The 57,671-nt window shown below is 61.8% G+C and carries 49 protein-coding genes and 2 pseudogenes (2 of these 51 cut by a window edge); 15 read left to right on the top strand and 36 right to left on the bottom strand.

The window, feature by feature from the left end; all coding sequences use genetic code 11:
* From GH665_RS26025 to GH665_RS26000, 6 genes and pseudogenes are all read right to left on the bottom strand, one after another.
* Window positions 1-395, bottom strand: partial view of an amino acid ABC transporter permease gene (locus GH665_RS26025; protein ID WP_153140143.1) — the 5' portion only. 274 nt of this gene lie to the left of the window's left edge; only the first 395 of its 669 coding nucleotides appear in the window; its start codon is at window positions 393-395; its stop codon lies off the left edge, out of view.
* A gap of 17 nt (window positions 396-412) precedes the next feature.
* Entirely contained in the window at window positions 413-1,168 is a 756-nt protein-coding gene (locus GH665_RS26020; RefSeq protein WP_153140142.1) for a transporter substrate-binding domain-containing protein, read from the bottom strand.
* 92 nt (window positions 1,169-1,260) lie between these two features.
* Window positions 1,261-2,010: an IclR family transcriptional regulator gene (locus GH665_RS26015; protein ID WP_153140141.1), complete on the bottom strand. Its 750-nt coding sequence runs from the start codon at window positions 2,008-2,010 to the stop codon at window positions 1,261-1,263.
* A 202-nt stretch (window positions 2,011-2,212) separates the two neighbouring features.
* The gene (locus GH665_RS26010; protein ID WP_153140140.1) at window positions 2,213-3,103 is read right to left on the bottom strand and encodes a transglutaminase family protein; all 891 of its coding nucleotides are present in this window, start codon (window positions 3,101-3,103) and stop codon (window positions 2,213-2,215) included.
* A complete protein-coding gene (locus GH665_RS26005; protein ID WP_153140139.1) occupies window positions 3,100-5,736 on the bottom strand; it encodes a circularly permuted type 2 ATP-grasp protein in 2,637 nt (878 codons plus the stop codon). The genes GH665_RS26010 and GH665_RS26005 overlap by 4 nt, the downstream gene beginning before the upstream one ends.
* Before the next feature lie 47 nt (window positions 5,737-5,783).
* A pseudogene (locus GH665_RS26000) lies at window positions 5,784-9,277 on the bottom strand (transglutaminase family protein).
* Window positions 9,278-9,600: 323 nt separating this feature from the next.
* Between GH665_RS26000 and GH665_RS25995 the strand changes: the two are divergent.
* Entirely contained in the window at window positions 9,601-10,704 is a 1,104-nt protein-coding gene (locus tag GH665_RS25995; protein WP_153140138.1) for a zinc-binding metallopeptidase family protein, read from the top strand.
* 91 nt (window positions 10,705-10,795) lie between these two features.
* Here the strand turns inward: GH665_RS25995 and GH665_RS25990 are convergent, their stop codons facing one another.
* The 3 genes from GH665_RS25990 to phaP all read right to left on the bottom strand — a co-directional run bounded on the left by GH665_RS25990 (window position 10,796) and on the right by phaP (window position 13,513).
* A complete protein-coding gene (locus tag GH665_RS25990; RefSeq protein ID WP_153140137.1) occupies window positions 10,796-12,070 on the bottom strand; it encodes a DUF3443 domain-containing protein in 1,275 nt (424 codons plus the stop codon).
* Window positions 12,071-12,081: 11 nt separating this feature from the next.
* Entirely contained in the window at window positions 12,082-12,531 is a 450-nt protein-coding gene (locus GH665_RS25985; RefSeq protein ID WP_153142302.1) for a DUF2844 domain-containing protein, read from the bottom strand.
* A 556-nt stretch (window positions 12,532-13,087) separates the two neighbouring features.
* Window positions 13,088-13,513 (bottom strand): phasin family protein, encoded by a 426-nt coding sequence (gene phaP, locus GH665_RS25980; RefSeq protein ID WP_028198383.1) that lies wholly within the window; start codon window positions 13,511-13,513, stop codon window positions 13,088-13,090.
* A 353-nt stretch (window positions 13,514-13,866) separates the two neighbouring features.
* On the opposite strand from phaP, the gene GH665_RS25975 reads away from it, so the two are divergent.
* Together GH665_RS25975 and GH665_RS25970 are read left to right on the top strand one after the other, a co-directional pair.
* Entirely contained in the window at window positions 13,867-14,331 is a 465-nt protein-coding gene (locus GH665_RS25975; RefSeq protein WP_153140136.1) for a hypothetical protein, read from the top strand.
* 564 nt (window positions 14,332-14,895) lie between these two features.
* A complete protein-coding gene (locus GH665_RS25970) occupies window positions 14,896-15,666 on the top strand; it encodes a DUF4410 domain-containing protein (RefSeq protein ID WP_153140135.1) in 771 nt (256 codons plus the stop codon).
* A 119-nt stretch (window positions 15,667-15,785) separates the two neighbouring features.
* Here GH665_RS25970 and GH665_RS25965 read toward each other — a convergent pair whose 3' ends face one another.
* Complete coding sequence (locus tag GH665_RS25965) at window positions 15,786-17,042, bottom strand: flavin-dependent oxidoreductase (RefSeq protein ID WP_153140134.1); 1,257 nt, start codon at window positions 17,040-17,042, stop codon at window positions 15,786-15,788.
* Window positions 17,043-17,342: 300 nt separating this feature from the next.
* Between GH665_RS25965 and gtdA the strand changes: the two genes are divergently transcribed.
* The 4 genes from gtdA to GH665_RS25945 all read left to right on the top strand — a co-directional run bounded on the left by gtdA (window position 17,343) and on the right by GH665_RS25945 (window position 20,486).
* Window positions 17,343-18,395, top strand: a complete 1,053-nt coding sequence (gtdA, locus tag GH665_RS25960; RefSeq protein WP_153140133.1) for a gentisate 1,2-dioxygenase — start codon at window positions 17,343-17,345, stop codon at window positions 18,393-18,395.
* Between the two features lie 78 nt (window positions 18,396-18,473).
* Window positions 18,474-19,172 carry a fumarylacetoacetate hydrolase family protein gene (locus GH665_RS25955; protein WP_153140132.1) on the top strand — a complete coding sequence of 233 codons (699 nt, stop codon included), beginning with the start codon at window positions 18,474-18,476 and terminating at the stop codon, window positions 19,170-19,172.
* A gap of 59 nt (window positions 19,173-19,231) precedes the next feature.
* Window positions 19,232-19,876 (top strand): maleylacetoacetate isomerase, encoded by a 645-nt coding sequence (maiA, locus tag GH665_RS25950; protein WP_153140131.1) that lies wholly within the window; start codon window positions 19,232-19,234, stop codon window positions 19,874-19,876.
* A 121-nt stretch (window positions 19,877-19,997) separates the two neighbouring features.
* Window positions 19,998-20,486: a MarR family winged helix-turn-helix transcriptional regulator gene (locus GH665_RS25945; RefSeq protein ID WP_153140130.1), complete on the top strand. Its 489-nt coding sequence runs from the start codon at window positions 19,998-20,000 to the stop codon at window positions 20,484-20,486.
* 93 nt (window positions 20,487-20,579) lie between these two features.
* Here the strand turns inward: GH665_RS25945 and GH665_RS25940 are convergent, their stop codons facing one another.
* Complete coding sequence (locus GH665_RS25940; RefSeq protein WP_153140129.1) at window positions 20,580-22,169, bottom strand: ABC transporter substrate-binding protein; 1,590 nt, start codon at window positions 22,167-22,169, stop codon at window positions 20,580-20,582.
* Window positions 22,170-22,567: 398 nt separating this feature from the next.
* Here GH665_RS25940 and GH665_RS25935 point away from each other — a divergent pair, with 398 nt between their 5' ends.
* Window positions 22,568-23,644 (top strand): porin, encoded by a 1,077-nt coding sequence (locus GH665_RS25935; RefSeq protein WP_167531007.1) that lies wholly within the window; start codon window positions 22,568-22,570, stop codon window positions 23,642-23,644.
* A gap of 223 nt (window positions 23,645-23,867) precedes the next feature.
* On the opposite strand, the gene GH665_RS25930 is transcribed toward GH665_RS25935, so the two are convergent.
* The 14 genes from GH665_RS25930 to GH665_RS25865 all read right to left on the bottom strand — a co-directional run bounded on the left by GH665_RS25930 (window position 23,868) and on the right by GH665_RS25865 (window position 37,948).
* Window positions 23,868-24,857 carry an ABC transporter ATP-binding protein gene (locus GH665_RS25930; RefSeq protein WP_153140127.1) on the bottom strand — a complete coding sequence of 330 codons (990 nt, stop codon included), beginning with the start codon at window positions 24,855-24,857 and terminating at the stop codon, window positions 23,868-23,870.
* Complete coding sequence (locus GH665_RS25925) at window positions 24,854-25,840, bottom strand: ABC transporter ATP-binding protein (protein ID WP_153140126.1); 987 nt, start codon at window positions 25,838-25,840, stop codon at window positions 24,854-24,856. The genes GH665_RS25930 and GH665_RS25925 overlap by 4 nt, the downstream gene beginning before the upstream one ends.
* Window positions 25,837-26,712, bottom strand: a complete 876-nt coding sequence (locus GH665_RS25920) for an ABC transporter permease (protein WP_217361944.1) — start codon at window positions 26,710-26,712, stop codon at window positions 25,837-25,839. Before GH665_RS25920 ends, GH665_RS25925 begins: the two co-directional genes overlap by 4 nt.
* Window positions 26,713-26,827: 115 nt before the next feature.
* The gene (locus GH665_RS25915; protein ID WP_153140124.1) at window positions 26,828-27,805 is read right to left on the bottom strand and encodes an ABC transporter permease; all 978 of its coding nucleotides are present in this window, start codon (window positions 27,803-27,805) and stop codon (window positions 26,828-26,830) included.
* Between the two features lie 141 nt (window positions 27,806-27,946).
* Complete coding sequence (hisC, locus tag GH665_RS25910) at window positions 27,947-29,074, bottom strand: histidinol-phosphate transaminase (RefSeq protein ID WP_153140123.1); 1,128 nt, start codon at window positions 29,072-29,074, stop codon at window positions 27,947-27,949.
* A gap of 62 nt (window positions 29,075-29,136) precedes the next feature.
* Complete coding sequence (locus GH665_RS25905) at window positions 29,137-29,901, bottom strand: HD domain-containing protein (RefSeq protein WP_153140122.1); 765 nt, start codon at window positions 29,899-29,901, stop codon at window positions 29,137-29,139.
* Between the two features lie 40 nt (window positions 29,902-29,941).
* A complete protein-coding gene (locus tag GH665_RS25900; protein ID WP_153140121.1) occupies window positions 29,942-30,610 on the bottom strand; it encodes a 4-carboxy-4-hydroxy-2-oxoadipate aldolase/oxaloacetate decarboxylase in 669 nt (222 codons plus the stop codon).
* Between the two features lie 54 nt (window positions 30,611-30,664).
* Window positions 30,665-31,366, bottom strand: a complete 702-nt coding sequence (locus GH665_RS25895) for an RraA family protein (protein WP_153140120.1) — start codon at window positions 31,364-31,366, stop codon at window positions 30,665-30,667.
* A gap of 2 nt (window positions 31,367-31,368) precedes the next feature.
* Window positions 31,369-32,052 carry an RraA family protein gene (locus tag GH665_RS25890; protein ID WP_153140119.1) on the bottom strand — a complete coding sequence of 228 codons (684 nt, stop codon included), beginning with the start codon at window positions 32,050-32,052 and terminating at the stop codon, window positions 31,369-31,371.
* Between the two features lie 56 nt (window positions 32,053-32,108).
* Entirely contained in the window at window positions 32,109-33,116 is a 1,008-nt protein-coding gene (locus GH665_RS25885; protein ID WP_167531006.1) for a DODA-type extradiol aromatic ring-opening family dioxygenase, read from the bottom strand.
* Between the two features lie 40 nt (window positions 33,117-33,156).
* Window positions 33,157-34,194 carry an amidohydrolase family protein gene (locus GH665_RS25880; protein WP_153140117.1) on the bottom strand — a complete coding sequence of 346 codons (1,038 nt, stop codon included), beginning with the start codon at window positions 34,192-34,194 and terminating at the stop codon, window positions 33,157-33,159.
* A 26-nt stretch (window positions 34,195-34,220) separates the two neighbouring features.
* The gene (locus GH665_RS25875) at window positions 34,221-35,003 is read right to left on the bottom strand and encodes a FadR/GntR family transcriptional regulator (RefSeq protein ID WP_153140116.1); all 783 of its coding nucleotides are present in this window, start codon (window positions 35,001-35,003) and stop codon (window positions 34,221-34,223) included.
* Window positions 35,004-35,159: 156 nt separating this feature from the next.
* On the bottom strand, window positions 35,160-36,608 hold the full coding sequence (locus tag GH665_RS25870) for an NAD-dependent succinate-semialdehyde dehydrogenase (RefSeq protein WP_153140115.1): 1,449 nt from the start codon (window positions 36,606-36,608) through the stop codon (window positions 35,160-35,162).
* Window positions 36,609-36,688: 80 nt separating this feature from the next.
* A complete protein-coding gene (locus GH665_RS25865; protein WP_153140114.1) occupies window positions 36,689-37,948 on the bottom strand; it encodes an aromatic ring-hydroxylating oxygenase subunit alpha in 1,260 nt (419 codons plus the stop codon).
* Window positions 37,949-38,205: 257 nt separating this feature from the next.
* Here GH665_RS25865 and GH665_RS25860 point away from each other — a divergent pair, with 257 nt between their 5' ends.
* Both GH665_RS25860 and GH665_RS25855 read left to right on the top strand, forming a co-directional pair.
* Entirely contained in the window at window positions 38,206-39,165 is a 960-nt protein-coding gene (locus tag GH665_RS25860; protein WP_246216370.1) for a PDR/VanB family oxidoreductase, read from the top strand.
* Between the two features lie 156 nt (window positions 39,166-39,321).
* A complete protein-coding gene (locus tag GH665_RS25855; protein ID WP_153140113.1) occupies window positions 39,322-40,071 on the top strand; it encodes a FadR/GntR family transcriptional regulator in 750 nt (249 codons plus the stop codon).
* Between the two features lie 163 nt (window positions 40,072-40,234).
* Here GH665_RS25855 and GH665_RS39575 read toward each other — a convergent pair whose 3' ends face one another.
* The 3 genes from GH665_RS39575 to GH665_RS25840 form a co-directional block, all read right to left on the bottom strand.
* Window positions 40,235-40,912, bottom strand: coding sequence for a hypothetical protein (locus GH665_RS39575; RefSeq protein WP_153140112.1), 678 nt, complete (start codon window positions 40,910-40,912; stop codon window positions 40,235-40,237).
* 82 nt (window positions 40,913-40,994) lie between these two features.
* Window positions 40,995-41,372: a cupin domain-containing protein gene (locus tag GH665_RS25845; RefSeq protein WP_153140111.1), complete on the bottom strand. Its 378-nt coding sequence runs from the start codon at window positions 41,370-41,372 to the stop codon at window positions 40,995-40,997.
* Between the two features lie 82 nt (window positions 41,373-41,454).
* Window positions 41,455-42,297 carry a helix-turn-helix domain-containing protein gene (locus GH665_RS25840; protein ID WP_153140110.1) on the bottom strand — a complete coding sequence of 281 codons (843 nt, stop codon included), beginning with the start codon at window positions 42,295-42,297 and terminating at the stop codon, window positions 41,455-41,457.
* A gap of 205 nt (window positions 42,298-42,502) precedes the next feature.
* Here GH665_RS25840 and GH665_RS25835 point away from each other — a divergent pair, with 205 nt between their 5' ends.
* Window positions 42,503-42,922, top strand: coding sequence for a DUF5990 family protein (locus GH665_RS25835; RefSeq protein ID WP_153140109.1), 420 nt, complete (start codon window positions 42,503-42,505; stop codon window positions 42,920-42,922).
* Between the two features lie 548 nt (window positions 42,923-43,470).
* On the opposite strand, the gene GH665_RS25830 is transcribed toward GH665_RS25835, so the two are convergent.
* On the bottom strand, window positions 43,471-43,704 hold the full coding sequence (locus tag GH665_RS25830; protein ID WP_408276656.1) for a hypothetical protein: 234 nt from the start codon (window positions 43,702-43,704) through the stop codon (window positions 43,471-43,473).
* A gap of 694 nt (window positions 43,705-44,398) precedes the next feature.
* Here GH665_RS25830 and GH665_RS25825 point away from each other — a divergent pair.
* A complete protein-coding gene (locus tag GH665_RS25825; RefSeq protein WP_153142300.1) occupies window positions 44,399-45,022 on the top strand; it encodes a LysE family translocator in 624 nt (207 codons plus the stop codon).
* Window positions 45,023-45,038: 16 nt separating this feature from the next.
* Here GH665_RS25825 and GH665_RS25820 read toward each other — a convergent pair whose 3' ends face one another.
* Window positions 45,039-46,454 (bottom strand): aminotransferase-like domain-containing protein, encoded by a 1,416-nt coding sequence (locus tag GH665_RS25820; RefSeq protein WP_153140107.1) that lies wholly within the window; start codon window positions 46,452-46,454, stop codon window positions 45,039-45,041.
* Between the two features lie 157 nt (window positions 46,455-46,611).
* On the opposite strand from GH665_RS25820, the gene aptA reads away from it, so the two are divergent.
* Window positions 46,612-47,940 (top strand): omega-aminotransferase AptA, encoded by a 1,329-nt coding sequence (aptA, locus tag GH665_RS25815; RefSeq protein WP_106357676.1) that lies wholly within the window; start codon window positions 46,612-46,614, stop codon window positions 47,938-47,940.
* A gap of 160 nt (window positions 47,941-48,100) precedes the next feature.
* Here the strand turns inward: aptA and GH665_RS25810 are convergent, their stop codons facing one another.
* Complete coding sequence (locus tag GH665_RS25810) at window positions 48,101-48,625, bottom strand: DUF6496 domain-containing protein (RefSeq protein ID WP_153140106.1); 525 nt, start codon at window positions 48,623-48,625, stop codon at window positions 48,101-48,103.
* A 295-nt stretch (window positions 48,626-48,920) separates the two neighbouring features.
* Here GH665_RS25810 and GH665_RS25805 point away from each other — a divergent pair.
* Both GH665_RS25805 and GH665_RS25800 read left to right on the top strand, forming a co-directional pair.
* Window positions 48,921-49,171: pseudogene (locus GH665_RS25805) on the top strand (hypothetical protein).
* A 565-nt stretch (window positions 49,172-49,736) separates the two neighbouring features.
* Window positions 49,737-50,327 (top strand): DinB family protein, encoded by a 591-nt coding sequence (locus tag GH665_RS25800; RefSeq protein ID WP_153140105.1) that lies wholly within the window; start codon window positions 49,737-49,739, stop codon window positions 50,325-50,327.
* Between the two features lie 356 nt (window positions 50,328-50,683).
* On the opposite strand, the gene GH665_RS25795 is transcribed toward GH665_RS25800, so the two are convergent.
* From GH665_RS25795 to GH665_RS25775, 5 genes are all read right to left on the bottom strand, one after another.
* The gene (locus tag GH665_RS25795; protein WP_153140104.1) at window positions 50,684-51,892 is read right to left on the bottom strand and encodes an ABC transporter substrate-binding protein; all 1,209 of its coding nucleotides are present in this window, start codon (window positions 51,890-51,892) and stop codon (window positions 50,684-50,686) included.
* A 153-nt stretch (window positions 51,893-52,045) separates the two neighbouring features.
* The gene (locus GH665_RS25790; RefSeq protein ID WP_153140103.1) at window positions 52,046-55,660 is read right to left on the bottom strand and encodes a molybdopterin cofactor-binding domain-containing protein; all 3,615 of its coding nucleotides are present in this window, start codon (window positions 55,658-55,660) and stop codon (window positions 52,046-52,048) included.
* Window positions 55,657-56,163 carry a (2Fe-2S)-binding protein gene (locus GH665_RS25785; protein WP_153140102.1) on the bottom strand — a complete coding sequence of 169 codons (507 nt, stop codon included), beginning with the start codon at window positions 56,161-56,163 and terminating at the stop codon, window positions 55,657-55,659. Before GH665_RS25785 ends, GH665_RS25790 begins: the two co-directional genes overlap by 4 nt.
* A gap of 31 nt (window positions 56,164-56,194) precedes the next feature.
* Window positions 56,195-57,394 (bottom strand): amidohydrolase family protein, encoded by a 1,200-nt coding sequence (locus GH665_RS25780; protein WP_153140101.1) that lies wholly within the window; start codon window positions 57,392-57,394, stop codon window positions 56,195-56,197.
* A gap of 73 nt (window positions 57,395-57,467) precedes the next feature.
* Window positions 57,468-57,671: the end of an ABC transporter ATP-binding protein gene (locus GH665_RS25775; RefSeq protein ID WP_028200507.1), read on the bottom strand. 510 nt of this gene lie beyond the right edge of the window; the window shows 204 of its 714 coding nt (coding positions 511-714); the start codon falls outside the window, past its right edge; the stop codon is at window positions 57,468-57,470.

Below are 57,671 nucleotides of genomic sequence, written 5' to 3'. Positions count from 1 at the left end.
TGCCCGGACGACATGCCGATCGAACGCGCCGCTTCCATCTGGCCGCGATCCACCGACTGAATCGCACCGCGCACGATCTCCGATACGTAGGCCGCCGAGTACAGGCCGAGTCCCAGCATCCCGCACACGAAAGCCGGCAACAGAATGCCGAATTGCGGCAAGCCGAAGAACAGCAGGAAGAGTTGCACGAGCAGCGGCGTGCCGCGGAAAAACGTGAGGTACGCGGTACACAAGCCGTACACGATGCGCCGCTGCGGCGTAAGCCGGCCGATACCGATCAACAGGCCCAGCACGCAGCTCAGGCCGAGCGCGGCGGCGGTCACTTCGACCGTCACCAGCGCGCCATGCATGATGTCCGGCCAGCCGGCGATCACCGGCGAAAAATCGAGTTCCATTATGTCTGCTCAGCCGGTTATTGCGCGGTGGCGCCGAACCACTTCTTGACGATCGCCGCGTAGGTGCCGTCGGCCTTGATCTTCGCCAGCGCCGTGTTGAATGCGGCCTTCAGTTGCGGCTCGTCCTTGCGCACGGCAATGCCGTAGGCTTCAGTGGTCAGCTGTTTGTCGAGCACGCGGAAACCGCTGCGCGTCTTCACGAATTGATAGGCGGCGGGCTTGCCGGTCACGGCAGCATCGGCGCGGCCAATGCCGACCAGGTCGAACATTTCCTGATTCTTCTCGACTTCGACGCGGTTGATCTGCGGGTAGTTGTCACGCAGGAAGCCGACCGACTTCGTGCCCACCTGGACCGACACTTTCTTGCCGTTCAGGTCGGCGATGGACTTGATGGGCGAATCGGCTTTCACCAGTGCGACGAGACCACCTGCGTAGTACGAATCGGTGAAGTCGATCACTTTCGCGCGCTCGTCGGTGATATAGATGCCGGAGATCGCCGCGTCGAAACGATGCGCGATCAAGCCCGGAACCAGGCCCTTGAAGTCGATATCGGTCCATTGCACGCGCTTGCCCATGGCTTTCGCGAGCGCATTCATCATGTCGACGTCAAAGCCGGTGCGGGCGCCGTTTTCGGTGTATTCCATCGGCGGGAAGGTCGCGTCGGTGGCGACGTTCAGCACATCCGCTGTTTGTGCGGACGCCGCGCCGGAAAAGCCGGCAAACGTCACCGCAAAGGTGACGCATGCGAGGGACAACAGTCGATTCAGTTTCATGGGAGGGCTCCTGGTGGTTCGTTCAGCTCGTTCGCTTCGTTCAGTTCGTTCGGTATCCAGATCGAATCCCGGCCGCGGGCGGCCTTGCCCGATCAATCGGTTTGCATATGCTCGGAAATAGCGCGGGCCGTACGTAGCGTCCCGTCGATGAATTGGCTTTCGCGGCCGATGGCACGCGTGGACGGCGCCATCAGCGTGATCGACGCGCTGCTGCCCGCGCCGCGTCCGCTGCGATGAAAGATTGGGGCGCTCACGCCCCACACGCCCGGATCGACCTCGCTGTCGCTAACGGCGTAGCCTTGAGCGCGAATCTGTTCGAGTTCGGCTTCGATCGCGGCGCGGCCGGCGGGATCGGTGTCGAACACGCTATCGAGCACTTCGGTGCGCGCCTTGTCGGCCATGAACGCCAGCAGCGATTTCGCGGAAGCGCCGGCTTTCAGCGGCACGGCGCGGCCTTTTTCGAACGAGCAGCGCAACGAGTGCTGGCTATCGACCATTTCCAGGCACATCACCTGATGCTTGACCGCCACCACGAGCCCGATACTTTCTTGCGAGGCGCGCGCCAGTTGCTGCATTTCGCTGCGGCTCGCTTCGACGAGCAACGAATTCACATCGAAACCGAGCGCAAGTTGCAAGCTGATCGGCCCAGGTGCGTAATGGCCCGCGTTTTCAGCGACAAAACCCCAGCGCTTGAGCAAGGCGATCTGCCGGTACAGCGTGCTTTGCGCGAGACCGGTGACCGCGAGCAGATCCTTGACCGACATGGCCTTGCCGTGACTGGCGAGTGCCGCCAGCACCAGCAGCACGCGTTCAGCTCCTGTCACACCCTGTTCCGCGTTCACGATGAAAACTACCCACAATGAATAACGGACTCAGAATGCCAGAACATTCTCGAATTTCAAAAAATTGATTCCCATTGAATGGGAATGACAGGCGAGGGTTTTCCCCGAAAGTGGGATAAAAGAGGCGTGCCGAGGCGCGCGCAGCGCACGTGAAGCGAATCTGTCTGACGGGAAAGGGGCTTGCTGAAGGGTTAAAAGGTGTTCAAAGCGCCAGCACCGTCACCCCTACTTCCACCCGATGCGCACCACCGCCCAGAATCATCCCGCGCAGCAAGGACACGTCGCTGTAATCGCGCCCGATCGCGAGCGTCACGTGGTCCATATCGGCGAGCACGTCATTGGTGGGATCGAGATCGACCCAGCCGCTTCCCGGGCAATACACCGACACCCACGCATGCGAGGCATCCGCGCCAATCAGGCGGGGTTGCCCAGGCGGCGGATCGTTGCGCAGATAACCGCTCACGTAGCGCGCCGGCAAACCCAGCGAGCGCAGGCAGCCGATCATCACCTGCGCGAAGTCCTGGCACACCCCGCTCTTCAATTCGAAGGCACGCTCGGCCGGCGTATCGAACATGGTCGCCGAAGGCTTGTACTCGAAGTCTTCGTGAATCCGGTGCATCAGATCGATCGCACCCGCGACGATCGGCATGCCGCGCGGAAAGCTCGGCAGCGCATAAGCGCGCAGCGACGGCCGCGGCACGATATTCGGCGACGCAAAGCAGAACTCCACCTCGGGGCGGAACTCGCCGCCGACACAAAAACGCAGCGCGTCCGCCACTTCTGCCCATTCCGGCGTCTCTTCGGGGTCGAGATCGGTCCAGCGCGGCATCAGCGCCACCGTGGTTTCGCTAACGAGCTGCAAGCGTTCGTGCGGGGCGTCCAGCGCGAAATACAGCACGTCGTTGCCGAATGCATCGATACGGCTGGTCTGATACGACGGTTCGGGGTCGATCTTTTCGCTGTGCGAGACCACACGCTGCCACGCACAGGCGATCGGCCGGATCGTCGCGAGATGCTGCGCGGTCTCCACATACGTGGAATAGTGATAGGTCGTGCGATGCGAAACGGACAACACGGTCGGCGCGTTCTTCATGACCACACCTGCGAAGCGACCGTGCTGGCATGACTGAAATAGCGCGCGCTGATCTCATGCGCGGCCGCGCCGACATAGCCGCCAATCAGATCGCACACCGCAATCAACTCGGCATATGAACCGTTTTCGTCGACTTCGCACAGCGATTCGAGCGTCGGCAACGAAGCGGCAGGCGGCATCAATTCCGCGAACGGACGATGCCGCATGCTGCCCGCAGCCACGGCGATCTCGTCGAGTTTTTTGCGCAGGCGCTCATACACACCGTAGATGCCGCGCGGATTGGTCGGCTCGATCACCAGCAGATCGAGCAGCGCCGGCACTTCGAAACGGCCCGGATACAGCGCGCGATAGGTCAGCGTGCTGTCGAACAGTTGCAGCAGCAGATCGAACCCGGCCGGCGTCGCGAGCTGGCCTTTGTCGGCAACCACGCGCAGGAACGATGTCATCGTCCACACGCGTTCGATGTGCCGCCCAACGAATAACAGACGCCACGCTTCGTCGCGTGTCATGCGGTCGCCTTGCGCGCCGCTGATCGCCGACAATTGCACCGACAGGCGTTCGAGCGCATTCATCAACGTCACGCGGTCATAGCGATCGTAACGCTCGCCACGCTCCGCACGGCCATTCCCATTTCCCTGACCGTTACCGTTCGAACCCGCGCCCGGCATCAAGGTCTGCAACGCGTCGCGGAAATCGTTGCGCGCCGCGAGGATCGTGCGCCAGTGATCGTTCGACAACCGCCCACGCACTTCGCCGTTCGAACGCGCCTGCCACGCGAGGTTCTGGCCGATGCTCGTCGGGCCGGTGCTCTCGCTCAGATTCGCGACTAAAGCACGCTCGAACACTTGCGGCGAGTTCGGCGCAAACATATCGCCCGACTGCACGAGACCGCAATGCATGGCGAGTTCCACCAGCGTGGGGAACATCGCGTCGGCGTCGTTGCCTTCCAGCGAGCCGAGAATCAGGCGCAACAACCGCACATTGTTTTCGGCGCGCTCGCCATAACGCCCGGCCCAGAACAGATTTTCGGCCGCGCGGCTCGACACGGTGCGATGCTTGCGCGCGAGATCGGCGGGTTGCATCGGCGAAGGCAGTAGCGTGAAGGTCGAAGTCGGCTGACTCGACAGCACCCATGTATCGACGCTGCTGCCGCCGTATTGCATCGACACCGTCGCGTGACGCTCGGCGGCCACGCGCGTGAAACCGCCGGGCATCACGTGCCAGCCGCCGTTCACGTCGGCAATCGCGTAGACGCGCAGCACCGACGGACGGCGCCCCACCGTGCCGTCTTCGTAACGCGGGGTGCAGGAAAAGCGCTGCGGCTGCTGGATCGTATAGGCGTCGGGCATTGCCTCGATGCGCTCACGCCACGTCGAAAGACGCTGCCGGCCCTGCTCGATCCCCGGCGGCGCATCGCGTGGCGCGACCGGCCAGGTGGGCACAATGAACGCCTCGTCCAGACGCGCGAATGCGTGCTCGCGCGCCGCCTTTTCACCGCACCACCAGGTGGCCACGCTCGGCAGCACCAGGTCCTCGTCGAGCAGGACTTCGGCGATGCCCGGCAAAAAACCATGCAAGGCCGCCGATTCGACAAAGCCCGACCCCGGCACGTTCGAGACGATGACATTGCCCGCGCGCATCACCTGCAACAGACCCGGCACGCCGATGCTCGAGTCCGCGCGCAATTCGACCGGATCGCAGAATGCATCGTCCAGACGGCGCAGCACCACGTGCACCCGTTCGAGACCGGCGAGCGTCTTCAGATACAGCATGTCGTCGCGCACCGTCAGGTCCTTGCCTTCGACCAGCGTAACGCCGAGATAGCGCGCGAGAAACACGTGCTCGAAGTAAGTCTCGCTAAACGGCCCGGGCGTGAGCAACGCGATATGCGGCGAAGCGTCGGCGCCTGAACTGTCGGGCTGCATGGTGGCTTGCGCGGCCTGCACGAGTGTTGCGATCAGTTGCGAATAGGTCGGCGCGAGCCGGCTCACATGCATCGCGCGGAACGGATCGGCGAACAGGGCCGACACGATCAGCCGGTTTTCAAGCGCATAGCCGAGGCCCGACGGCGCTTCGGTGCGATGCGCCATAACCGTCCACTGACCGCCGGGCGTACGCGCCAGATCGACGGCGACCACCTGCAGATACTGCCCGCCAGGCGGCGTAAAACCCTTCACGGAACGCAGATAGCCGGGATGCCCGAACACCAGCGCAGGCGGCAACTGCCCACGCTCGAGCAGGCGCTGCGGCCCATAAATATCGGCGACGATCGCATTGAGCAGATGCGCGCGCTGCGTCACGCCACGCTCGATATGCGCCCACTCGGCCTCACTGATCAGGAACGGCAGCAGGTCGAGCGCCCACGGCCGCGGCTCGCCGTTGTCCGCGTAGACGTTGTAGCTGATGTCGTTGTCGCGGATCTGCTGCGCGATCGACGCGCGGTGATCCTCCAGGCGAGCGATGCCGTCTTCGCCGAGCCGTTCGAAGAATTGCCGCCACGGTTCGCGCAACGCGCCTGAAGCGTCGCGTAACTCGTCCCAATGTCCCTCGTAGGCCGGCAACAGCCGCAATAAGGACGAAGCGTCCGCGCGCGCCGCGGACGCTTCGAAGGGAAAAGTCGATTGAAAGGCCAAGGTCGTGTCGTTCTTAAAAGTTTGCCGTCGCGTTTCAGTCTACCAGGTTACCAGTAGCGCAGGTCCAACGTAAACGGAAACTCGAGGCTGCGCTGCGGCATCCCGACCGTGAGCGGCCCCGGTGTGTGGCCGGATGCGAAGAAGCGCGCGCGCCGCCGGCTTTCCGCCTCGTAAGCATTCACCGGGAAGGTCTCGTAGTTGCGCCCGCCCGGATGAGCGACATGATACTGGCATCCGCCAACCGAACGGCCTGTCCATGTATCGACCAGATCGAAGGTGAGCGGCGCATCCACGCCGATGGTCGGATGCAGCGCCGACGGTTGCGACCACGCGCGAAAACGCACGCCGGCCACATATTCGCTGACGCGGCCCGTCGGCTGCAGGGGCACCGGCACGCCGTTCACGGTCAGCACATGACGGTTGTCGTTCAAACCGAGCGCACGCACCTCGAGCCGTTCCACGGACGAATCCACATAACGTACCGTTCCGCCTGGCGAGCCCTCTTCGCCCATCACGTGCCAGGGTTCGAGCGCGTTGCGGATGGTCAGCGAAACGCCGTTCACCGTGGTCTCGCCGACCAGCGGGAAACGGAATTCGAAGTGCGGCGCGAACCAGCTGCTTTCGAAGGCGAAACCCGCCTGGTTGAGTTCGCCGAGCACATCGTCGAAATCCATCCTGGCGAAGGTGCCGAGCAGGAAGCGGTCATGCAACTCCGTGCCCCAACGGGTGAGCCGCTGCGTATACGGCGTGTGCCAGAAGCGCGCCACCAGCGCGCGCAGCAGCAACTGCTGCACGAGACTCATGCGTGCATGCGGCGGCATTTCGAAACCACGCAACTCGAGCAGGCCGAGGCGGCCGGTCGGACCATCGGGCGAATAGAGTTTGTCGATGCAAAACTCGGCGCGGTGCGTATTGCCCGTCACGTCGATCAGGATGTTGCGCAACGAGCGGTCGATCATCCACGCCGGCAGATTGGCGCTGTCGCGGCCGCCGAGCAGATCGATCTGCCGCTGCAACTCGCGGAACGCGACTTCAAGCTCATACACCTGATCGTTGCGCGCCTCGTCGACGCGCGGCGCCTGACTGGTCGGCCCAATGAACAGCCCCGAAAACAGATACGACAGCGACGGATGGTTGTGCCAATACGCGATCAGGCTCGCCAGCAGATCGGGACGGCGCAGGAACGGACTATCGGCAGGCGTCGCGCCGCCGAGCACGAAGTGATTGCCGCCGCCGGTTCCGGTATGCCGGCCGTCGGTCATGAACTTCTCGCTGCTCAGATAGCTTTCGGCCGCGGACTGATACAGATACTCCGTGTTGTCGACCAGTTGCGCCCAGCTCGAAGCCGGATGAATGTTCACCTCGATCACACCCGGGTCCGGCGTCACCTGCAGGACACACAGGCGCGCATCGCGCGGCGGCGGATAGCCTTCGAGCACCACCTGCATCCGCAATTCGGCCGCCGTCGCTTCAATCGCCGCGAGCAGGTCGAGATAGTCGTCGAGCTCGGTGAGCGGCGGCATGAACACATGCAGCAGCGAGCGGCCGCTGCCGAACGCCGCGGTTTCCGCCTTCGGACCCGCGGCGCGTTTCGGGTCGCGTGCCTCGACGCAGATCGCCGTACGCAGCGTCTCTTTCGACGACTGCCCGCGCGCCGGCGCCTCACCGTCGCCCGGTTGCGGGGCAAAGGCCAGCACGCCGCCGCCGGGCATGCCGCTCAGCAAATCCGCCGCAGACGACGACAACGCCGCCACGCGCCGCGCATCGGCGGTGCTCAGGGTGCGGCGGGGCTCAACGTCGCCGTCGCTGCCGCTTTCGTACTGCATGCGCAATTGCGCGGCCGAACGCAACGGCACCGGCGGTGCAAACGGATCGTGTGCGTGCTGATACGGATAGTCGGTCTTCGACACCCACGGCAGCGAATCCAGCGGCAGGCGGTAACCCATCGGCGAATCGCCGGGAATCAGGAACATGCGTTCGTCGCGGAAGAACCAGCGGCCGCTGACCCACTTCGGCGCCTCGTTCGGCACGTCGCGTTCGCGCGCGAGCGGCAGCACATAGCCGGTCGCGCCGCCCAGCCCCGCATCGAACACGCGCCGCAAACGCACGCGCTCCAGTTCGTCGTCGAGGCGCGCATCGAGCGGATCGACGTTGACCGGCAGACGGCGCTCGCGCCACAGGTAGTACCAGACGTCTTCGAAACCGGGCTGGATGTGGTCTTTATCGAGCGCCAGCCGGGTCGCCAGATGGGAGAGGAAACGTTGCGCGTCGTCAGCCGTGTAGGTGCCCGGCTCGCGTTCGTCGGCGAACAGCGTCGGGTCCTGCCAGCATGGTTCGCCATCGGCGCGCCAGTATAGCGACATCGCCCAGCGCGGCAACTGTTCGCCCGGATACCACTTGCCCTGGCCGATATGCAGGAAGCCGTTTGCGCCGTAGCGCGAGCGCAGCTTGTCCATCAGCGCGACCGCGTAGCCGCGTTTGGTGGGGCCGAGCGCGTCGGTGTTCCATTCAGCGGCGTCGCGGTCGCGCACCGACACGAAAGTCGGCTCGCCGCCCATCGTCAGGCGCACGTCCATTTCCGACAGGCGCTGATCGACCTGCGCGCCCATTTTCAGCACGTCGTTCCACACCGCTTCGCTGAACGGTTTGGTGACGCGCGGCGTCTCCAGTACCCGTTCAATCGACATGGTGTGCTCGAACTCGACTTCGGATTCGTCGACCGCGCCGGAGATCGGCGCCGCGCTGCCGGGCTCGGGGTGCAGGCGACCGGAATATGGCCCTCTCCGGCCAGCAGGCCGGAGGTCGGATCGAAGCCGACCCAGCCCGCGCCCGGCAGGTACACCTCGCACCATGCGTGCAGGTCGGTGAAGTCGACTTCGGTGCCGCTCGGACCGTCGATGGATTTGACATCGGGCGCGAGTTGCAGCAGATAGCCGGAAACAAAGCGCGCCGCCAGCCCCAGTTGCCGGAGCGTCTCGACCAGCAGCCAGCCCGAATCGCGGCACGAACCCGCGGCGCTCACGAGCGTTTCCTCGGGCGTCTGCACGCCGGGTTCCATGCGGATCAGGTAGCGGATCTCGCGTTGCAGCCGCTGATTCAGTGCCACGAGAAAGTCGGCGGTGCCCATCGGCGTGCGGTCGATACTCGCGACAAACTCGGCAAAACGCGGCGTCATGGGCCGCTTGATCAGGTATGGTGCGAGTTCCAGTTCGAGGCCGGGCGCATACTCGAACGGGAACTGTTCCGCCGACGGTTCGAGAAAGAAGTCGAACGGGTTATAGACCGCCATCTCGGCGACCAGATCCACGGTCACCTTGAATTCGCGCGTCTTCTCGGGAAACACCAGACGCGCCTGATAGTTGGCGAAGGCGTCCTGCTGCCAGTTGATGAAGTGCTCGGCCGGTTCGACCCGCATCGAATAAGACAGAATCGGGGTCCGGCAATGCGGCGCAGGCCTGAGACGCACGACCTGAGGCGACAGCGCAACCAGCCGGTCGTAGCGGTAATGTGTGACATGATTCAACGCGACGCGTATGGACACACCAGACTCCTGGACAAAGGAAGGCAGCCCGCCAAAAAGCAAGCTTCATGCCGTTTATAGAACAAGCGCGAAAAAGCGCGTGAACCGCCTGTACCGCCCGGACTACCGCCTGCTGCGAAGTTTGCCGCGCCGGCCGATCGTCCGGTCGATCGATCAGCGCGCCTTTCCCCAGCCTTTTCGACTGCCACGCACCAAAGCGGCGCAGCGCCGATGCACGATCATGCACGTAATGTGCGTTAAACCAGTGACGTCTGGCAAATGCGGCATGAAGATTGCGCATTGCTTTCGCCCCATCACTGCCACCCATCACCCGGGCCCGATCGATGAGAACCTTCCACTGCAATCGCTGCACGCACCTCGTGTTCTATGAAAACGTCCGATGTGAACGGTGCGAGTCCCTGCTTGGATATGTACCTGAACTGGCCGAAATCAGCGCCTTCGAAGAAGCCGGTGAAGGGCTTTGGCGCAGTCTGCATCCGCGTGCCGGGGACGCACTGTTCCGCCAGTGCCACAACTATGCGGTCGAAAACGTCTGCAACTGGATGATCCCTGCCGACTCGCCGGACACGCTGTGCCGCGCCTGCCAGCTCACACGCACGATTCCGAATCTGGGCGTGCCGGACAACCGGCTCTACTGGTACCGGCTGGAAATGGCAAAGCGGCGTCTGCTGTACACGCTGGCCGCGCTCAGCCTCGACGTGCCGTCGCATCAGAGCGATCCGGAGCATGGCCTCGCATTCGAGTTTCTCGAGGAGAGCGGCGAAGGTGCGCCGGTCATGACCGGCCATGACGACGGCCTCATCACGCTGAACATCGCCGAAGCCGACGACGCCTACCGCGAAAAGGTCCGCAGCGCGATGGGCGAACCTTACCGCACGCTGCTCGGCCACTTCCGCCACGAGACCGGCCACTACTACTTCAGCCAGCTGGTGCAGAACGACCCGCGCTGGCTCACGCCCTTCCGCAAGCTATTCGGCGACGAGCGCGCCGATTATGGCGAGGCGCTGACGGCGTACTACCGCGACGGCGCGCCGGCGGACTGGCAGGCGTCCTTCATCAGCGCCTATGCAACGATGCATCCCTGGGAAGATTGGGCGGAGACGTGGGCGCACTACCTGCTGATCGTCGACGTGCTCGATACCTCGACCTCGTACGGCCTCGCCCTGTTACCCGACGACCCGAGCGAGCCGACGCTGACCGACCGCACGCCCGTGGAAGACGCGAGCTTCGAGAATCTGATGAAGCGCTGGTTTCCGCTCACCTATGCGTTGAACAGCCTGAACCGCAGCCTCGGCATGCCCGACGGTTATCCGTTCACGCTGGCCTCGCCGGTGGTGGACAAGCTGCGGTTCGTGCATCGGGTGATTGCGGCGGCCGGCGATAAAACGCCGCTGCGCCAACCCGCAAAAAAGCCCGCTGCCGAATAATCCGGCAGCGGGCTTCGTTTCATCGACGCCGGGCCTTGTTATCGTCCGTCGCCCAGTACGTGGCCGCCCTGCGCGGCCTCAATACGCCACCTCAATACGCCACATAAGGGCCCGCGCCGCCAGGCGTCGCCTGTTGCTCCACAGCGGCATACACATTACGGCCGTAGAAGAACGGCAGGCCCCAGTCGAAAACCGACGACTTCACAAACGCCGGCCCCGCCAGCAGCGGCAACGCCGAATCGCCGCTGTACGTCTGCGAAATCGAATTGGCATTGCCGACACTGAAGTTCACCGTGCTCGTCGTGCCGTTCACCCCCTGAATCATGGCGCTCAACGATTGCGTCGACCCCGGACAGTAGTACGCGTTGTTAGGGCTCGAGCAGGCCGGCATGGCACTCGTCTGGAAGAACAGGCCTGTCGAGCCGCTATCCAGAATACTGCTCGAATACGTCGTGCCGTTCTGCACTGTCGTGAAGGTGCCGCTCGACGGGCTCACACCGATCACCTGCGCACTGCCTAGCGAATTGTTGCTCTGCGTGCCGATGCCGAACACCAGTTGCCCACTCACCGTCTGCGCGCCGCCCGCCACCATCGGCAGGCTCAACATCGAACCGTTGTTGTCGGTGGCAAAGTACGGAATCGGATTGGCGACCTGCAGCGCTTCGGCGAGCGGGATCGACGTGCATGCCGTGCCGTTGCAACCGTAGTATGTCCCGGCTACAGCCTGCTGCACGCAGTTCGCGCCGCAGTCATGCTTGAATACGCCGATACCCAGGATGCCGTTGGCCTGCAACGAAGCCGGCGTGTTGCGCGATGCACCGTAAGTCGCGCAGTCGGACGGCAGCGAAGCGTAGTTCGGATCGATCACCTGGACCGGCAGCGAGGCCGCTTTTTCGCCGGCGATCTGCAGGTCGGCGAGCTTCACCGAACCCCATGTGTAGCCGTCGAAAAACTCCATGCATTCGGCAACCAGATTGCCCGAGCCGTCCTTCTGTTGCGGCAGCGTCATCGACGCGGGCAATTGCGAGGCAAATATGCGCACGCCCCACGAGCCGGTATCCACCAGCATGTGATCGATGGTTTGGCACTGGCTGGTGCCAGGCACACAAATCGTGACGCTGACGAACGGCATGTTCGGCACGTTGCTCACGCCTGAGTCGACCGTCACGCGCACGGCGTTGGCGGCAATCACCTGCGGTGAAGGCGAAGTATTGGTGACGGTGGGACCAGCCGAAAGGCTCGTGCCACTGGAACTCGCCGTGGAACCGGAGCCGCTGGAGCCGCCACCCCCGCCGCCGCAGGCACTGACGAGCAACGCGAGCAGCGCCGCGCACAACAAGGTCACAAACGAAGACGTATGACGCATGATCCGCTCCGTTATTGAATGACGCTGACATCGACGCCCGCGGGCATCGCTTGCGGCAGATAGGCATAACCGGCGAACGCGCGCAGGTGGCCACCCGAGTACACCACCAGGTCGCTGCTGGACACCGCTAGCGGCGTGCCGCGGCGGGTTGCAGTAGCGGCGACGTACTGGTCGAACGAAGCGCCCAGCACGGACTTCAGATCCGGCAGCGTCGGGCCTTCCCACGCGACACCGAACACGATGCCGTTGGGCGCGACGTACTCGCGCACCAGCGTGCCGGACGGCATCGTAATCAGGTGTACCGAATACGCGCTTTGAGCGGTGGCCGTATGAGCCACGGCGTGAAGGCGCGTCAGATCGCTGTCGACAGTGCTGACGTTCTGACCAAGCGTGGCGTGTGCGGCAAACGACAGCGCGCAGCCGGCCCCGAGCATTGCGCAAGCAATGCCTGTAGAGAGCATCGGTTTCAAGAGATTTCCTTCGAGGTGAAACGCTCGTGACCGGCAGGTGAGCCGATCGCGAACGGGAATTCAGGGGCGCACTCCGAGCCGGCGGTGCCGGTATGGCATTCACACCGGTTGGGTTGCGTGAATGCGTCTACGGAATGGCGGCGCGAAACTTTAGGCAGCGCGAAGCGGCGCGGCAATCGTTTGCGGGATGATTTAAACCTTCGGCGAGCACACTGCCGTTCGAACCTGTTTGATCAATGCAGACCGGATCGCCAAGTGGCGGTGCTCAGACGCCTATTTTTCCGATGCAAGCTGTTTAAAGCGAACACATGCAAAAAATAACAGGGCCACAGCAGAAAAATATCAATGCGTGCCGCATGAGGCGAACGATGTAAGTGAACACTGAATAATTCACCTCGATCAACCTGTTTCCTCTGATAATTGAGGCGCGTAGGCGGCAAAAAAAATGCCGCGGATAACCTGAGGTCATCCACGGCATCGGGTGCTTCATTACGACATCTGCGTGTCACGCCGCGCCGGATCGAGCGATCCGGCGCGGCCGCGTTGGTTACTTTTTCTGCTGCTGCAAGAGCGACTTCAACTCCTGCACGTTTTCTTCCACGCGTTTTGCGATCACCGCATACGACTCAGCTTGCGTCTGATACGCGGCCTGCGCCAACTGCTGCATGTCGGCCAGCGATTTATGCAGGCTTTGCTGGATCAGTTCGGCAGCCTTCGCGGGAGGCGCGGCGCCGCCTGCCGACAACTGCCCCGTGAGCGACTGCAATTCGCCCAGCGTGGCGCGCAGCATCTCAGTCTGTTTTTGCGCGAGCGACTGCATGCCCTGGAAAGCAGTCTGATTCGCCTGAACCAGTGCTTCCACGTCCTTGCGTCGCGCTTCCATGATGGCGGGTACGTCGAAGCCGGGGAGCTTGAACTGCTCCAGCATTTTGGTGAAATCGCCAAACGGATTGGCGGCGTCAGGTCGGTCCATGCGAAATCCTCCTTAACGGTTGAATACTCGCCCGCGATGCATCGCCGCGATGGGTTTGTGCGGCTCATACACCCGTGGCGTCGTGTGCGCCGCACTTCCCGCAGCGGCTTGCTGCATCTAGGGTCGGACGGCACATTGGGTCAATCATGCGCCATCCGGCCACATTGCGCCAGCGGGCACACCCTGGCGTCGCCGGCCTCCGTGGCCGGCCGTGTCACGGTTCAGTCACGCGGCATGCAAGGCGCGGTAAGTTACGCGGCGGTTTCAGTAACCCGGCGAAGCGCCATCTCGACTATCGTTGCCGATGTGCTCGCGCACTGTCGCGCCGGCACTGTCTCGATGGGAGCGAGATCATGAAAAAAGGATGGATAAGCGCCGCACTGACCGCCGTTGTAAGCGTGGCCGCGACCGGCGCGCTGGCTCAGGAAGCGGCTTCGCCGCAGCCCGCAGCGATCCACGCGCAGGGGGAGCCGCCGCATGGTGATGGCCCACGCGACCCACGCGGAGCGCACTGGCAGCATGGACCGATGGGCCCCGGCTTCGCGGTGATCAACGATCTGGAGCAGTTGCGGCGCCTCTATGCAATGAGCGGACGTGAAGGCGAGATCGTGGCTGTGTATCACGATGTGTTGAGCAAGACGCAAGATCCTATGCTGCGCCACTATGTGTACGACTCGCTGGCCCGCGAGCAGTTGAAACCGGCCAATGCCGATCAGGCGATTGCCACGCTGCGCACCAGTCTGTCGGAAGACCTCGTCTCGGCGAACAAGTCGCCGCGCGGCCTGCCGCCAGGAACGCAAACACCTGTGCCGCAGTAAACCGCAATAGAGCCGCAATAAAGCGCGGCAGACTACGCAACCGAAGCATCACGCGTTCGAACCTCGATCGCTGGAAACGCTTCCGCCAGAAAGCAGCGCAGCCGTTCGATGCGCTGCGTTAGCTTTCGCACATAGCCGCCACTCTGCCCACTTTTCATCTTCCCTCAGGTGATTAGGATTAGAGCACCGCAACGCTAGTGCCTGGTGAATAATGCGCTACCCGCTGGACATGGCCGTCGCCGCCGCTCTTCTTGTCCTCGTTCTCCTTTGCATCATCGAGCTCGCCTTGGTGTGATGCCTCGCGTCGTTGTTTGCAACTCGTCCCGAGCTTGCCTCCCTCGCTGCATGTTTCGCCGTGACATGGCGCGAAATAATTGTTGAATGGAGTTTGGGGAGTGACTCACCCATACTTCGTTTCGCTGCCGGTGCGTACGAAAAAAGACGCATGAGATCAAGGGTGTTTTATGTGCGAATGCGCTCCCGATGATCAACGATCCACGGTTGCCCGATCATCGAAAGAGGCGTTCGAACACAACGGCACCGGGTGCCGACGACAGGATGAACATGTTGACTTCAGTGAGTTTCCTCAAAAAGAATGCCGCTCGTTTTGCATGCGTTGCGATGGTCTGCGGCAGCGCGCTCCTCACCGGCTGCGCCGGCGGCAGCATCAACAATGCGACTCAAAGCAGCGTGGAGCCGCAGGTGCGCCCCGACAACATTTATGTCTACACCTTCGACAGCAGTCCGGACCAGGTGAAGCTGGACAACGGCGGCATGCTGAAAAAATTGAAAGCGCAACTCGACGGTTCGTCCACCGCGCAAAAGCAATCCGCCGATGCGATCGCCGTGCGCGAGCAGGTCGCCAACGAAATCGTTCAGCAATTGCAGTCGATGGGGCTGCGCGCGATTCGCTCGGACGTCCCCGCCCCCGCCGACCAGAACGTGCTGCTCGTACAAGGCAGCTTCAACACGATCGACGCCGGCAATCGCCGCCGCCGCGTGCTGATCGGCCTGGGCGCCGGCAAGAGCGAGGTGAGCAGTTCGGTACAGATTCTGTATAAGCCGGCGGGCGGCACCGCAAGGCTGGTGCAAAGTTTCAACGCCAGCGGCGACAGCGGCAAGGCACCCGGCATGGCCGAAACTGCCGGGGTGGGCGCGGCGGTGGGCAGCATCGCGACCTCCGCGGCCGTGGGTGGTGGTTTGCACACCATGTCTGAATCCAAGAAGACTGGGGTTTCAGCAGACGCCACACGCCTCGCCGACGCGGTGGCCAAACAGGTGGCGCAAATCGGCGTCAACGGAGGCTGGCTCTCGACGCAACACATCAAGGGTTAAGCGCGGCGCCGTCAGGCAATGGCTGAAGCAAGATCCCCTGCTTCAGCCAGACCGAGCGGGACGGGCAATGGGCGCCGCATTGCGCTCGCGTGTCTAAATGTACTTACAACCAGATTTCGTCACCCTACCCGTTGCCTGGTCTTCAGATCGTCGAGATGAAAACCGGCGACCGTCTTGTACTGGTTCGCGATCTGACTCAGTTCTTCCGTACTGACCACATCTTCGATCCGCTCGAAACGCTGCCCCTGAGTGCGCTCGTAGACCACCTGCAGGATCCGGTCGGGGGGCGCCTTGCGGTTCATCAGCACGACGTCGCCGGTTGCCTTGACGCGCGCTCGATCGTAGGCAAGCAGCGCCTCCTCGCAAACACCCAGTTCCGCGCAACGGTCTGCCAGAAAGCGGGCGTCCAGAATCGCCTGCCCCGCGCCGTTCGAGCCACGCGGCACCATCGGATGTGCAGCATCTCCCAACAACGTGATGCGGCCGAAGCTCCAGCGCGGCAGCGGATCCTGATCGACCATCGGATACTCCAGAATCGTTTCCGTTGCTTCAATCATCGCGGCCACGTCCAGCCAGTCGAAATGCCAGTCTGCAAATGCCGGGAAGAAATCAGCCAGCCGACCTTTACCGTTCCAGTCGCGGCGTGCGGGTTGCGGCGCCTCGATCTCGGCGACCCAGTTCACCAGCTGATTGCCTGCGGCATCCACGTTATCGCGGATCGGATAGATAACCATCTTGCCGTGCGTCAGCCAGCCGGCGCGCACCATGCTGCCACCGCTCAGGAACGGCGGCGCCACGATCGTTCCGCGCCACATGTTGAAACCTGAATAGCGCGGCGCGCCTTCATCCGGATAGAACTGTTTGCGAATCGCCGAGTGAATACCGTCGCACGCCACGATCGCCGCACCGCCAGCGAAGTGGTCGTTGCCGGCGCTATCGGTAAAGCGTGCGACTGCGCCTGCTTCATCCTGGGTAGCGCCAATACAGCGGCGGTCTGTCACCACACTGTCCGGCCCCAGGCGTTCGAGCACGGTTTTGAGCAATACGCTCTGCAGGTCGCCGCGATGAATCGAGAATTGCGGATGCTCGTAACCGGCAAAACGCCCGGCCGGCTCGCGGTAGATCAACTGGCCGTGGCGATTGAAAAACGCCGACTCCTGCGTCGTTACACCCACGGCGGCCAATTCGGCCAGCAGATCGAGCTCCGCCAGTTCACGCGTCGCATGCGGCAACAGGTTGATCCCGACCCCGAGCGGCCTGATTTCAGGCGCCGCTTCGAAAATGCGGCTGGCAATGCCTGCCTTGTGCAAGGTCAGCGCCAACGTCAACCCGCCGATCCCTGCACCGACGATGACAACCTCGGTATCTTTTTTCATTTGTCTCCTCTTTCGTGTTGAGCGCGGAACCGCGCGCGCCGTTGAATCCGTCTCCTGCTCTGCGTGATTATTCATCAATTACGCAGACGTCTGCCGAAATATAGTGAGCTGTTTCTGCTTCGTCAAGCGGTTCATCCGGACAACCGAATTTATTTGACACCGCGATCAAGATTCAATATCTTTTGACATACGTCTGCCGATTATTCGTCAGAACACCGTCAAGCATGATCACGTATCGCCGGATAGACACATGCCGTTCGACGCGACACGGCGGTTCCAGAAAAGAACAGGAGACAAGCAATGAACACCGGCCTTCCCACATCGGACAGGAAAGCTTTCTACGAGCAGATCCGCGAACTCAACATGACTCCCCTTTGGGAATCGCTCAGCACCTTGGTGCCGCATCAGCCCAATGGCCCCTGTGTGCCCGCCCTGTGGAAATGGCGCGACGTGCTGCCCTACATCGAGCAGGCCGGCACCTTGATCACGGCGGAGGAAGCCGTGCGCCGCGTGCTCATACTGGAAAACCCCGCGCTGCCCGGCCACTCCAGCGTGACGCAATCGCTCTACGCGGGATTGCAGCTGATTCTGCCGGGCGAGGTCGCGCCGGCCCACCGCCATGTGCAATCGGCGCTGCGCTTTATCGTCCACGGTCGCGGCGCCTACACCGCGGTCGATGGCGAACGCACCACCATGATGCCGGGCGATTTCATCATTACGCCGAGCTGGACCTGGCACGACCACGGCAATGATGGCATTGACGGCCACGGCGAACCGGTGGTCTGGCTCGATGGACTGGATATCCCGATGATTCGCTTCTTTGACGCGGGTTTCGAGGAAAAAAGCGCGGCAATGTCGCAACGCGTGACACGTCCCGAGGGCAATGCGCTCGCGCGCTACGGACATAACCTGTTGCCGGTGGACTATCAGCCTTCGTCGCCCACCTCGCCCATTTTCAGCTACCCCTACGAGCGCACGCGCGAGGTGCTCGACCGGCTCTATCGCGACGCTGAACTCGACGCCTGGCATGGCGTCAAGCTGCGCTACGTCAACCCGGCAACCGGCGGCTGGCCGATGCCGACGCTTGCCACGTTCATGCAGTATTTGCCGGCTGGTTTTGCCGGTAAGCCGTTCCGCAGTACCGACGGCGCAGTGTATTCGGTCGTCGAGGGCACCGGACGCGCGGTTATCGACGGTCAAAGCTTCGAATTCGGCCCGAAGGACCACTTCGTCGTGCCGTCGTGGAAGACGTTCACGCTGCATGCCAACGACGACGCGGTTCTGTTCAGCTTTTCAGACCGGCCGGTGCAAACCGCGCTCAATATCCTGCGCGAAGAGAAGCTGGATGCGTGAACGCGGTACAAGCGACCACAGCGGTGACAGCAATCACAGCGGTCCGCAGCAAACACAATCACATATGGAGAATAGTCAATGAGTCTGGTCTTTGAGTCCGCGCCTGCGGTAACAGTCCCGGTTGCCGGTTCGGACGACGCGTTTCCCGTGCGTCGCATTTACTGCGTCGGGCGCAACTACGCGGCCCACGCACGTGAGATGGGTTTCGATCCTGATCGTGAGCCGCCGTTTTTCTTCTGCAAACCGACCGACGCGATCGTCTACGTCGCGCCGGGTACGACGGGCGAATTTCCGTATCCGCCCGAAACGGATAACTGCCACTACGAAATGGAACTGGTGGCCGCAATCGGTAAAGGCGGCAAAAACATCGCCGTCGACGATGCACTCGCTCACGTGTTCGGCTACGCACTGGGACTCGATATGACACGTCGCGATCTGCAGATGGAAATGCGAAAAATGGGGCGCCCATGGGATATCGGCAAGGCGTTCGATCACTCCGCGCCGATCGGCCCGCTGCATCGTGCCGAACGAACCGGACATCTGAAAGACGGCGCGATCTGGCTAGACGTCAATGGCACCTCGAAGCAACGCGCGGACGTCTCGCAACTGATCTGGTCGGTCGCGGAAACGATCGCGTACCTGTCGCGTTTCTTCGAACTGGTGCCGGGCGATCTGATCTATACCGGCACACCCGAAGGTGTTGGCGCCGTGGTCAAGGGCGATACGATGCACGGCGGCATCGACGGTCTCGGCGAACTCCACGTCAAAGTGGTCTGAACGACTCATGTCACAACGGAGCGCAATGCTGGCAGCGCTCCGTTCACCGAGGATATTCCGTGCAGCTTCACAATTTTTTCCGCAGCTCCGCATCGTATCGGGTACGGATCGCGCTGGCTCTGAAAGGCCTGCCATTCGACTACCTGCCCGTGCACCTCTCACGCGACGGCGGCGAGCAGTTCGCCCCCGCCTATCGCTCGCTCAGCCCCGAGGCGCTCGTCCCGGTGTTCCGAGACGGCGAGGTATCGCTCCATCAGTCGCTTGCGATCATCGAGTACCTGGACGAACTGCATCCCGAACCCCCGCTACTGCCGGCTGATCCGCTCGGCCGCGCCACAGTGCGTGCGCTGGCTCTGGACATTGCGTGCGACGTTCATCCGCTCAACAATCTGCGTGTACTCAAATACCTCGGCGATAAGGCCGGACTGACACAGGAAGCGCGGGACGCCTGGTATCACCACTGGGTTCACACGGGTTTCTCCGCGCTGGAAACACGGCTGGCTCAGAGTCACACAACGGGTGAGTTCTGCTACGGAGATCAACCGACGCTAGCCGATCTCACGCTCGTGCCACAGGTTTTCAACGCACAACGTTTTAACGTCGATCTCAGCGCCTATCCGGTGCTCAGCGGCATCGCGCAGCGCTGCCAGCAGTTGCCTGCGTTCGCCGCGGCGGCCCCCTCGCAGCAGCCGGACGCACAGTAAGCCGCGCGGATGACACCGGTCATCCGCCCCGCTCCGCGACCCACCGTTCACACTGCGCGATAATATCGTCCAGTCACGCTTGCCGCCCGACCGAGGGCGGCCCATTTCCAGATACGAGTCCATGGCAAAAAACCCTGTGGCGCGCGACCCGCGCCAGACTCCGCTCGACCGTCTGTATGCCCGCCCCGGCTTCATGATCCGGCGGGCCCATCAGATCTCGACGGACCTCTTCATCGAAGCCTGCGCTGCGCTCGACATGACGCCCAGCCAATATGGCGTGCTGTATATCCTGTTCCACAGCGGCCCGCTCGAACAGATCGGCATTGCCCGTCTGATCGGCCTCGACCGCTCGACCACCGCGCTTGTCGTCAAGATCCTGAGCGAACGCGGTCTGCTCGAGAAAACTAAAAGCGAAACGGACCAGCGCAAGGTGGAAATCTCGCTGACCGAAGCGGGCCGGCAATGCTTCCGCCAATGCGAGCGCTACGCACAGAAATCGGTCGATGCATTGCTCGCGCCGTTCGAGCCTGCCGAGCGCACGCAATTTCTCGCGTTGCTCGACAAGTTCGTTTCGCACTTCAACGACAACACGCGCGTAACGCTAGGGTAAAACCGGTCAGCGAGCTCTTGCCCGCTGACCGGTTCACTGTTCGCCGTTCACTGTTCGCGCCGTCCGCCTGCAACATGCAGCGGCGCTCATAAGTTACTTCGCCGGCGCGGCGTCAAACCCGTACATCTGCGAATCGACGCGCGGCACGATATGAATCCCGTTACGCGCGGCAAACGTGGAAACCTGCAGATGGGTCGGGATGATGCCGACTTCGTCGTGCAATACCTTCGACGTTTCCTGGTACAGCGCTTCGCGCTTCGCATCGTCGACCGTTGCCAACCCTGCATTCAACGGTTTCCAGAAGTTCGGCGAATCGTAAGTCTGGATGTTGATCTTGCGGAACGGATTGTTGGTCGGATTCGAGAACAGCGATTCGAGCTGCACGCCCATGTCGCCCGCATCCGCGCCCCAGCCGATCATGAAGAAGCCCAGTTGCAGCTGGTTCACGCGCGAGATGAACGTCCCCATCGGCTGGGTCTCGACCTTGGTCTTGCAACCGATGCGCGTCAGCATTTGCGCAACACCCTGAGCCAGTTGCGAATCGTTGACGTAGCGATCGTTAGGCGCGAACAACGTCAGCGAGAAGCACTCCGGATAACCCGCTTCGGCCAGCAGCTTCTTCGCTTCGTCGGGCTTGTACGGATCGGGCGGCAGCGCCGGGTTGTAGCCGAACATCGTGCTCGGCACACTGTTCTGCGTTGCCACGCCCAAACCTTGCAGCACCTTGTCGACCAGCACCTGGCGATTGATCGCGAGCGAGAACGCCCGGCGCACGCGCACATCCTTGAACGGATTCTTGCCCAACGGCTTGCCGTTGTTGTCCGTCACATACGGCGCGTTGTCGTTTAGCTGATTCATCACCCAGAAGACCATCAGGGTACTGGGCTTGGTGTAGACGGCAAGCTTCTTGTCAGCCTTGATGCGGGAGACATCCGCGCTCGGCACGTCGATCACCGCGTCGACATCGCCCGACAGAATGGCTGCCACGCGCGCCGCCGCATTCGGCAGGATTCGTACCGTGACCTTGTCATAGGCCGGCTTGTCGCCCCAATAAGCGTCGTTGCGCACGAGCTCGACGCGATCGCCCCGCAAGAAGCGGGAGAACTTGTAAGGCCCGGTGCCGACCAGGCCCTTGCCGGTTTCGAAGTCTTCGCTCTTGAGTCCCTGCGTGTCTTTCTTCGACAGCATGAAAATCATCGACAGATAGTTCGGCAGCACGGCCAGCGGGCGGGCCGTCGTCAGTTTGACCGTGTACGGATCGACCACCTGCACCTTGGTGATGTCTTTCGTGAAGACGCCGAACGTAGCCGGCGAATTGGTCAGCGTGTCGGGGCGAGCAAGCGAATAGACCACGTCATCCGCCGTGAACGGCGAGCCGTCCTGGAACTTGACGTTCTTGCGCAGTTTGATTTCCCACGTCTTGTCGTCAAGCGGCTTCCACGACTCGGCAAGCCCGGGCTGCAAGCGGCCGTCCGGCGACATGTCGATCAATGGTTCGAACACGTTGCGCGCAACGTTGCGGTTGCCCGGCAAGTTGGCGAACTGGGGATCGAGCGACGTAACGTCCGCGCTGACTCCGTACCTGAATTCCGCTGCACCTGCATTCTGCTGCACAAATACGCTCGCGGCCAACGCACCGGCCAACACTGCCAACCGGCCCCAGCCCCGCAAAGTTGTTCCCATCTCCGTCTCCTATATGTGCAGAACCCGCAAGGGTACCCGCTTTATTGAGGGAGCCTTCAACGACTTGAAGGCTCCCCTCTGAAAACAGCGCACCGAACTGAACAGCAGCGCATTAACGGCAAGTGTGCGGCTGAGTCACTTCGTGTTTACGAGCATCTTCGTCACGTCAAAATGCCTTCTGTATAACTATATTATCGTTATACACTTCTATCGAAGTCAAGCACTGCTCAAGTTGATGACGGGCGATGCGGGACCGCCGCGCAGCCTTTCGTTCCCACAACGAAATGGTTGCGCGTGCAACACGTTGCGAGGCGGGAACAACTGCGAACGAAGCCTCGCAAAACATGCGGCATCTTCAACAAAACTGGCGCAGACTATTCATGGAAAGGAGACAAACAATGAGAAAAACCCTCGCGGTACCCCTTGCTGCCGTTTCACTTTGTACTTTTGCAGCGGGTGCGCAGGCGCAGAGCAGCGTAACGATTTACGGGATCGTCGATTCAGGTATCAGCTACGTGAGCAACAGCAACGGTCATTCCGCGTGGGTCGCCGATACGGGTGTCCCACAGGGCAACCGGCTCGGCTTCATGGGTACGGAAGATCTCGGCGGCGGCATGAAAGCGCTGTTTCGCCTCGAGAACGGTTTCAACCTGAACAACGGCACGATTGGACAAGGTGGCATCTTCGGACGTCAGGCCTACGTGGGCCTGTCGAACCAGATCGGCACCTTCACCATGGGCCATCAGTACGACTTCATGGGCGACATCATCGGCAACTATTCGATTGCCTACGTCGCCGGTGTATATGCATTCCACCCAGGCGACTACGACCGCGTCTCGGGCGATCGTCTGGATAACACGGTCAAGTTCGTCAGCAACAACTTCGGCGGTTTCACTGCCGGTGCAATGTATGGTTTCGGCAATACCGCGGGCAACTTCCATCAGAACAGCTCGATGAGCTTCGGCCTGACTTACGATCATGGCCCGCTCAGTCTTGGCGCCGCCTATACGGATATCAACAACTTCCGCATCGACCCGATCAACGATCTGGGCGTCAACACGCTGTTCGGCCAGCCGCTGACCGGCCCGATCGTGGCGGACAGCATGAAGACCTGGGCACTCGGCGGCAGTTATTCGATCGGCAAGTTCGGGATCATGGGGAACTACACCGGCACGCGGATCGCCTACATGGGTAATGCGTCGACGCTGACCACGCTGGAAGGCAGCTTGCTGTACCACTTCACGCCGGCGCTGGTCGGTGGCGCGGGATACACGTGGTCGAAGCTCGAGAATTCGCATTGGGGCCAGACGTCGGTCGGCCTCGATTACTTCCTGTCGAAACGCACCGATCTGTATGCGCAAGTCAACTATCAACAGGCGAGCGGCGACGGTACGCATGCGGTGATTCTGACGCTGCCGACCTCGAGCACCAACAAGCAGCTCGTCGCCGGCATCGGCATTCGCCACAAGTTCTGACCCAGCTTCAAACCGATTGATCGCGAGACGTGCCGCTCGATAGCGAGAGTCGAGCGGCACCATTTGATGCCGGCGCAAGCCGGCTTTTTTACGCCTCAAAATTGGAGACTCACGCGGGCACGGTCAATCACGTTTGTGCGGCCCATGAAAAAGCCCGGTGTGAGCCGCTCAGCATCGCTGCCATGCGGTTCACACCGGGCCAGACTTCAAGCGCAGCGTTGACTCAGTCGATCAGATGACATGCCGCGAATTGTCCATCGGCAGCACGCTTCAATTCAGGTACGGCTTCCTTGCAAACGGGCAACGCATGCGGGCAGCGCGGATGGAAGCGACACCCCGAAGGCGGATTCATCGGCGACGGAATCTCACCCTTGATGGCATAGAAAGTTTTCTTGCGCTTGTCGAGCGACGGTACTTCCGCCAGCAATGCCTGCGTATACGGATGCTGCGGATTCTGATAGACCTGCTCGGTGGGTCCCGATTCAACGATCTTGCCGAGGTACATCACGACAATGCGATCCGCGATATGGCGCACTACGCCCAGATCGTGACTGATGAATAGATAGGTCAACCCAAGCTCTTCACGCAGCTTGATAAACAGATTCAGCACCTGCGCCTGGATCGACACGTCGAGTGCCGCCACCGATTCATCGCAAACGAGGAACTTCGGATTCACCGACAGCGCACGCGCGATACCGATACGTGCGCGCTGGCCACCGGAGAACTGATGAGCGAAGCGGTCCATCGAATCCGGATCGAGGCCTACCCGTTCAAACAACGCGCCGACGAAATCGCGTGTATCGGCCTTGCGAATGAAGCCATGCACGTGCGCCCCTTCCGCGACGATGTCCGCGGCACGCATACGCGGGTTCAGCGACGCATACGGGTCCTGGAAAATCATCTGGATATCGAGTTCGGCACGATTGCGCTCGCGCCGTCCGAGCGACGCCATATCGGTATCCTGCCAGTAGCGTTTGCCGCTCGTCGGCCAGTAGACGCCAGCCGCAAGGCGGCCGACCGTCGATTTACCGCAACCGGATTCGCCGACCAGGCCGACCACCTCGCCGGCGTTCACCGTCAGACTCAGATCGGTCACTGCCTGCACGCCCTTCGGCGGCTGCCGTCCGGTGACTGCCCGGACGAAACGCCCGGTCGCATCCTGTTTGGGAGCGAACGTCTTGGTGACGTTACGCAATTCGAGCAGCGGGGTCATGCAGTCTCCTCGTGTTCATCGACGACGGGCCGGATACAACGAACCATATGGCCTTCGTGGTCGATCGATTCGGCGATCTCCTGGGCGCATTCGGGCACCGCGGATGAACAGCGCGTGCGGAACGCGCAGCCGCCGCCCAATGTGAGCAGCGAAGGCGGCGCACCCGGAATCTGCCGCAGCATCACGCCTTTTGGATTGCGGCTCGGAATCGAATTCATCAGGCCGCGTGTGTACGGATGGCGCGGCGTATCGAGCACCTGATCGACGCTGCCGTGTTCGGCGATCCTGCCGCCGTACATCACGCATACGCGATCCGCGAGCCCCGCGACCACCGACAGATCGTGCGTGATCCAGATCAGCGCCGTGCCCGAGTTGCGGCAAAGCTGCTGGATTTCGCCGAGAATCTGCGCCTGAATGGTGACGTCGAGCGCGGTAGTCGGTTCGTCGGCAATCACGACTTCGGGCCGGTTGATCAACGCGATCGCAATCGCAACGCGCTGCCGCATGCCGCCGGAGAACTGATGCGGATAACACTTCAAACGCTCGTCCGGCGCGGGGATGCCGACCTGTGCAAGCGCCGCGCGCGCTTCGTCGAGCGCCGCGCGACGGCTCATCGGCCGGTGCGCGAGAACCGCCTCGACCATCTGCGTGTCGATGCGCAGCACGGGATTGAGCGTCATCATCGGATCCTGGAAAATCATCGAGATCCGGTTGCCGCGAATCTTGCGCCATTGCGCTTCCGTGCATGCAGCCAGTTCCTCGCCCGCGAGCCTGATGCTGCCGCTCACCACCTTGCCCGGGGGATCGATCAAACCCATGATCGAATAGCCGGTTTGCGATTTACCGGAGCCGGACTCGCCGACCACGCCCAGAATTTCGCCGCGCGCGACGCTAAAACTCACACCGTTCACCGCTTTCACGATGCCGCGCGGCGTCGTGAAGTGAGTGCACAGATTCTCCACCTGCAATGCGGGCTGAGTCATTTCTTCAACCTCGGGTTGAGCACATCGCGCAGGCGATCCGCCATCAGATTCAGGCATAGCATCAGCAACAGCAGCGCGACGCCGGGGAAAACGCTGATCCAGTAGGAACCGGACAGCAGGTAGTTGTAGCCGTTCGAAATCAGCAGGCCGAGCGACGGCTCCGTAATCGGCAAGCCAAGACCCAGAAACGAGAGCGTCGCTTCGAGCGAGATCGTGGTTGCCATCTGCACGGTGGCGACGACCAGCAGCGGCGGCACGCAATTGGGCAGCACATGGCGAAAGATAATCCGCGTGTCGCTCAGTTTCAGACAGCGCGCCGCCTCCACATACTCCTTGCGCAGCTCGACGAGTGCGGAGCCGCGCGCGGTACGCGCATACACGGCCCACTGAACCAGCACGAGTGCGTAGATGATCTTGTCGACACCTTTGCCGAATGCGGCGATGAACACCAGCGCAATCAGAATCGAAGGAAACGAAAGCTGGATGTCGGCGAGCCGCATGATGAGTGCATCGACCTTGCGCCCATAGAATGCGCCGACAAGGCCGAGCGCAACGCCAATCACCAACGCGAGCACCGTACAGGCCAGGCTCACATACAAGCTGGTACGCATGCCGTAGAGAATCGCGGACAGCATGTCGCGCCCTTGATCGTCCGTGCCGAGCCAATAGATATGTGTGCCCATCGACGCATGCGCGAACGGCGGCAGTTGCGAATCGCTGAGGTCGAGCTGCGAGAGGTCATATGGATTCTGCGGCGCAATCCACGGCGCAAAGACTGCCAGCGCGGCAATCGCGACAAAGAGGACGAGCCCCAGCAGCGCCAGTTTGCTCTGGCGGAATTCGCTCCACAGCGCGCTGAGTTGACCGCCCATGCGCGCAAACCGATGCGGGCGTTTCACCGGCCTGGCGGCGGGCAGGGTGGAATCGGCGGATACAGCGGATTGGGCACGCGGTTCAGCCATGGTCGTTCCTGTGGTGTGTCCCATGTCAATTCACCTCCGACGTCACCGAGATGCGCGGATCGAGCAGCGAGTACAGAATGTCGACGACCAGATTGATCAGCATGTAGATCGCCGCGACGGTCAGCAGATAGGCAATCACCACTGGCCGATCGAGCGCATTGATCGAATCGATCAGCAGTTTGCCCATGCCCGGCCATGCGAACACGGTTTCCGTGACGATCGAAAACGCGATCAGCCCGCCCAGGTTGATACCGATCACCGTGACGAGCGGGATCATGATGTTCTTGAGGATGTGCACGCCGACAATGCGCGATGCGCTCAGTCCTTTGGCCCGCGCGAACTTCACATAATCAGTCAGCGCGGTTTCGCGCGTCGACGAATACGCGAGCCGGATAATCAGCGCAATGTTGAAGAGGGCGAGATTCAGCGCGGGCAACAGCAGGTGCCTCCAGCCGTCGAGCGTCAGAAAACTCACCTGCATGCCGAGCCATGACGTCGTGGTGCCGCGTCCGCCTGACGGCAGCCAGCCGAGTACCACCGAACAAACGAGAATCAGGATCAGGCCGACCCAGAACGTCGGCAAACTGAAGCCGATCGTCGACGAAGCGGTAATCAGGCGCGAGGAAAGTTTCTCGGGGCGCAAGCCCGCATACATGCCAAGCGGAATGCCGATAACGATCGCCATCAGCATCGCAATCACCGACAACTCGAGCGTCGCGGGCATGCGCGAGACGATCATCTGCGCAACCGGTGCGCCGGTCAGGAACGAGGTGCCGAAGTCGCCGCGCACCGAATGGGAGAGGAAATGCCAGTACTGGAGCCACCACGGCTGATCCAGTCCGAGCGAGGCAATGATGCGTGTGCGCATCTCGGGCGTGGCGCTGTCGGGAACCATCAGCGCAATCGGATCGCCCACCACGTAGACGCCGGCAAACACGAGCAGCGACATCGCCCAAAGCGCAAGCACGCTCTGGAACAGTCTCCGCAGAATAAACTCAAACATGGATTGTCTCGCTCCAACGGGGGATCACTTCAAGCGACAGGACTTGTATTTGCCTGTTTGTGGCCACGGATGCTGCGGGCAGTCCGTGGCCGGGCTTTGTCTCGAAAGTATAATATAGTTTAATTTAGGTGAGTTTTCATCTCACGCGTTGACCACCACCAGTTCACGCAGCGCCGTAAAGAACCTTTCGTTTTCCTGCGGCAATCCCACCGTGACGCGCAGCCACTCGCCAAGACCGTAGTCCACCACCTTGCGCACGATGATCCCGCGCCTGAGCAGTGCGTCGAACAGCTCGGCCGAATTCCCCACCTTGATCACGACAAAATTGCCCTGGCTTTTCACATACGGAAGCCGCAATGCGTCGCAGACTTCGTAGAACCGCTCGATCCCCTCACGATTCAGCCGATACGATTCGTTCAGGTAGTCGTCGTCGTTCAGTGCGGCGATAGCAGCGGCCTGCGCCAGCGAGTTGACGTTGAACGTCTGCCGCACGCGATTCAGAAGATCGGTGACGTAAGGCGTGGCGATTGCAAAGCCGACTCGCAGACCGGCGAGGCCGAACGCCTTCGAGAAGGTACGTGACACGACCAGATTCGGATAGCGCCGTACGAGCTCGGTACTGTCGTAACGATGGCGCGGTTCGAGATACTCGTTATAGGCTTCATCGAGCAGCACCACGACGTTAGCCGGAATCCGATCGAGAAACGACGTGAGTTCGTCGACGCTGAAGAACGTTCCGGTCGGGTTGTTCGGATTCGCGAGATACACCACGCGCGTTGAAGCGTTGACCGCTTGCGCCATCGCGTCGAGATCGTGGCCGTAGTCTTTGGCAGGCACGGCGACCATCCGCGCGCCGGTTGCCTTGACCGCGTTCTGCCATGCCATGAACGCGTATTGCGACGACACGGCATTGCAATCGCTATCCGGTTGCGCGGCCTGCAGGAACGCACGCGCGACGAGTTCGAGAATATCGCTCGAACCGTTGCCCAAAGTGATCCAGTTGCGCTCTACGTTGTACTTCTGGCCCAGCGCCACTTTCAGCGCGTGACCGTTCGGATCGGGATAGCGTGCCCCGCTGTTGATGATCGCGTCGATTGCCGCGCGCGCTTTCGGCGGCATGCCGAGCGGATTTTCATTCGACGCGAGCTTGATGATGCTGGCTTCCGGCAGCCCATACTCGCGCGCCGTTTCTTCAATGGGTTTGCCTGCCTGATAAGGCTTCAACGAGCCGACGTAGGCCGGAGCGACAGGACGCAATTCGTTTGTCATGAGAACACCTTTGCTGACTTCGATAGAGGAATGAGGATGCATGGCACACCGGCACCGGGCACTTACAGGAACTTCGTCGGCCAGATCATCGTGCGCCAGATATGCGCCGACGGGCTGCCGTCGAAACCGAGCCCTTCTTTCGGCTGCCGGAAATTGCGCCCGATGATGTCGACGAAATCGTCAAGACTCACCACCGCGTTCGGATCGAACGAATAGATGTCGTGCAGCGTGATCGAGCGGCTCGACATGTACCACTTGTGATTGCGCGCGTATTCGTAGTCGCGTTTGATATACGGCTCGGGCTCGTAGTCCTTGCCGAAATAGCGCAGATACGCATCCGGATACCCATAACCCACCGACTCGTCCGCGAAGAAACGCAGCGCCTGGTGATACTGGATGGCCCAGCTGACCTCTTCGTCCACGTACGGCGCGATCATCTGCGCGCCCCAGTAGCCATGATCGCCGCGAATGAACCCGGCCACGCTGATGTCATGCAGCAGGCAAGCCAGCACGATCTTCTCGCTCTGCCCTGCTTTCAACGCGTGCGTCGCGCTTTGCAGCACGTGATTGGCCGGCCCGAAGCGGTACTTGAAAAAGTCGATCAAGGTAGGTTGCGCCGGCATTTTCTGCAGACGCGGATCGTCGCCCATCATGAAGTGACCCGTGCCCGGCGGCGGCGCAATGGCCTGGGTCGGATCGCGGTCGCCCGAGGTATAAATCACCGATTTCACCACGCGCCGGTCCAGCTCCGCGATCATCTTGTGTTCAAGCGCATCGGCGCGCTCGGAAAGCGTAGGCTCGTGGGCGCCTGCGGTTTGATTGCTCATTACAATTGCTCCTCTGTCTCTTCGATATCGAACCGCGCGTCTAGCGATTCCAGCCGTAAATATCGAGCGTCAACTCGCCGGCGGCGATGCGCGCGAGTATTTCCGCTTCCTTGTCCTCGCGTTCACGCGCGGCCCGCAACGTCGCATCAATCGATTCCTGCGCAAGCACCACCACGCCGTCCGCGTCGCCCACAACCAGATCGCCGGCCCGCACGGCGACATCGCCGATCCGCAACGGATGATTGATCCAGCCGCGTGCCGCGAAATCCTTGGTCGTGCCGCGAATGCACAAACCACGCGAGAACACCGGGAAGCCGATGCGCGCGAGCAAGTCGGCATCGCGAACGCAACCGTCGATAACCAGCCCCGCCACGCCACGCTCCTTGGCCGCGGTAGACATGACTTCACCCCAGTAGCCGGCCTCGTAGTAGTCGCTCGTGTACACCACCAGCACGTCGCCCGGTTGGGCGACGACCAGCGCGCGATGCAGCCAGAGATTGTCGCCGGGTGGCGAATGCACGGTGACCGCCGGGCCGCAGACGCGGAACGCGGAACTGACCGGCTTGATCGCCGACGGCAGCGCGCCCAGTTTGTTGGCCGCTTCGAGCAGGGTTGCCGACGGAAAGGCGCGAGCCGCCTCGATCACTTCGGCGGCGGGCCGCTCGATCGAAGCGGTGACCAGCGGCGAGTCGATAAAAGGGTACGACATGGTGTCTCCTGATGGATATTCTGTTGGCTCGCGTGGCGTCTTGAGCACCGGCGCTCAGGCGCTCACTTTGGTCTGCAGCGCATGATAGCGATGCTGCCGGCGCGCCTCGTCGAGTCGCATGCCCTGCCGCGCCGCTTCGCGTATCGCATGTTCGGCGGCGTGAATCTCTTCGGCTGCGGCCAGCACGCGATCTTCATGAGCCCGCGGAATCACGATCACGCCATCCGCGTCACCGATCAGCAGATCGCCCGGCAACACCCGCGCGTTACCGATATTGACCGGCACCTGGGTACTTTCGACCTGCACGCGGTCCTTGCCGGTACGCATCCAGTGCCCCTTGCTGAACACAGGGTAACCCAGCGACAAACACAGGCTCACATCGCGGCAGATACCATCGATAACGGTGCCGGCAATGTTCCGCCGATGCGCGATTTCCGTGAGAATGTCGCCCCACACCGTGCAGTCTTCACGGCCGGCGTTATCCAGTACGATCACGCCGCCTTCCGGCACGTCGTCGATATAGTCGCCGACAGTGCCGGGCGGGGTTGTCGGCGGTCCGTAGAGAATCGTGAACGCACGGCCGCACAGCCGGAAACTCGCATCGCGCGGCTTGATGCCGGTACATTGACCGACAATGCCGAGACGATCCAGCGCATCGCTCAGGGTTGCGGTGTCGAGGCGCTGGGCGCGCTGCGCATTCTCATCGTTCGTGCCGCTCGGCTGGTTCGCGTGGTTCGTGCCGTTTGCGTTGCTCATTTTTATCCCCTGTCCTGCAGCATATATTCGTAGTCCGCCCCCATCACCTGGGCGATGGGCACGCCGTTGAGCAGCTTCTTCGCCATCGCCGCTTCCTTGCCGGCGATCTGCTCGGCGGCGGCCAGCACGCGCTCGACGTCCGCAGCCGCGATGAAGATCACCGCGCTGTTGTCGGCGATTACGTAGTCGCCCGGATTGACGCGTACCTCGGCCACGGTGATCGGCACATTGGTGCCGGCTTCAGCAACGCGGTTACGTGCGGTGAAGGCCGTCAACGCCCGCGCAAAAACCGGGAAGTCGTATTGGCGCGCTTCGTCGATATCGCGCACCGGGCCGTCCGCGATCACCCCCTCGATGCCGCGCAACGAGGCGCCGAGCGAGAGAATGCCGCCCCAACTGCCGGCGTCGAGCCCCGTGTGCTGTTCCACTACGATCACGTCGCCCGCACCGGCGAATTCGACGGCCGTCGTGCCGAGATGGCGCGGCGCTCCGGTATGAGCGGTGGCGTTCACTTGCGCGGCCTCCACCAGTTTCACGGTCACGACCTTGCCGGCGATGCGGCGCGAGGTCGATCGTTGCGGCAGGCCGGTAACCGTGCCGCTCAGGCCAAGCTTGTCGAGCGCGTCCGATACGGCGCAACAGTCGAGCCGCTGCAGGCGTCGGGTGGTGTCATCTGCTTGTTTCATGCGTGTCTGCTCCGTTCCTCGTATTCGTTTTGTCCCGCTACTGCTGCTGTGATCGTTCACTCCCAGCAGGCAAACGCCATCCCCGAGCCCGTGCCGGCTTCCGAGCGATAACAGGCGACGTAGTCAATCAGCGTCATCTTTAGCGACGCGCTCGCGGCAAGACCGACAAGCGGCAGCCAGCTCTTGATTTCCGACGTATTGCCGTTGAAATACGGCTCAGGAATATCGCGCAGCGTGGCCTCGTCATGTTCGGCGAGCGCGGCCAGCACGCGCTGGTCGAGCGCTTCGTCAACCACGAAGTGGCTCATGCCGCCCGACGCGACCACCGCGACACGAAGATGCGACGGCAAGCGCTTGATCGCCGCACCGAGTGCATGACCGAGCGCGAGGCAGCGCGCCACGCGCGGTTGATTCGGCGCCACGCCGACGTTCAGAAACACCGGCACCGAAGGCGGCGGCGCATCGCGCATCACACGGCGATAAACAAAACCGAACGCATGCGGAATGCCATGCTGGCGATCCTCACCCTTAGGCAAGCGGGTCGACACGGCAATGTCGAAACCGTCGTCGACAAGCGAGCGCACCAGCGTCAGCGCGTGATCCGGCGCACCGGGATATATCGCTCCTTCCGGCGGGCAATGACCGTCCTCCGCCTCGGCGACGCCCGGCGGCAACCGGCGGCGCTGCTCGTCCGACAAGGGCAGGTTCTCGATCTGCTCGCCGCCGAATAGCGTAATCGCCGGTGTCAGGTCGTCCTTGAACACTTCGCGTTGATCGTTGCCAAGCACGATGACGAGATCGGCTTTCATCGCGTGAAAGCGTTCGGCAAGCGTGTCGAGTGCGCGCTGGCAAGCGGCGTAACGCTCCTGCTTCGACGCATCGGTAACGGCCGCCGCAAAGCCGGGCGCGCGTGCTTCCAGCAAGGCCGGGTAGTCGTATGAACGCCCCTGAAACCAGTGCGATGGATTCTTCACGTCCGCGCCGGCCCGCAAATGCCAGAGCTCGGGCGGCATCGACAGCAAGGGGCCATGCGATGTGGCGATTGCGCCGATCATCGTTGCCATGCCACGCTCCCGTTGGGTATGTTTTTCATGGCCAATGCTTTCAACGTGCGGCAGTTGTGCCAGCCGGCGAATCGAGACGGAACACCTTACGTGCATTGCCCTCGAAAATCATCCGTTTCTCGTCGCCGCTCAACCACTCGAAACCTTCAATGATCGGACGAATGTCGTCCAGCCAGCGGCCCGTCTGCGGATCTTTCACCGTGCCGACCCCCGGCCGCTCCGCGCCGAAGATGCAGCGATCGGCACCAACCGTCTTGATGAGCAGACGCAACGCTTCTTCCGAATACAGCACGGTGTCGTAGTAGAGGCGGCGCAAGCTGTCGAGAAACGGTTCGCTCGCGCGCCCCGGCCGCAGCGAAGGCGCCTGAAAACGGCCGAACTGATACGGCACCGCACCGCCGCCGTGCGAGACAACGATCTTCAATTGCGGGAAATCCTTGAACACGCGCGAACGGGCGAGCGCCATGACCGCAATCGTTTCTTCATTGATGAAGTGCAGCGAGTAGTTGTGCCGCTCCGAACGGCATCCCGCCGAATGCAGATATGCGGGCACGTCGAGCTCGACGAGCTTTTCATACAGCGGATACCAGTATTCATTGCCGAGGTCGGGCACCTCGTTGGTCGCGAGACCTTCGCTCGGATCGGTATTCAGCAGCACGCCGACCAGACCGAGCTCCTTGATGCAGCGTTCGAGTTCAGGCAGCCATCCGCTGACCGGTTCGCCCCACGCCTGCGGCAAACCGCCGATGCCGCGAAACGTCTGCGGCATGAGCCGCGCCTGTTGCGCGATCATGTCGTTGGTTTCCTCGGTGAACCAGTGGACGATCTTCGCGGGCTTTTCGCTATGCATCATCTGATACGGACGCGGTGAGATCAGTTGCAGATCCGTGCCGATGTCGCGCAACTGCTCGACGTGCGACTTGGTGCCGAACGTCGGTGCATTGAGCACCGCCAGCATTTCATCGTCGCTGATCTGCGCAGTGCCACGGCCGTGCGCGCCGCGATGGGAAACAAGACCGGACTTCCAGACGTAAAGAGAATCCGGCGCGGTAACGTGCGCGTGCGCGTCGATGATCATGAATGTCTCCGTTGATTAGTGTGAGTTCAGGCCCGGACCGCTTCCGGATCGGGCTGGATGTATAGCGTCGGCGTAATCGGAATGAAGCTTGTGCGAACGATCTGGATCCGCTCCTGCATCAGGCGGCGCGCCAGCTCGACTTCGCCGCAGCACACCGCGTTGAACAAACGCCGATGCGAAGCGATCACGCGATTTGCGGTGTCCGCACTCGTATAAGTGGCAAGCAAAGGTGTCAGCACAAAACGCAAGGCCTTGAATTGCGCGAGCAGAACCCGATTGCCGGATGCTTCAACCAGCGCTTCGTGAAAGCGCAGCGATGCATCAGTAAAGGTATCGAGTTGCTTGCGCGCGTCTTCCACGCGGTGCAACGCGTCGCGCAATGCGGTGCGGTGCGCCACCGTCAGGTTTTCCGCCGCTTTCTCCGCGGCCAGCACTTCGATCGCCATTTGCGCATCGAACACTTCGCTCGCGCCTGCGCCAATCAGGCTCAGCTGGATCGACAGCGCATCCGCAAAACGCTCCGGGTTGGCACCCGCAATCCACACCCCGCCCTTCGCTCCCATGCGAATCTCGACAATGCCAACCGCTTCGAGCGTTCTCAGCGCATCGCGGGCAGCCGTGCGGCTCACATTGAATTGCTGTGCAAGCGAAGCCTCGCTGCCAAGGAAATCGCCCGCTTTCACCTGCTTCGAGAACAGCGCGGCACGCACTTGCGAAGCGACACGCCATGAAAGCTTTTCCGTGTGCACGGACTCCCAGACTGTCGAAGTCCGAGCGGGCCTGGCATCGTGCTGGATAGATTCTTTCATTAGTCGTACGAATCGTATTGGCTAGTCCATGAGCAGGGTTGGAACGATGCTCAAAGGTCTCACTGCTTCAGGGGATGCTGTTAACTATAATATATATAACTTTTCTGAGATTGACCAGCGGCGATCGACGTTTCGACCGCCGCTCTGGCCGCACACTCAGGACACGGCTTGCTGCACGAACTTCGTAACCAGGTATGCCTGCAAGCCTTCGACGCCGTTTTCGGAGCCAATACCGCTCTCCTTGACACCGCCGAACGGCACTTCCGGCCCCGAGACCAGCATGCTATTGATGCCGATCATGCCCGCTTCGAGGCCATTCGACAGTTGCAACGCGCGTCGATCCGAACCGGTGAACGCATAGGCCGCAAGGCCATACTTCAATCGATTGGCGCGCTCGAGCACTTCTTCGACGGTCTTGAAAGAACTGAAAGGCACCACGGGGCCGAATGGTTCCTCATTCATGATGCGCGCCGCTTCGGGCACATCGGCGAGCACGGTCGGCGCGTAGAAAAAGCCGGGGCGATTCAGGCGCTGGCCGCCAAGCAGCAACCGCGCACCGTGCGAGACCGCATCCTTGACGAACTCGTCCGCCGCGGCGAGCCGGCGCGCGTTGGCAACCGGACTCGCCTGGGTGTCGGGCTCGAAGGCCGGGCCGACCTTCAGCTTCGCGGCCACTTCGACGAACTTGTCGATAAAGGCGCCGTACACGCCCTCCTGAATGTAGAAACGCGTTGGCGAAATGCAGGCTTGCCCGGCCTGGCGAAACTTGGCATTGGCGGTCATCGTGGCGATCCGCGCAACGTCGACGTCGTCGCAAACGATCATCGGCGCATGGCCGCCCAGTTCCATCACCAGCTTCTTCAGACCATGCGCCGCGGCCAGCCCGGCGAGATGCTTACCGACAGGAATCGACCCGGTGAATGCAACGGCCTTGATGACATCCGAGGCGATCAGATACTCCGATATCTTTGCCGGCACGCCGAACACCAGATTCAGCACGCCGGGCGGCAACCCCGCATCCTGAAAGCACCGCACCATCGCCGTAGTGGATCCGGGTGTTTCTTCGGCCGCCTTCAGAATCACCGAGCAACCTGCCGCGAGCGCGGCCGCCACGGTGCGCGCGGGAATCCGCACAGGGAAATTCCAGGGCGTGAACGCCGCCACCGGTCCAACCGGCACCTTCAGCACGAGCTGGCGCGAATTCGGCAGCGGACCGGGCACCACGCGCCCATAGGCACGACGCCCCTCTTCCGCGAACCATTTGACGATGTCGGCCGAGCTATGCGCTTCCTGCAAGCCGTCGGCCAGCATCTTGCCGTGCTCGAAACTCATCAGCGTGCCGATCTCGTCGGCGCGTTCGTGCATCAGCGCAGCCGCTTTATCGATGATGACCGCCCGCTCGGCGGCGCTCATGCGCGACCATGTGGCAAACCCGGATGCCGCCGCGGCGAGTGCGTCGTCGAGGTCCGACTGCGTGGCAAGCGGCAACTGGGCGAGTACTGTTTCGTCAGCGGGATTGACGACCGGCTGGGTATCGCGCCCGCCGGTACGCCACTCTCCGTTGATAAACAGGCCGAGTTGAACGTCGTAACTTCTGGTATGCATCTGCGTCTCCGATATCTGATATCCGGCCGGCGCGAGGCGCCGCCGTGTGCTGTTCTCGCACCGTTACTGTAGCGCGGACCTCAGGGTTCCATGCCCATTGCATCGAGAAAGGCCTTCCTGACCTGCTCCGGCTGCCCTGCCTGAAAGCGGAAATCCTGCAGATGGTGCTTCCACAAAGGATGATTCGCGATCTCCGCGCGCGTCATGCCCTCAACGAAGGTAGCGCGAGCGGCAATCGGCAGTTGCACGCATTCATTGAGCTTCGGATCGCGGATGAGGCCCTTCGGCTCGCCGCCGTTCGCGATCACGTCCAGTTCTTCGAAGAAGCGCCGGCGCAGCATGACGATGCCGCGATCGCTGCTGCCCAGATTTTCTTTCGTGCGATCGGCCACCACGCCTTGCCCCGCCCACGCGACAAAATCCTGGTTCATCACGTGGCTCGTGATCCAGCGGCCGGTTTGCGGATCGGTCACCGGACCATACCAGGTCGGCACGCTCTTTTGCTCGTACGGCTCACTTTCCTTCGGCACGCGGGTGAAGGCCCAGGTCACGCTCAAGGTGCGCGAATCGTCGACCGGCACGCGCCACTCGAAATGCTCGCCGAGAAAGAATGCGTTCGGCCACAGGCACACCCGGCCGATCGACCAGAGCGGATCGTTTTCGTCCGCGTCGCCGCGCAGGCGCTTGTAGATGAAGCCGTAGTCGAATTCGTCGAAATCGAGCTGCTTATGGGCGGGCGAGTACGGGCCCATCGCGCCATTCAGGCGCGTGGTCCAGTTGTTGTGCATCCATTCGAAGTGGATCGGATCGATCGAGTTCTCCTGGCATTGCAGCCAGTTGCACGGCACCTCGGAAATCACTATCTGCACGAAACCGTTCTTCCACGAGAACGGCTCCCAGTTCGGCACGAGCGGCGCAGGTTGCGGCCCGAGATAGGCCCACAGAAGACCCGCCTTTTCCTCGACCGGATAGGCCTTGATCTTGACGCGCTCTTTCAGCTTCAACTGCGGATTGGCAACGTCCTCATACGGCTGCTCCGTGCATTTGCCGCCCTGGTCATAGAGCCAGCCGTGATAGTTGCAGCGCAGCCCGCATTTTTCGACGAAACCATAGGCAAGATCGGCGCGGCGATGCGGACACTGGCGGTCGATCAGCCCGAAGTTGCCGCTCAGGTCCTTGTACAGCACAAGATCTTCGCCGAGCAGACGTACCGGTTTGACGGCTACTTCGTCGAATTCGCTCACGCCGGCAATCGGCATCCAGTAACGGCGCAGCAGCTCGCCCATCGGCTCGCCCGGCCCAACCTTCGTCAAGAGTTCGTTCTTTGCTTGGGACAGCATTCTTCAAGTCTCCATTGTTATCGCTCGGCCTGTGCGTCGGGCTCACAAACGCTTTGGCGGCCTCGGCCGGCCATCATTCCTGTCGTTTCCAGCATCGCGCTAATAATAATACACATTAGACATTATAGAAGCATCTATCCGCTCGATCGACTTCTGCTCTACGCTTGTCGGCGCTGTTTCGATAATATATATTACACATAGAAGCAGGCGCAACAGAATTTACGTCTGCGCGGCGAGACAACTCCGGACGAGTCAATATGAAGAAGGCTATGGATACGCTACAGGTGCAACTTCGCGCGATCAGATACGAGGCGCCCACCATCAATACGTATGAATTTCACGCACCTGATGGCTCGCCGCTGCCGAACTTCACGGCCGGCGCTCACATCGATCTCCACTTGCCCAACGGAATGATCCGCAGCTACTCGCTGTGCAATTCTCCGAAGGACACGCACCGCTACGTGATCGGCGTGAATCGCGATCCGTCGAGCCGCGGTGGCTCAGCCTGGGTGCATGAGACGCTGCGCGTCGGCGCCGTGCTGACGATCGGCGTGCCCGCCAACAATTTTCCACTGGTGGAAGATGCCGCGCATACGGTGCTCATCGCGGGGGGAATCGGCATCACGCCGCTCATGGGCATGATCCAACGTCTGGAAACATTGGAGCGGTCGTGGGAGTTGCACTATTGCACGCGAACCCGTGAGGCCACCGCCTTCGTCGACACCTTGCGTCAGTACGGCTCGCGCATACAGTTTCATCACGACGCTGAGCCGGGCGGAAAACGGCTCGATTTCTCCACGGTATTGACGCAGCACGACGAGCGTACGCATTTCTATTGCTGCGGCCCCACGGCCATGCTGAATGCGTTCGAAGCCAGCGCGGCGAACTGCGGCGGTGGCACGCGCTTTCATGTCGAGTACTTCGCAGCCGGCGAAGCGCCCGCCACGGCCGGCGGCTTCAACGTGCAACTCGCGCGTTCGGGCCGCGTGATTCAGGTAAGCGCCGGCAAGACGATTCTCGACACACTGATTGCCGAAGGGATCGATGTCAGCTACTCCTGCTCGCAGGGTGTGTGCGGCGCGTGCGAAACGCGTGTGCTCGCAGGCGTGCCGGAGCATCGCGACATGGTGCTGACCAAGGGGGAACAGGAGGCAAACCGGTCGATGATGATTTGCTGTTCGGGCAGCAAAAGCGAGTGTCTGGTGCTCGACTTATGATCGTGGGATAGTGCCGGCAGAGATGCGAATTGTATAACCGTATGATTATTCAACGGCTATGCTAACATCGCGCTCAATCTTTCGGGGTCGCACCAGGTCTGTCATGCGTGCGGCTTCGGTTCACCCCGTCGCAACGCTCAGGTCCGGAGATCCGAATTGAAAAAAGGTACTGTCGAAACTACGCCGCTGTGGGAACCGGTGCAGACGGAAACCTTATCGTGGCGCATCGTTTCGCAAGTGCGCGCGGCCGTCTTTTCCGGTCAGATCAAGACCGGCGATTTCCTCGGCAGCGAAACGTCGCTGTCCGCCCAGTTCAACGTCAGCCGCATGGCCGCTCGCGACGCATTGCGCACGCTCGAAGCAGTCGGCATCGTGGAAATCCGCATGGGCGCGAAAGGCGGTGCATGGATTGCGGAAGGCAATCCGGAGCGCTTCGCAGACGCGCTGGCTATTCAACTCCATCTGATCGGCGTGACGGGCGAGGAAATCTTCGACGCGCAAATGGCGATTGAAGTCACGTCGGCCGAGCTCGCGGCGCAAAACGCCACTGAGGAAGACCTCAGGAAGCTGAGCGCAATCCTGGCCGAACTCGACAAGCTGCGCGACGACCCGCTTGCGTTCACGGACGCGTCGCTGCGTTTTCATGAAGCGATTGTGGAGTCGTCGCACAACCGGGTGCTGCTCGCGCAATTCCGCGCGCTGCGTTTCGTGTTGCAACCGCTGCTCGCGCCGAACACCACGCACGCAATCGCCGCACGCGTGATCCGTTCGCACAAATCGGTACTGAACGCAATCGAAGCGCGAGACGGTGCCAAGGCGCGCGAAATCATGCAGCAACGCGTGAAAGTGATCCGTTCGCGCGTGTTGTCGGGCACCGCCGCTCAACACGCTGCCGACGACGAATAAACGCCGCCCGTCACCGTCCGGCAATATGCCGGTGCCATGATGCGGCTTCGTCCCTGCCCCTGCGGCTCGAGAACGTGCAGCCGGATGTGCTGCAGTCCGACACCGCCTGGGCGGGCACGCCTCGCACCAAACCTTGCGCCGGACCACGCCACGGTGCCGCGGTTTAAGCCTTCGCAGGACGCCCCGTCTTGACCGTCTCGAGCGACGACACCGCGGCAAGCAGACGCTGCGGCGCTGCCGATTCCAGCATCATCAACCCTGCTCGCAGCAATTCGCTCTTCTTGACCGACACGCCGGCTTCGAGGCACTTCTGCTTGAGCGACGCGATCCTGTCGTAATCCGATTTCGGCATCGTGAAGCTGTCGCGCACGACTTTCTCTTTCTTCGGCGGCTTGGCTTTCCTGGCTTCAGGCGTGCTGGCCGGTGCGGCTTCGGCAGTGGCCGAGCGCTTCGGTTTAGCCGCCTTCCTGACGGCGGGCGACGCTTCCACTGCGGCCGGGCTCTTTGCTTTCGCCGTTTTCTTGACAACAGGCGCAGCTTCCGCCGATGCCGAGCGCTTCGCCTTCGCAGCCTTCTTCACTTCAGGCGCGGCTTCCACCGGCGCCGCACGGCTGGCTTTGGCAGCCTTCTTGGGCGCAGGCGCGGCTTCGGCGGCTGCCGGGCGCTTCGCTTTGGCTACTTTCCTGACGGCCGGCGCTGCTTCTGCCACCGCTTCTGCCACCGCTTTTTCCGCCGGTTCCGGCGCGGCTACCGGCTGCGCGCCATCCGCCGCGCGCTTGCCCGAACTCTTGGGGAAATTGAATGACTTCCTAGTGTGCTCTTTGGTGACGGGTGCCGACATGCTTACCTCCGCAGTTTTAATGGTATAAACAGTATATACCGTTTATTCGCATCTCGGAGCGGACGGCTCAACGCCTTTCCAGTCAGGCATTGCCGGTTGGAACGATGCCGGCCTCCTCGACCATCAGAATCACCGTCTTCTCCGGCGCACGAGGGCGATGCAGCAGACCTTTACGCACCACAAACGCCTGTCCCGGCCGCAAATCGACGACCCGGTCCTCGAGGTCGATCAGGAAGTGTCCGCTGACGACGTAGAAGAACTCGTCCTCGGCGTCGTGTTTGTGCCAATGATATTCACCCTGCACAACGCCCAGGCGAACCACCGACTGGTTCACCTGGCACAGGGTCTGGTTATACCAGGGGTGGCTGTTTGCCTCGACGAGGGCTGGAACGTCGATGACTTCGCCCACGGCGTGCAGAACATCGAGGCATGTCAAATACGGAAAGGCTTCAGTGCTCACAGTGATCTCCAGGGGGCCACGAGGGTTGGAACGTGTGAGCAACTCTAGGCCGTAACAGCGCCACCGGTCTTGCACCGGAGCGTCAATCTCTGGAACAGGAACGATCTTCCTTCAACTGTGCGCGATATGCGCCCGGCGTCAATCCCATCTTGCGCCGAAAGACGCGCGTGAAGTGGCTTTGGTCCGCAAAACCGGCTTCTTCCGCGATGGCTGCCAGCGACTTGCGTCCGCTAGCCAACTGCGCGCATGCCGAATCGATCCGCAACTGGCGCACATACTCCCCCACCGTAACGCCGAAATGCTTGCGGAATTCACGTGCGAGGTGGTCGGCGGAAACGTGGCTGTCGGCGGCGATTTCATCCAGCGTCAGCGCCTCGTTAAAGCGCTCAAGCAGTAATGCTTCCACACGAGCCAGCCAGCGGCGCGAACCCACTAGCGTGGCGGGACTCCCAACCGAGCGCTCGCAGGCGGCGAGCATCTCCAGTATCAGTCCCTCGACCGCCAATGGCGTAGCCGAATCCTGCTCCCGGCATTCACGGACCAGACGCTGCATGAACGACACCGGCGCACCGCCGGCAAAGTCGTCCGGATTATCGAGAACCCGGGTCCGGCCGCCCAGCCTTTGCAGCCATAGCGACGAAAATTCGACGTGCAGTGCCCGGCCGTCAGCCCCATACCAGCAATTGGCATGCGGCACGCCAGCGGGGAAAAGTGTCAGCTGCATGGGTCCTTCGTTGCCGCGGCGAGTAGCCCAGGTACGCGTACCGCAACCTTCCAGCACGAAACAGAAAAAAGGATTGATGTGTTCGTGCTGGGGAATGATCAGATCGGTCGCGAAATGGGTTTCCGCGATCTGTATGCCGTCGCCGCCGTATAGCTGCGCGGTGGCGCCAAAATAGTCGCCTGGTTCGAGTACCCTCAGCATGGGACTGCTCCCGATAAAACGATGTGATCGCATTTACTCGTGCTTACTCGTTCATATGTTACCCGTGTTACCCGCTCACCTTGAGAACGACACAGTCAGTGAGATTCCTCGACATGCCATTTAGCGGCACGTCGCCCCTGAGCGGCCTTTCGACCGAACAGGCGTGTTAAGGTCGCAGACAGGCGCCACAACATCGAGAAACACGATGGCAGCAGATCAACAGATCACACTACGGCTCACGATTGGAGAACCTGTGCCGGGAGTGGCGTATTCATTGCAGAACAAGCAGGGCGAGCCCGTCTGCGCGGTCATAGCAGGAGAGCAGCCGCTGTCGTTCGATGTGCAAGTGGCAGTCGCGCCCGGCCCTCGCTTTCTGGGCGACATGGTGCGCCGCGAGGGTCCCACGCGGCGCTTCATATACATTGCTATCGGCGAACAGGCTGGCGACGCATCTTCGCCGTGGAATCGGCGCGCCAAGATCGATATCCACGATCTCCCGGCCAAGCTGCTGGAGAAAGCACTTGCTGGCAGCGTGCTGGAGGCCCTTCTCCCAGGTAGGGCCGCGGACGGTGGCCCCGCCTGTGCGAGCGTGCGTCCGCTGGGGCCGTGGAAGGTGGCTGAATAACCGAATAGCAGTCATCACGACGCAAACGGCAGGTAAGAGGACGCCCGATCGCGGCTACCTCGACACGCCTGCTGTCGTAGCCGAAGCAGCTTTCTTGCGATCCCGATCCGTATCGCAGCCGTCATCCGTCACGGCCTGCCCCCCCGCCTCCAGCATCACCATCGACGGTGGTATGGCGTTATGACTGTCCGGTGACGGTCCCCTCTTGTCCGTCTGCCTTGCCGTCGCGGAGTATCCGCAGCACGGCGTTTGCTGATTGTCGCCCTTCGCGACAATCACTTAACGAAGGAAGCAATTCGGGCGAGGGCGAAGAAGCGGCCGCCGCCGCCTTACTGGCAGGTTGATCGCTGTTACTCAGTGATTGAAAAGCGCGCCGGGCGGCGTTGCTGCGATTTGGTGGTCCGCTCAACGCGCGGGCTGGCGCCGCGGATGAAGAGAATCGCGCAGATAGCTACCATCATCCAAATGCTGAGAATTACGGTCAAGGCACTCATTACGGTCTTCAGAAGTTCGACACTGCGATTAGTTCTGTCTGGCCTGACGGCCAATCAACGTGCCGTAGGTTGGTCGGTACCTTTGAGCAATAGCTCATCGATCAGGCACGTGGTCAGTGCCAACTGCTTTTCGAGCGATATGCGCGCCACTTCCGCGCCCACCGTGTCGCCACGTGCGACGGCTTTGTGAGTCTGCGTCGCGAGGCGCAACACGGCCTCCGACGCGAGGTGCAGACCGCGCATCATGCCCGCGTCGGAGTACGGCGAAGGATCGTTCCAATCGGACATAGATACTTCCGGCAGGCCAACTTCGAACTGGTAATTTTGGTGGTGGCGGAAAGACATCTCAGACTCCCTGCGCGATTGGCACGATGTCAGTGTGCGCCGACGATAGGGAGTCCAATCCGTTAAAAAGAAGCCAAATTTGGAGTTAATCCGTCGCCATCGAAAGAACGAAAAATTTGCTAAAAATGGGGCGGGGCGCCCGCGACGTATACGATCGGTCGAGGCGAAAATTCAACACTCCGACTCGCTGCAGCGACTCAGAGTTGTCCTGAAGTGGGAATCCTCTTGAAAACAATCGTAAAGCGCTTCCTGTTAGCGCTGATTGGCAGGAGGAAGCCGCGCCTGTTGATGTCCACCCAAAACTGATCCGCACCCCCAGTTGGGCACAAGTTTCCGAGCACATAGAAGTCGGACTGCGAATAGAGGTTCTCGAGCTCGAGCGGCCGATGGGCCATCTGATCGTCAACGAGATTTCCATCCATCAAGGCTGACCGCGCCACCACTGCGTTATGTCGCCCGTCTCATTAATATTGGCGCGAATCTCACGAATGCAGTCGTTTCACGGTTAAGGCGCTAACGCGCCCCTCGCAAAGCCACCTGTACCGGACACCATCCCAAAAACCGTACAGGTACTGTACCGGCACGCTTCGTTAGAATGCTATTACGGTTTTACTGATCGCCACCGGAGCCACCCATGATGTCCTACCTCAGTCTCAGCGCGCTGCCCGCCGGCATTCTGTTCGCGCTCGTCACCACGATCACGCCCGGTCCGAACAACACGATGCTGCTCGCCTCGGGCGTCAACTTCGGCTTTCGCCGCACACTGCCGCATCTTTCCGGCATCAGTGCCGGGGTCGTCCTGTTGATGCTGTCAGTGGGAATTGGTCTGGGCGAAGCCTTCGTGCACTTCCCGGTGCTGTACACGGTGCTCGAAGTCGCGAGCGTGGCGTATCTGCTGTATCTCGCGTGGAAAATCGGCACGTCGGGTGAACTGAAGGTCAAGAAAGGCGATCACCGGCCCATGAAGTTTCATGAGGCGATCGCGTTTCAGTGGGTCAATCCGAAAGCGTGGATGATGGTGCTGACCGCCGCCACGACGATCCACCTGAGCGCGAGCACCAGCATGAACGCGATCGCAATGGCCGCGATCTTTTACGTGATCGGTTTTCCGTGTATCTGCCTGTGGGCCGGTTTCGGCACCGCGATGCGGCGCGTGCTGTCGGACCCGAAGCGCCTGCGCATTTTCAACGTGGCGATGGCGCTGCTGCTGGTGCTCTCGCTGTATCCGATCGCGCTGAAGCTGCTCGGCCTGTCCGCCTGAGCGCGAGTACGGCCGGCTAGATCTCGCCGCGTCCGATTCGTTCGATGAAGCGCCACAACGCGTCGTCGGTCGAATACGGTGCGTTGAAACGGAACCAGGCACTCGGCGCATCGTCGGGACGGAAGTAGGAGCCGGGCGCGAGCCAGATGCCATGCGTGAGCGCGGCGGTCGCCACCTCGCCCGCGCGTTCCGCCTCGATCGGCAGCCGCGCCCACAGAAACAGGCCGGCGCGCGGCCGGTGAAACAGTTCGAGACCGAGCGAATCGAGCCGCTCCTCGACTGTTGCATGCACGAGCTTGAGCCGCTCGTTCACAGCTTCGACGTGGCGCGCATAGCGCCCTTCGAGCAATACCTTGTCGACGATCCGCTCGATCGCTTCCGACGAAGTCAAACCCACCGCCATCTTCGTGCGCGCCAGTTCGCGCAGCACCGCCCGCTCGGCGACCACATAGCCGCAGCGCAGCCCCGGCGTCACCGTCTTCGAAAAACCGCCTACGTAGAGCACGCGCTGCAAGCCTTCCATAGCGGCAAACAAAGGCGCGCCGGGCGGCGCCAGCTCGCGGCTGACATCGTCTTCGATCACCCACATGCGCTGACGCTCGGCGATCTGCAACAGACGGAACGCCGCCGACATGCCGAAAGTCACGCCGGTCGGATTCTGCAGCGTGGTGTTGACGAAAATCGCCTTCGGCTTGTGTTGCGCGACCAGCGCCTCGAGCACGTCGGTATCGACGCCCGCCGGCGTGCGCGGCACGCCATGCACGACCAGCCCCGCGAGCTTGAGAATCTGCAGCAGATTGCAATAACCGGGATCTTCGACGATCACGGCGTCGCCCGCCCGCAGCAAGGTGCGCACGATCAGATCGAGCCCTTGCGTCGCGCCCTGCGTGAGCAGCACGTTGGAGACGTCGACCGGCAAACCGCGCCGGTCGAGCTGCTCGGCGATCCGCTCGCGCAGCGGCGCGAAACCGTACGGATGACCGTAGTCGCCGAGCCGTGCCGCCGGCACCCGGCTCATGGCCCGCAGCGCATGCTGCAAACCCGTTTCGTTGATCCACTCGTTCGGCAGCCAGCCGCCGCCCGCCTTGATCGGCACAGAATGGTCGGCGAACACGTCGGACAGCAGCCAGGTCGCTGTCAGGCTCGGCGGTTGCCAGTCGGTCGGAGCGGCCCGTGCCGACTGCGCGCGCGCCGCGACCCGATAACCGGAGCCGCGCCGCGCCACCACAAGGCCCATCGAAACAAGACGGTTGTAGGCCTCCGTGACCGTGAAGGTGCTCAGTTCGTGGCTTTGCGCCAACTGCCGCACCGACGGCAACAGCGCGCCCGCGCGCAGCGACTGCGCTTCGATCGCGCTCGCGAAACCCTGCACCACCTGCTCAACGAGCGTGGGTGCGGCGCGCCGGTCGCGCTCCAGTTGTAGTTCGATCATGGTCAGAAGTGAGGAGTCGGCACAGTTATCGCGTTTCCACCAACACAGTTAGCGCCACACCGCGTCAACTGTTTATGCCGCCATTAAACCGCGAACGCTACAGTTTTGGCTATGCCCCAAAGGAAGTCCCTTGGGGGACCACTTCGAGGAGAACACCATGACTTCGCGCCCCGTCATCGACGATCTGTCGTCTTTCTGGATGCCGTTTACCGCCAACCGCCAGTTCAAGGCCGCGCCGCGCCTGCTGGAATCGGCCAAGGGCATGTATTACCGCACCACGGACGGGCGTGAAGTGCTCGACGGCTGCGCCGGTCTCTGGTGCGTGAACGCCGGCCACGGCCGCGACGAAATCGTTGCGGCGATTACCGAGCAACTGTCGACGCTCGATTTCGCACCGACCTTTCAGATGGGCCACCCGTTGGCGTTCGAAGCGGCCACCAAAGTTGCCGAACTGATGCCGGATGGTCTCGACCGGATCTTCTTCACGAACTCCGGCTCCGAATCGGTCGACACCGCCCTGAAAATCGCCCTGGCGTACCACCGTTCGCGCGGTGAAGGCCAGCGCACCCGTCTGATCGGGCGCGAGCGCGGCTATCACGGCGTGGGCTTCGGCGGCATTTCGGTCGGCGGTATCGCGCCGAACCGCAAGACCTTCTCCGGCGCGCTGCTGCCGGCGGTCGATCACCTGCCGCACACGCACAACCTTGAACACAACGCGTTTTCGAAAGGCCAGCCCGCCTGGGGCGCCCATCTCGCCGACGAACTCGAACGCATTGTCACGCTGCACGATGCCTCGACGATTGCCGCCGTGATCGTCGAACCGGTGGCCGGCTCGACGGGTGTGCTGATTCCGCCGCAAGGCTATCTGCAGAAGCTGCGCGAGATTTGCACGAAGCACGGCATCCTGCTGATTTTCGACGAAGTGATTACCGCTTTCGGCCGCGTCGGCAAGGCGACGGCGAGCGAGTACTTCGGCGTGACGCCGGACCTGATCACGATGGCCAAGGCGATCAACAACGCCTCGATCCCGATGGGCGCAGTGGCCGCGAGCCGCACGATTCACGACTCGATCGTCAACAGCGGCGCACAGGGCGCCATCGAACTGTTCCACGGCTACACGTATTCGGCCCACCCGGCGGCGACCGCCGCTGCGGTTGCGACGCTCGACCTGTATCGCCGCGAAGGCCTGTTCGAGCGCGCTGCAACGATGGCGCCGAAGTTCGAAGCCGCCGCTCACTCGCTGCGTGGTGCGAAGCATGTGAAGGACGTGCGCAACCTCGGCATGATCGCGGGTGTCGAACTCGAACCGCGCGACGGCGCGCCGGGTGCGCGTGCTTACGAAGCGTTCGTGAAGTGCTTCGAGGCGGGCGTGCTGGTGCGCTTTACCGGCGACATCCTCGCGTTCTCGCCGCCGCTCATCATCGACGAAGAACAGATCGCGCACATCTTCAAGACCGTGGGCGACGTGCTGGCGACCGTGCAGTAAGCAGGGCTCGTGGAAAGAGGCGGCGCGCGTGGGGTGCGCGCGCCGCTTCGCTGCCCCGCCTCGCGTGCGTCGGCAGCGATCCCCTCTCAGGTGTGAGGCGTCGACACCGTGCGGCAGGTTTCCATGACGCGCCGCACGTCTGCTCAGGTACTCCCTTACTTCAATGATGCGCGCGGGTAGCCCTGGTGTGCGCAGCTTTCTTCGCTGCGGCCGAGCGGCCCGCGGCGCCCTTCGTCGCGGCGGCTTTCTTCGCTGCTGCGGAACGGCTCGCCGCCGGACGTTTTGCTGCGGCCGACTTCGTTTGCTTCGACAAAGCCGTGCGCGATACACCAGCGGTGCTTTCACGCTTCAACGCGTTGGTTGCGGCACGTGAGCGTTTCGCTGCCGATTCGCTGCTCGCGCTCTTTTTCGCCGTGCTCTTGCCCTGACCCGCGGCGTTATCCTTCGCCGCTTTCTTGCGGGTTGCCTCGCTGGCCGCGCCCTTCTTCGGCGACTTCACCGCAACGCCTGCACGGCGCGCTTCCGACAGACCGATTGCAATAGCCTGCCTGGCCGACCTCACGCCGTGCTTGCCGGCGCGTACCTTATCGACCTGCTCCTTGATGAATTCCCCGGCCTTGGTACTTGATGCCTTGCCGGCACGTTTATCGGCCTGGGCACGCTTGATGGTTTTCTGTTCGGGCATGACAGTTCTCCGGTTAGCTGTTGACTCTGTGGACTGAGCAACGCGTGTGCCGGGGTTGTTTGCCGCAAGGGCCGATGTGGTTTGAGGGGGTGTCTACTGGAGATTTGGCACTTTTTTATGTGATCCGGCGGGCATCGGTATGGGCGTCGACGGCCGCATGGTCAGGCATCGGGGAGGCTCGTTGCGGCGCAGCGAAAGCTGGGGAAGTTGCCTTGTAACGCTCGCGCATGCCGTCTGGACGGCGTATGGTGATGGCAAGGGTTGGCGCCGTGGTCCGGCCCGACGGGAGACGTCCATGAAGATACCTACCGTTCGCGCAGGCGCGCATATCGAGGGTGTGCATTGGGTTGCCGAGTACGCTGAGGACGTTCACGAGATTCGCGTGTTTCGTGAAGGGCAGGAAGTGGATGTACATAATGCGCCGTCGGCGTTGTTTGGCGATGAGGAGAATGCCGGGTCAAAGAGCACGGCCGATCATCGGGGGTGGAAGCCGCTGTGCTGGCTTATTTGAGGCGGTTTGTGATTGAGCATGATGCGGAGGAATGAAGGGTTGGGCCTGTTCGGCGGTTTCCTTGTTGAGCTGGTCTTTTGGCCTTTCCTTGCTATGTTAGTGGTCTGTTTGGCGTTGCCATCCTGGGCTTTTGGCCTTTCCTTGATTTGTTAGTGGTCTATTAGCGTTGCCCCTGTGCGGGGCGGCACCTACTTTTCTTTGCCTGCCGCAAAGAAATGTAGGCAAAAGAAAGCGGCTTTACCCCGCTAGCTCATAAGCGGGTCCCCTGGCTTGGAGGGGGTAGTGGTGCATCTGGAATCTGTCTCCTCGCACATTCCGCCTCAGTGACAAGGCAGTCATACTTCCCGCCTCGCACTACGTGCTCGCCGGAAGGGGCGCTGAAATGGCGGTGGACTTGTTGGTCTTGTATTTCGGCCTTTTTTCGCGCATTCCGAACGTGAGCGCCGTCGTGATCATTGCTTTGACTATCGCGCGCGAACTCGCTGGTGCGGGCCTTTCGCATTGTTTTCCAGGGCGCTGAAATGCGAGTGGACATGGGGGCTTCGCCCGAAAATAATGTAGGCGAAGCTCACAAATTATTTGAATGGGAAGATTGCCGCGATGAGTGCAAACGAACTGCTGTTCCGGATGCTTCGCTACCAGGCGTGGGCGAATGAGGAAATCCTGGAAGCAATGAAGGGACTCGACACCGAACGTCATGCCGAGGAGCGGCATATTGCTCTTCGGCTGATGAACCATTGCCTGGTGGTAAACAAGATCTTCGCCGCTCATCTTGCTGGCGACAGTCACGGCTTCTCTTCCGACAATACGCCTGTCACCCCTGAGCTGGAGGAACTATGTTCTGAACTGGTGGCTGTGGACCGCTGGTATCTCGACTACGTGAAAGCGGTTACACCGACCGCGTTGTCCCAATCTGTTCCATTTGCATTTACCGACGGTGACAATGGGTACATGACACGTGAAGAGATGCTGACCCATGTCGTCACACATGGTGGCTATCATCGCGGCGAAGTGGGACGGGTGATGATTCAAGCGGCCGCCCGATCAGGACAAAACATCAAGTTGCCGTGGGACACCTACGCCGTTCATCTCCACAGAACGGAACCCGCACGCCGACGCCAAGGCAAGGAGGAATCAGCAACGGAAGCAATAAACACCGCGACAGACGATGTTTTCCCCAACTCCCGCTAAGCGTCGACAACGCCCGACAAGACACCGCGAACACGAACAACAGCGCACGCCCCAATGAACTGGGCGTCGGCGCGCGCAGCGCCGCCGGAGGTATGACGCCCTTGTCACTAAGGTGGAATGCGCGAGAACACAGATTCCAGATGCACCACTACCGCGGCTGTGCGGGGGACCCGCTTAAGAATTAGCGGTTTGAGCCGCTTTCTCTTGCCTACTTCTCTTTGCGGCGGCAAAGAGAAGTAGGTGCCGCCCCGCACAGGGGCAACGCTAATAGACCACTAACAAATCAAGGAAAGGCCAACGCCATAAGCCCCCAACCAAAACAAACCAAACTACCCCGTCGAACAGGCAAAAAACCCTCACTCCCCAGCCCTCAACTTCTTAACTTCAGCATCCGACGGCTGCACACTAGCGCCGTCCACATACCGATAAGAAGTCATCACCCCCTTCCCATCCTTAACCCCGGTAACCCCAACAAACGCCCCCATTGTCGACTGATTATCCTGAGCCCGATAAGTAATCGGCCCGAAGGGCGTATCCACTCCTAAGCCCTTGAACGCGGCAGCAAGCTTATCCGGATCCGTAGACCCAGCCTTCCTGATCCCCGCCGCAATCGACATCAGCGCCGAATACCCCACCACCGACCCAAGCCTCGGATAATCGTGGTACTTCGCCTGATACGCATCCACAAACTTCTTGTTCGCCGCCGTATCGATCGAATACCACGGGTACCCCGTCACGATCCAGCCAGTCGGCGCCTCCGCCCCCAACGGATCGAGATAGTCTGGTTCGCCCGTCAGCAACGACACCACACTGCGATCCTTGAACAAGCCCCGCGTATTACCCTCGCGCACAAACTTGCCGAGATCGGCGCCAAACAGCACGTTGAAAATCGCATCCGGCTTCGCATCGGCAAGCGCCTGCGTGACCGCGCCCGCGTCGACATTACCCAGCGGCGTCGCCTGCTCGGCGACAAACTGCACGTCCGGCTGCGCCGCCGTCATCAGCTTCTTGAACGTCGCCACCGCCGATTGCCCGTACTCGTAGTTCGGATACACGAGCGCCCAGCGCTTCTTCTTCAGCTTCACCGCTTCGGGCACCAGCATCGCGACCTGCATGTACGTCGAAGGACGCAGACGGTACGTATATTTGTTGCCGTCGGCCCAAACGATCTTGTCGGTCAACGGCTCGGCCGCAAGGAAGAAAATCTTCTTCTGCTTGGCAAAGTCAGTCAACGCAAGACCCGTGTTCGACAGGAAACCGCCGAACAGCAATTGCACCTGCTCACGTGCAATCAATTCCTGCGCAACACGGATCGTATCGCCCGGATTGCCGTTGTCGTCGCGCGACACCACTTCGAGCTGCTTGCCCAAGACACCGCCCGCCGCATTCACCTGGTCGAGCGCGAGATTCCAACCGTTCTTGTAAGGTCCGAGAAAGGCAGGCTGCGCCTTGTAGCTGTTGATCTCACCGATCTTGATGGTCTGCTGCGCGCTCGCGCCGACAGCCGCGAGCGATAGAACCGTTGAAACCGTGAGGCGAGAGATCCATCCTGCGCGCGTGGTCATGCGTTTCTCCGTTATCAAAAGGATTGCGGGAATGCGGTCGTTTTTATCAAGCGTTGAAGCGTTTCGTGATTCGTTCGGTGATTCGTTCGGTGATTCCTTCAGCGAGCCATGTCCAAGTTGCAGCAATCCGGTGCGGCAATGCGTTCGCTGATTTCACTCTGCCTGCGGTGCCGCGCGGACTCTGGCAACGCTCGCGGTGACGTCCTGCCATGCCGGTTTACCGCCGGCGAATTGCTGACGCAGATAGGACACGAGTTCGGCGACCTGAGCGTCGTTGAAACTATCACGGTAAGCCGGCATCGTACCGAGTTCGGGGCGCGCAGGCGAGCCGATACCATCGAGAATCACGCGAATCAGATTATCAGGCGTCGTACTGTGCAAATTCGTGTTAAGCGCCAGCGACGGATGCGCACCAAACAATTGCGGCCCGCTACCCGTGTGATGACAGGCAGCACACGCACCATCGAACAGGCGTGCACCAAGACCGTTTGCGGTACCCGTTATCGTGCTGGCCTGCTCGTACTGACGCGCCATTGCCGCCGGATCCGCGTTGGCCTCGAGAGGATTCAACGAGGCCAGATACGTGGCCATCGCGCGAATATCGCTGTCGGGCAAAGCCGCCAGATCGTTGACGACCGGCGCCATCGGCCCGGCCGCAACGCCATGCAAGGGCGCGTGGCCGTAGCGCAGATAGCTGAACAGCTCGTCTTCGCTCCAGGGTACGGGCGCGTTGGAAAGCGCCGACAGCGCGGGCGCTTCCCATCCGTCCGCCACGCCGCCGCCCATGAAAGCGGCGCCGGTTTTCTCGGCGCCGAATGCGTTGCGCGGCGTATGGCATGCGCTGCAATGGCCGAGACCGTTCACCAGGTACGCGCCGCGATTCCATTGCGCGCTTTGCGCCGTATCGGCGGGCAAAGGGTTGCGTCCAAGAAAAAGCCCGTTCCATACGGCCATCAGCGGACGCACGCTGAACGGATACGCCAGCTTCGTTTCCGGCGGCCGCGAGCGCACCGGCGTCTGTGCCATCAGGTAAGCGTAGAGCGCCTTGAGGTCGTCGTCGGAGGTGTTTTTGAACGACGTGTAGGGGAACGCGGGATACAGCCGATGCCCGTCGCGGCTGATACCTTGCCGCATCGCCCGCACGAAGGCGTCGAGCGACCATGTACCGATACCCGTTAGTCCATCGGGCGTGAGGTTGGTGCTATACACGGTGCCGAATGGCGTTTCGAGCGGTTTGCCACCCGCGTTCGGCACGCCATTGCGGGCGGTATGGCAAACCGCGCAGTTACCCAGCGACGCGAGCAGCTTGCCGCGCGCCACCAGTTCGGGCGCGAACGCGCTCGCGAGCGGTGGCGCGATCGGCGCGATGGCTGCCGGCGACATGGCCAGTACGCCCAGCCAACCGGCCGCACCCGCGGCGAGCGTGCCGAGAAAGCCGAACCGCCAGCGCTTCCTGCTGCGTGCAGCGGCCTCCTCCGCTTGCGCATCGGCGAGCGCGGCGCGAATCGTTTCAGGCGTGAATGGCGGCCTGCGAAAACGCACCCCGGTCGCGTCATACAACGCATTGGCGATCGCCGCGGCACCAGGCAGCGAAGCCGATTCACCGGTGCCCATCGGCGGCTCGCCGTGACGCGGCATCATCACCACGTCGATCACCGGCACTTCACGGAAGGTCAGAATCGGGTACGCGCCCCACTCCTGACTTGTCACCGCGTTCTCACCGAACGTCACACGTTCTTTCAGCGCGCGGCTGGTTGCCTGGATCACATTGCCGTGAATCTGATGGCGTACGCCGTCCGGATTCACCATCGTGCCGGTGTCCTGTCCGACCACCACGCGCGTCACGGCCAGCTCGCCGCTCTTGCGGTTCACCTCGACGTCGGCGACCCACGCGGACCAAGCCGCGCCGAAGCCGGGGAATTTGCTGTGCACGTAGCGGGCGTACGCGAAACCTCTGCCGCGCGCAACGTCGCCCTGTTCCTGAGCCTCGTCTTTAAACGCGGCGGTACGAGGCTGCCAGCCGGCTTTCTCAGCCACAGCCTTGACGAGATCGATCGCACGCGGATCAGTGAGATGTTTCAGCCGGAACTCAACGGGGTCCGCGCCCGCTTGCGCCGCGAGTTCGTCGATGAAAGACTCATGCGCGAACGTGTTCGGCAACGCGGACACGCCTCTTAGCCAGGACGCGCGCACGATCGGCGGCGTGTCGTCGCAAACAATGCGCATGGTCCGGTAGTCGTATGGCGGCACGGCCGTACGGTCGCCCATTTCGAAGACTTGCGGCTGCGCGGAGAGGGTTCCGGTAAGCAACAGCGCCAACGTGGGGGCGTCGTTCGATGGATAGCGCGTCGCGAAATCGTAGGCGGCGAGTTCGCCTTGCGCGCCTAAAGCGCCGCGCACGTCCATCAATTGCGCTGCACCCTTGGGCTCCCATGCATGCTCGTCTTCGCGCGAAAGTTGTACACGCACCGGACTGCCGGTTGCGCGCGAGAGGAGTGCGGCATCGGCGGCGACATCGTCCGCGCAATTGCGGCCGTAACACCCTGCCGCTTCCATGCGCACGATCTCGATGTGCGCTTCGTCCAGCGCCATTAGCAGAGCGAGGTCGGCTCGCAACGAATGGGGATTCTGCGTACCCGACCAGACCTTCAGTGTCGCATCCCGGTAGTCGGCCACCGCGCACGACGGCCCAATCGACGCATGCATCTGAAACGGCCATACGTAGGTGCGTTCCAACGTTCGGGCCGGGTCTTGCGCGAGCGCTGCGTCGGTATCGCCTTCGATCACCAGATCGCGTCGGCTGGCCGGATTGGCCCTTAGCGCGGCTTCCACTTCCTCGCTGGTTTCGAGCGGCGGCAAACCTTCTACTGTTTTCCATCGCACAGCCAACCGCTTCACCGCCTGCTGCGCGATCTCTTCGCGCTCAGCGGCAATACCCACGAAATCGCGGATCACCACCACCTTGACGATGCCGGGCAAGTCACGAAGGGAATCTTCATCGACATGCAACAGGCTATTGCCGATGAACTCGCCCTGCGCGATACCCGCATAAGGCGGCCGTACGACACGGCCGTGCAGCATGCCCGGCACGCGCACGTCGTGCACGAAGCTCAATTCTCCCGTGGCCTTCGCGGGAATATCGACACGCGGCGAGCTCTTGCCGACGATCCTGTACGTGTCGGGTGATTTCAACGGCGCGTCGGTGGCGAGTGTCAGTTCAATACGCCGGCCGGCGATCAGTTCGCCATAGCTCAGACCTTTGATGGTGTCGTCGTCACGTTGAAAGACCACGCCGTCGCGCACATCGAGTTGCGTCGCACCGACCTTCAAACGCGCGGCCGCTTCCGCCAGCAAGAATTGCCGGGCTTGCGCGGCTGCATGCCGTAACGGTACGGCGGATATCTGGATCGTCGCGCTCGCGATCGTCGGGCCCTGATTCGGCGCCTCGTTCGTATGACCCAGCACGATCGACACGCGCGTCAACGGCACATCCAGTTCTTCCGCGACGATCTGCGCGAGCGCTGTGCCGATGCCGGTGCCGAGATCGACGTGACCGTTGAACGCCACCACACTGCCGTCGTCGCGCACGACGAGAAACATGTCGGCTTGCGTCGGTACGAATGCGGAGCGCGACCCTGGCTGCCCAGCCGCCGCGCGTGCCGGCGCCTGCGGCGGCCGCGTGACGATCAGCACACTCTGCGCGTCGTAGAGTTGCTGCCGCGACGGCGGCGCGGCCCGGCGATCGACGCTGAAATCCGGCCCGGTCATGCGTGCGCTCCCTTATCCAGCACCGGTTGCACGGCAAGCAATTGCGCCGCACGCTGGACCGCGCGCACGATCTCGACATGCGTGCCGCAGCGGCAGAGATTGCGCGACAATTCCCGCCGAATCGTTTCGACACCCGGATGCGGATCGCGATCGAGCAACGCCTTGGCGGTCATGATCATGCCGTTCAGGCAATAGCCGCACTGCGCGGCCTGTTCTTCGATAAATGCCTGCTGCACCGGATGCAGCGCGGTACGCGTACCCAATCCTTCGAGCGTGGTGATTTCGCGCCCCAGCGCAACCTTCGCGGTCGTCACGCATGAACGCGTCGGCATGCCATCGAGCAACACCGTACACGCGCCGCATTCGCCGAGACCACACCCGAATTTCGGACCGTTCAACGCGAGGTCGTTACGCAGCAGATAAAGCAGCGGCGTGTCGGCAGCGGCGCTGACCAGATGGGTCGCGCCGTTGACGTGCAGCGCAAGAGGCGCCGGACGGTTCATGGGAGTGCCGGCCACGCCGTGCGGTGCGCGTTCAAAGCACCACCGGCACTTCGGTCGCCGGTGGCGTATTGCGGCTGCGCCGGCAGCGGATCAGCCCGTCGATCATCACCATGCCGACGCCGGGAATATCGCCCAGTTGCACACTTTCCAGCAGCGTATCGGCCGCCGTGTGCTGTGCGCGATCCATGAAGACAAGGTCGGCGGGACGGCCCACTTCGATCAATCCCTGGCGCAGATTGCGTTGCCGCGCGGTGTTGCCGGTTGCAAAACAGAAGGCGATTTCAGCAGGGACATCCGCGAGACTCGAGATCAGCGCGATCATCCGCAGAATGCCGAGCGGTTGCACGCCGGAACCCGCCGGGCTATCCGTGCCGAGAATAATCCGGTGCGGACACTTCAATTCGATCGCATGGCGCGCGGTGAGCAGGGCGATCCGTTCATTGCCGTTGTGAACGATCTCCAGTGCGCGGCTCGATTGCTCGCACAGATCGCATACGTGCCGATAGGACAGCGAGGTATGGCCGCCGTTGATATGGCCGATCACGTCCGCGTCGGCAGCGAGCACCACGTCCCGGTCGATCAGGCCCGAGCCGGGAATCGACGGGCCGCCCGTGTGAATCGTGCTTTGAATGCCGTACTTGCGGGCCCACGCCACCATCTGTGCGGCTTCCTCGCCGCCCTTCACACTGCCGAGACCGACTTCACCGAGCAGCTTCACGCCCGCTTCCGAAAGCTCCTTGAAGTCCTCTTCGACCATGCCCTTCTCGATCACCGGCGCGCCCGCCATGACCTTCACGCCGCCACCGACACCCGCGCCGCGCATCCCTTCGAACGAACGCTGCGCGGTAATCGCGAGCGCCTTGACGCCGACTACGTCTTTCGGACGCCCAGGCAAGTGCACTTCGCCGGCGGAGATCATGGTCGTCACGCCACCGTTCAGATTCGACTCGATCCAGCCCATCTGATTCTGCCGCGGCGTCCAGTCGCCGAACACCGGATGCACGTGTGAGTCGATCAGGCCCGGCGCGACTGCGGTACCTTTGCAGTCGACCGTGGTTCGCGCGCCTTCGAGGTCACAATCTTTCTCCCGGCCGATCGCGACGATCACGCCGTCGTCGATGACCAGCGTGTTCGCATCGAGAATCGGCTTGTCGATGTCGCCGGATAACAGCAGACCGATGTTCGTTACGGCAACCTTGCCCGACAAGCCTGTCAACGTCTCTGCTGCCATCTGCCTCTCCTTTCGCAACGACTGCCCGGCGCCGCATGCGCGCATACCCTGCACGCCTCGTGCGCCGATGGAATCACACGCTCAGATAAGCGCGCCTCACTGTTTCGTTCTTTGCGAGTTCGCCGATCGTGCCGCTAAAGCGGATCTGCCCTTTTTCGAGGACGTACGCGCGGTCGCTAACCAGCTCGGCGAAGTGCAGATTCTGTTCGGACAACAGAATCGATAGCCCTTCGCGCTTGAGTTCGAGGATCATGTTCGCCATCTGCTCGACGATTAC

It is taken from the genome of Paraburkholderia agricolaris (genome assembly GCF_009455635.1).
Lineage (GTDB): Bacteria > Pseudomonadota > Gammaproteobacteria > Burkholderiales > Burkholderiaceae > Paraburkholderia > Paraburkholderia agricolaris.
The sequence above is the reverse complement of the archived record's forward strand: the minus strand, read 5'-3'. Positions and strand labels throughout refer to the sequence as shown.

Bases quoted from the DNA above. Each gene is read 5' to 3' on its own strand.
- GH665_RS25880 (WP_153140117.1), bottom strand. From the start codon at position 34,194: ATGATCATCGACGCGCACGCGCACGTTACCGCGCCGGATTCTCTTTAC.
- aptA (WP_106357676.1), top strand. From the start codon at position 46,612: ATGACTTCGCGCCCCGTCATCGACGATCTGTCGTCTTTCTGGATGCCG.
- GH665_RS25870 (WP_153140115.1), bottom strand. From the start codon at position 36,608: ATGCATACCAGAAGTTACGACGTTCAACTCGGCCTGTTTATCAACGGA.
- GH665_RS25935 (WP_167531007.1), top strand. From the start codon at position 22,568: ATGAGAAAAACCCTCGCGGTACCCCTTGCTGCCGTTTCACTTTGTACT.
- phaP (WP_028198383.1), bottom strand. From the start codon at position 13,513: ATGGACCGACCTGACGCCGCCAATCCGTTTGGCGATTTCACCAAAATG.
- GH665_RS25810 (WP_153140106.1), bottom strand. From the start codon at position 48,625: ATGCCCGAACAGAAAACCATCAAGCGTGCCCAGGCCGATAAACGTGCC.
- GH665_RS39575 (WP_153140112.1), bottom strand. From the start codon at position 40,912: ATGTCGGCACCCGTCACCAAAGAGCACACTAGGAAGTCATTCAATTTC.
- GH665_RS25985 (WP_153142302.1), bottom strand. From the start codon at position 12,531: ATGCTCTCTACAGGCATTGCTTGCGCAATGCTCGGGGCCGGCTGCGCG.
- GH665_RS25860 (WP_246216370.1), top strand. From the start codon at position 38,206: ATGAAGAAGGCTATGGATACGCTACAGGTGCAACTTCGCGCGATCAGA.
- GH665_RS25795 (WP_153140104.1), bottom strand. From the start codon at position 51,892: ATGACCACGCGCGCAGGATGGATCTCTCGCCTCACGGTTTCAACGGTT.
- gtdA (WP_153140133.1), top strand. From the start codon at position 17,343: ATGAACACCGGCCTTCCCACATCGGACAGGAAAGCTTTCTACGAGCAG.
- GH665_RS25890 (WP_153140119.1), bottom strand. From the start codon at position 32,052: ATGAAACAAGCAGATGACACCACCCGACGCCTGCAGCGGCTCGACTGT.
- GH665_RS25885 (WP_167531006.1), bottom strand. From the start codon at position 33,116: ATGGCAACGATGATCGGCGCAATCGCCACATCGCATGGCCCCTTGCTG.
- GH665_RS25840 (WP_153140110.1), bottom strand. From the start codon at position 42,297: ATGCTGAGGGTACTCGAACCAGGCGACTATTTTGGCGCCACCGCGCAG.
- GH665_RS25895 (WP_153140120.1), bottom strand. From the start codon at position 31,366: ATGAGCAACGCAAACGGCACGAACCACGCGAACCAGCCGAGCGGCACG.
- GH665_RS26010 (WP_153140140.1), bottom strand. From the start codon at position 3,103: ATGAAGAACGCGCCGACCGTGTTGTCCGTTTCGCATCGCACGACCTAT.
- GH665_RS25900 (WP_153140121.1), bottom strand. From the start codon at position 30,610: ATGTCGTACCCTTTTATCGACTCGCCGCTGGTCACCGCTTCGATCGAG.
- GH665_RS26020 (WP_153140142.1), bottom strand. From the start codon at position 1,168: ATGAAACTGAATCGACTGTTGTCCCTCGCATGCGTCACCTTTGCGGTG.
- GH665_RS25825 (WP_153142300.1), top strand. From the start codon at position 44,399: ATGTCCTACCTCAGTCTCAGCGCGCTGCCCGCCGGCATTCTGTTCGCG.
- GH665_RS25920 (WP_217361944.1), bottom strand. From the start codon at position 26,712: ATGGGCGGTCAACTCAGCGCGCTGTGGAGCGAATTCCGCCAGAGCAAA.
- GH665_RS25790 (WP_153140103.1), bottom strand. From the start codon at position 55,660: ATGACCGGGCCGGATTTCAGCGTCGATCGCCGGGCCGCGCCGCCGTCG.
- GH665_RS25925 (WP_153140126.1), bottom strand. From the start codon at position 25,840: ATGACTCAGCCCGCATTGCAGGTGGAGAATCTGTGCACTCACTTCACG.
- GH665_RS25915 (WP_153140124.1), bottom strand. From the start codon at position 27,805: ATGTTTGAGTTTATTCTGCGGAGACTGTTCCAGAGCGTGCTTGCGCTT.
- GH665_RS25930 (WP_153140127.1), bottom strand. From the start codon at position 24,857: ATGACCCCGCTGCTCGAATTGCGTAACGTCACCAAGACGTTCGCTCCC.
- GH665_RS25990 (WP_153140137.1), bottom strand. From the start codon at position 12,070: ATGCGTCATACGTCTTCGTTTGTGACCTTGTTGTGCGCGGCGCTGCTC.
- GH665_RS25995 (WP_153140138.1), top strand. From the start codon at position 9,601: ATGAGAACCTTCCACTGCAATCGCTGCACGCACCTCGTGTTCTATGAA.
- GH665_RS25835 (WP_153140109.1), top strand. From the start codon at position 42,503: ATGGCAGCAGATCAACAGATCACACTACGGCTCACGATTGGAGAACCT.
- GH665_RS25830 (WP_408276656.1), bottom strand. From the start codon at position 43,704: ATGTCCGATTGGAACGATCCTTCGCCGTACTCCGACGCGGGCATGATG.
- GH665_RS25875 (WP_153140116.1), bottom strand. From the start codon at position 35,003: ATGAAAGAATCTATCCAGCACGATGCCAGGCCCGCTCGGACTTCGACA.
- GH665_RS25955 (WP_153140132.1), top strand. From the start codon at position 18,474: ATGAGTCTGGTCTTTGAGTCCGCGCCTGCGGTAACAGTCCCGGTTGCC.
- GH665_RS25945 (WP_153140130.1), top strand. From the start codon at position 19,998: ATGGCAAAAAACCCTGTGGCGCGCGACCCGCGCCAGACTCCGCTCGAC.
- GH665_RS25940 (WP_153140129.1), bottom strand. From the start codon at position 22,169: ATGGGAACAACTTTGCGGGGCTGGGGCCGGTTGGCAGTGTTGGCCGGT.
- GH665_RS25905 (WP_153140122.1), bottom strand. From the start codon at position 29,901: ATGAGCAATCAAACCGCAGGCGCCCACGAGCCTACGCTTTCCGAGCGC.
- GH665_RS25975 (WP_153140136.1), top strand. From the start codon at position 13,867: ATGAAAAAAGGATGGATAAGCGCCGCACTGACCGCCGTTGTAAGCGTG.
- hisC (WP_153140123.1), bottom strand. From the start codon at position 29,074: ATGACAAACGAATTGCGTCCTGTCGCTCCGGCCTACGTCGGCTCGTTG.
- GH665_RS25865 (WP_153140114.1), bottom strand. From the start codon at position 37,948: ATGCTGTCCCAAGCAAAGAACGAACTCTTGACGAAGGTTGGGCCGGGC.
- GH665_RS25785 (WP_153140102.1), bottom strand. From the start codon at position 56,163: ATGAACCGTCCGGCGCCTCTTGCGCTGCACGTCAACGGCGCGACCCAT.
- GH665_RS25820 (WP_153140107.1), bottom strand. From the start codon at position 46,454: ATGATCGAACTACAACTGGAGCGCGACCGGCGCGCCGCACCCACGCTC.
- GH665_RS25970 (WP_153140135.1), top strand. From the start codon at position 14,896: ATGTTGACTTCAGTGAGTTTCCTCAAAAAGAATGCCGCTCGTTTTGCA.
- GH665_RS25965 (WP_153140134.1), bottom strand. From the start codon at position 17,042: ATGAAAAAAGATACCGAGGTTGTCATCGTCGGTGCAGGGATCGGCGGG.
- GH665_RS25780 (WP_153140101.1), bottom strand. From the start codon at position 57,394: ATGGCAGCAGAGACGTTGACAGGCTTGTCGGGCAAGGTTGCCGTAACG.
- GH665_RS25800 (WP_153140105.1), top strand. From the start codon at position 49,737: ATGAGTGCAAACGAACTGCTGTTCCGGATGCTTCGCTACCAGGCGTGG.